Here is a 56994-nt window from a genome sequence, read left to right on the forward strand (position 1 = left end):
CAGCACCGCCACCTCTTCGGTATTGCGCGGCAAGGCCAGCAGGCCGATCTGTCCGGCAAACCGACCGCGCGGTTCTTCCAAATACCGTTCTTCTACGGGGCGCAGCACACCGTCGCCCAGTTTCGAACGGACCAGCGCGGCAAAACGGTCATCAGCGGGGTTCAAACTCATACGCATTCAATGCCCAAGCGATGCGATTGCCGCAAGCCTTATTCAAGATCAATCAGATAGCGCGGCTCAAGCACCACTACCGTGGGTCGGTCCGGAAGGTTCCGCAATGAGACGGTGATTTCCGACACCCCTTCGCGCTCGACCGGAAATGTATCCCTGATATCCGCCAGGAAGCGATCCAGCGAAAACTGCGAGAACCAGTGCATCGGAATGATGACAGAACTTTTCAGCCGTTTCAGAACCGCAATCATCTCGGGCAGAGGCATGGTGGTCCCGCCATCAACGGCAGCCATGACCACATCCAGCCGCCCAAGCGCGGCAAACTGCTCATCCGACGGGACATGATGCAAATGCCCCAGATGACCGATGCACAACCCCTCAACCTCGAACACAAAAATCGAATTGCCGCGCTCTTCGACCCCACCATAAACAGACCGGATATCGGTCGAGACATTGCGCACCAGCATCTCTCCCAGATCCAGATGATGCTCGATACCTTTCCCGAACTCTCCCCATCCCGGCAGAACATGCGGAATGGCCGGGTCCGGATGGGCCGTCCAATGCGTGCCGTGGGCATGGTTCATCGTCACCACGTCCGGGATCAGGTTTGCGCTGCCGATAAACCCGGTAAAGTCCGTCACCGCATTCAGCCCGCCGCGGGTCTGGATCATGAAGGACGCGTGCGCGATATAGCTGATCCTCACCGAGAATTCCGGTACCGGATCCTGCCAGGCCGCCCTGTGCAGATACTCGATTCCGGGCGCCGCATCGGCAATGGCGATACAGTGGCTTGGCCGACGCTCCTGCGCAGCGGCCCCGCCCGAAATCACCATCAATGCCGCAATCAAACAGCGCATTCCCGAAGTGTAGCGCAGAACGCCCACAAGTCATGCCCCTTGTTCATCTGGCCCCAAATATCCCGGGGGAGGCGCGGCTTGCCGCGACGGGGGCAGCGCCCCCTATCCCGCGTCGGTTTTTCCGCGCCGATCGGACCGCAGGCTGGCATACAGAACATGCGTCCGCCACCGTCCGTTGATCTGCAAATAAGACTGCGCCACGCCTTCATACTTGAAGGCCGAGCTTTCCAGCAGCCCGCGCGACGCCCGGTTTTCCGGCAGGCAGGCGGCTTCGATCCGGCTCAGGTCCAAACGGGTAAAGGCATGGTGAACCATCGCGCCGATGGCTTCACGCATATACCCCTGTCGGGCAAAGGCCTGACCGGTCCAGTACCCCAATGTGCCCGCCTGCGCGGGACCGCGCCGTATGTTGTCCAGCGTGATAGCCCCAACCAAGACGTCATCCTCGCGGCGAAACAGAAAAAGCGGAATTGCCGTCCCGGCCGCTACAGAACGTTGTGCCCAATAAACACGGTTGGTAAAGGATTTGCGGCTCAGGTGGTCCTTGGCCCAGATCGGCTCCCAAGGAGTCAGATAGTCTTTCGAGGCCCGCCGCAATGCGGCCCAATCGTTGAAGTCGGAATGTACAGGCGGGCGCAAGCTGAGCCGCGCAGTCTCGAGTTTCAGCTTGCGTCTGCCCAACAGCATCACGCCGCCCGCCTCTCCTGTAGTTCGGCCAATGTCGGCGCCCCCGAAACCGGCCCGTACAGCGCCAAAGCGGCAGGTGCGTTGACGGCCATCTGCTCGGCGAATACGCGCACATCTTCGGTGCTGACCGCATCAATCCGGGCCACCGTATCTTCCAGAGACGGGACCCGCCCCCAAATCTGAACCAGCCGCGCCAAGCGTTCGGCCCGGTTTGACGGGCTTTCAAGCCCCATCAACATCCCGGCTTTCATCTGCGCACGGGCACGGGCAACCTCTTCCGTGGTCATGTCCTCGGCTGCGCGCTTCATTTCGTCAATGGTGATGGTGGCAAGCTCTGCCACCTGATCTGCCGACGTACCGGCGTAGATCGTCGTCGTACCGGTATCGGCATAGGCACCGGTCTGGGCAAAGATCGTATAGCACAGACCGCGCGACTCGCGCACCTCCTGGAACAACCGCGAAGACATGCCACCACCCAAAGCGGTGGAATAGATCTGCGCCGTATAGATCGCATCGTCGCGATAGCCCGGGCTTTCCAGCGCAAGTGCGAAATGGGCCTGCTCCAGCTCTTTCTCCTGCCGTGCTTCACCGCCGGTAAAACGCGCAGGCTCGGCGATCAGCCCGGTGCGTTGTTGCAGATGACCGAACATCTCTTCTGCCATTTTCATCAGCTGATCGTGTTCCACGGCACCGGCCGCGGACAGGATCATCTGATCGGGGCCATAATGCTCGGCCACGAACCCCGACAGATCCTCGCGCGAGAACGCACTGACCCGTTCGGTCGGGCCCAGAATGGTACGGCCCAGAGGCTGGTCGTGATAGCTCTGCTCCTGCAACCAATCAAAGATTACATCGTCCGGCGTGTCATAGGCCTGGCCGATCTCCTGCAAGATCACGCCGCGCTCAACCTCAATTTCGCGCGGGTCGAAAACCGGGTTCAGGACGATGTCGCCGATCACGTCCATCGCCAGCGCCACGTCATCCTTAAGCACCCGGGCATAATAGGCCGTCACCTCACGCGAGGTATAGGCGTTGATATACCCGCCCACATCCTCGATCGCCTCGGCGATTTGCAGCGCCGAACGCCGCTCGGTTCCCTTGAACGCCATGTGCTCAAGGAAATGCGCGATGCCGTTCTGTTCGATCCGCTCATGCCGCCCACCGGCGGTCACCCAGATGCCGATGGCCGCAGATTGCAGCCCCGGCATGTGTTCACTGACGATACGAAAGCCGTTCTTCAGTTGGTCTTGTCTGACAGTCACTCGGCGATGTGCCCTTTGATATGATCCTCGATGGCACCCAGATCGTTGGCAATCCGGGTCACCCGTTCCGGACGTTCATACAGATCAGACATGCGGGATGGAAGAGGCGGATGCACGTCGCTTGCCTTCTCGACTGCGGCCGGAAACTTGGCGGGGTGCGCAGTGGCCAAGGTGATCATCGGGGTGCCGGTGGCACGGTGTTCTTCACCGACCTTGATCCCGACCGCAGTGTGCGGGCAGACCAGTTCCGCGCTGTGGGCAAGCGTATGCCTGATCGTCGCCAGCGTTTCGTCCTCGGACACCCGGCCCGAGTCGAAAGTCTCGCGCAGCGCCTCCATCGCGCCCTGACTGACGTTGAAACCGCCGGACTTGAGCTCATCCATCAACTGCGCCACGGCTCCACCGTCCTCGCCATAGGCGTAATACAGCGCGCGCTCGAAATTCGAGCTGACCTGAATGTCCATCGACGGGCTGATCGATGGGATCGTGTCGCCCTTGAAATATCCCTCGCCCGACAGACACCGGTGCAGGATATCGTTCTGGTTGGTCGCCACGACCAGACGGTCGATCGGCAGGCCCATGCGCTTGGCCAGATAGCCCGCGAAGATGTCGCCGAAATTGCCGGTGGGCACAGTGAAGCTGACCTTGCGGTGCGGCGCGCCGAGGCTGACGGCGGATGAAAAGTAGTAAACGATCTGCGCCAGCACCCGCGCGAAGTTGATCGAGTTCACACCGGCCAGTTTGACACCGTCGCGGAAGTCGAAATCATTGAACATGTCCTTCAGCGCGGCCTGACAATCGTCGAAATCGCCATCCACGGCCAGAGCATGAACATTGCTGTCCGCAGGCGTCGTCATCTGGCGACGCTGCACCTCGGACACGCGGCCATGCGGGAACAGGATGAACACGTCCACCGCGTCCAGCCCCCGGAACGCCTCGATAGCGGCCGAGCCGGTGTCACCACTGGTCGCGCCGACGATGGTCACGCGATCTCCGCGACGCTTCAAGGCCACCTGGAACAGTTGACCGATCAACTGCATGGCGAAATCCTTGAAGGCCAGTGTCGGCCCGTGGAACAGCTCCAGCAGAAAATGGTTTTCGTTCAACTGCTTCAGCGGCGCGCGGGCGTCATGGCCGAAACCTTCATAGGCGCGGCCGATGATCTGCTTGAACTCATCCTCGGCAAAGGACCCGCTGACATAAGGCCACATCACGCGGAATGCGATGTCTTCATAGGACAACCCAGCAAGCGCCGCGATCTCGTCATGGCTCATCACGGGGATCTCGGCGGGCAGATACAGACCACCGTCGCGGGCCAGACCGGTCAGCATCGCCTCTTCAAAGGTCAGTTCTGGCGCTTGGCCACGGGTCGAGATGTATTTCATTGCTCTTCTCTCTCAGAAGGGGCGCGGTTGCGCCACAGGAAATACCCGGTCATCACAGCCCAGACCAGAGCCAAGCCAAACCAGGTGATTGCATATTGCAGGTGATCGTTTGGAATTCCCGCCGTATCCACCGGCAAAGGCGTCACGTTCGGGTCGGTCTGAGACCGCGCGATCAGCAGCACCGGCTCGGCCCCCAAAGCGGCGGCCAGATTTGGCACGTCGCGGGCAAACCAGATGTTTTCATCGATATCGGGTTCAGGCGTGTAACCGTCGACCTCATCCGGCCAGTGCAGGTTGCCGGTGATCTCCATCGGGCCGGTCAGACGCGGCGTTTGCTTGGCCGTTGTCGGTATAAAACCCCGATCCACCAGGATTGTGCGGTCCTCGGTGCTGAACGACTGGATGATCCGATACCCTGCCCCCACCTGTTTGACCGAAACAAGCACATGGATTTCGCCTGGTTCCATCTCGCCCGTAACCGTCACCGGAAGATATTTGTCAGAGTCTTCTGAAACCTGCCGGGGCAAGGCGGTGGGTGCGGCTGAGATTCGGCTTTCGATCTCGGCCAGCACCTCCTGCTTCCAGGCCAGACGCTGAAGCTGCCAGATGCCCAGCGACAGCAGCACGCCCAAACCGGCAAGGCCGAAGATCAGCGGGAACAGAATGCGGCGCATGTCAGGGTCAAACCTCGTTTCAGGAACCGGCGTCTTGTTAAGGGGCGTGCGGGCCAAATTGCAACCACGCAATTGTATGGGGCGCAATCTTGCGCCCGGAATAGAGAAAAAGCCGCCCCAAGGGGCGGCTTTTGCAATTGGATCAGCTGATCGGTCTTACATCAGCGGAGCCTGTCCCCAGATGTAGACCGCGAAGAACAGGAACAGCCAGACAACGTCAACGAAGTGCCAGTACCAGGCGGCCGCCTCGAACCCGACATGTTTTTCAGGTGTGAAGTCGCCCTTGAGGGCCCGGATCAGGCAGACCGACAGGAAGATGGTGCCGATAATGACGTGGAAGCCATGGAAGCCGGTCGCCATGAAGAAGTTCGAATAGAACTGATCATCGCCAAACTTCCAGCCTTCATGGGCCAGCAGCTCATAATACTCGAACGCCTGCAACCCGGTAAAGGCGATGCCCAGAACGATACCGATGGCCAGACCGTTGATCAGCGCCTTGCGGTCATTGTCATGCACCAGCGCGTGGTGCGCCCAGGTAATTGCACAGCCAGACAGCAACAGGACCAGAGTGTTGATCAGCGGCAGGTGGAACGGGTCAACGGCGTGGATGTCCGGCTGGATGTATTCGGTGCCGGCATAGTCGTACATCGGGTACATGCGATGTTTGAAGAACGACCAGAACCAGGCAAAGAAGAACATCACCTCGGACATGACGAACAGGATGAAACCGTAACGCAGGCCGATGCGAACCACAGGAGTGTGGTCCCCCTGGCGGCTCTCGACAACGACTTCGGACCACCATGCGAACATGGTGTAGAGAACTGCGACCAGACCGGCCCAGAACATCCACGGCGTCACGCCGTGCATCCAAAGGACGGCTCCGAACAACATCACAAAGCCGCCGACAGCTCCGATCAGAGGCCAGATCGACGGGGCCAGAATGTGATAATCATGGTTTTTAGCGTGTGCCATCAGCGTCCCTCACCTACAGGCGTTAGTTCGTGTTTGTTTCTGCCTGCGCTTCAAGGGCGGCATAGCCCTCGGGCAGGTCGATTTCGTAGAATGTATACGACAGAGTGATCGTATGAACATACTTTGCTTCAAGATCTTCGACCATTTCAGGATCGACGAAGAAGGTCACCGGCATTTCTACGCGTTCACCGGGTTGCAGCACCTGCTCTTCAAAGCAGAAACAGGCAATCTTTTGAAAATACCCGCCTGCCGAATAGGGTGCCACATTGTATGAGGCCTGCCCCGCGATTGGGCGATCCGTTGGATTGTAGGCCTCATAGAAAGCCAGTCCGGTCTCGCCGATGCGCACTTCCATCTCGCGGACGACGGGCTTGAATTCCCAGGCCATGTCCTTGGCCTTGGATGCATCAAACCGTACGGTGACCGTGCGGTCCAGAATTTCTTCGGGGGCGGCTTCGGCAACACCCGTTGTTCCGCCAAATCCGGTAACGCGGCAGAACCAGTCGTAGAACGGTACCGATGCCCAGGCCAGGCTGCCCATCAGGACAACCACACCCACGGTTTGGGCGACCGTTTTCTGAGGACCAGACAGCGCCATCAGTTCTGCACCTCCTGCGTGGCCATGTTGAAATCAGTACCCGAGACCTTGACGATGGTCAGGCCAAAGATGATCACGATAAAGGCAGCCAGCGTCAGTCCAACGCCCAGATTGCGGCTGAACCGGCGCTGATGCAGTTCATGGCTTTTGCGCAGGCTCATGACCATCCTCCCAAACCATAGGGCTTCAGCAAGGCTTCGGCCAGAACAGCGCCGAAATGCAGGAAGAGATAGAGCAGCGAAAGTTTGAAAAAGCTGCGTTCGACCTTGAAGTTGTCGGCCTCCGAGTCATCCTCGGTCCGACGCGAAATTTGCCAGGCGCCGCGCAGGAACAACGCGTTCAACACCAGAGCCACGGTCAGGTAGATGGGACCACCGATGCCAGAAAACGCGGTTCCCACCGCCAGAATCGCCAGCAGGGCCGTATAGACGAGAATGTGTACACGCGTTGCACGGCGGCCGTGTGTCACGGTCAGCATGGGCACGCCCGCATCGTCATAGTCCGAGCGCATGAACAGGGCCAGAGCCCAGAAATGCGGCGGTGTCCACATGAAGGTCAGGGCAAACATCAGCCACGGCTCAACCGCCATGGACCCGGTTGCAGCCACCCAGCCGATCACCGGAGGGAAAGCGCCCGCCGCACCACCGATCACGATGTTCTGCGGCGTCGAGCGTTTCAGCCACATCGTGTAGACAACGACATAGAAAAAGATTGTGAAGCCCAGAAACGCGCCCGCGAACCAGTTGGTCGCAAGGCCCAGCATGATAACCGACAGGCCCGACAGGGTCAGGCCGATGGCCATCGCCTCACCCTCATCCACCTTGCCGGAGGGGATCGGGCGACCCTTGGTGCGTTTCATCACCTTGTCGATATCCGCATCCCACCACATGTTCAGCGCACCGGATGCGCCGCCGCCGATGGCGATGAACAGAATGGCGCAGAAACCGACAAAGGGGTGGACCGGAACCGGGGCCGCCAGCAGACCGACCAGCGCCGTGAACACGACCAGAGACATCACGCGCGGCTTCAGCAGGGCGAAGTAATCGCCAAAGCTGGCCTCGTCCGCGTGGGCGGTCGCTGTGCTGGCATTGATGCTTGCGTCGGTCATCTCGGGTCCTTTTGGGGCGAAAGCTGCGCGGTCAGCCCGCACAGCCTGCATTTCGTGTCAGGCGGGCTTCATCCCGCCCTCAGCGTGCTCAGTTCGAAGCAACCTGATAGTTTTGCGGCAGACCCGCATATTCTTCGATCGCGCCTTGCAGCCACTGGTCATACGCTTCCTGGCTGACGACTTTGACGGTGATCGGCATATAGGCATGGTCTTTGCCGCAGAGTTCCGAACACTGACCGAAGTAGATGCCTTCTTTCTCGGCCTGGAACCACAGCTCCGCCAGACGACCGGGTACGCCATCCTGCTTCACGCCAAAGGACGGGATGGTCCAGGAGTGGATCACGTCAGATGCGGTAACCTGCATCACGACAACCTTGCCAACCGGAACGACCACGGCGGTATCGGTGGCCAGCAGCCATTCGTCTTCGCTGTAGCCGGCATCCGCCAGCTTGGCACGCATGGCATCATCCAGAACAAACGGGGTCACGTCCGCGTCTGCCGGGCGCGCGCCCTCGTCCAGAGTGGCCGGATGACCCAGCAGGTAGCTGTCGAACGCGAATTCGTGATCGACATATTCATAGGTCCAGTACCACTGGTTGCCCACGACTTTGATGGTGATGTCGCCTTCGGGGATTTCCTGCTGTTTGAACAGAACCGGCAGCGAAAACGCACCGATAAAGACCAGAATCAGGATGGGGCCAAGGGTCCAGGCAATTTCAACCGGGGTGTAGTGCGAAAACCTTGCCGGCTTGGGGTTTACACGTTCGTTGTAGCGCACGATGCAGTAGACCAGCAGACCGGCTACCAGCAGGCAGATTGCGGTGATGATCACCAGAATCATGCCGTCCAGACGCTGAATTCCCGTGGCAAGGCTGGTAGCCGCGGGTTGAAAACCCATACCGCCGTCAACCGGCTTGCCAATAATCTCAAGCTCCTGAGCCATGGCTGGAAGGCTGGAGAGGGCTGTCATAAACCCTGAAAGCATCAAAGCATTCTTCATGTTCTGTCCTGATCGTTTGATCTTTGCGTCCCTGGCGAAAAGGTGTGAATCGGTCGCACCTCTCCCGTTGTCTTTGGCCGCGTTAAAAACCATATTCCGTCGGGTAGATAAAGCAAAATGCTTGCGTCAAACAGACGCTATTTTTGATCTGGATCAAACCCGAAAGGTCCCAACCCATGTCCGACGCCCCGTTTCACCCCTTTGAAAGCGCTCTTCCGCACGATGAAGCGCTTGCCATTTTGCGCTCGGCCACGGACGGTGCCGAGGACGGAGAGCTGTTTGTCGAGCGGCGGAAATCCGAGTCTCTCGTGTTCGATGACGGACGTCTGCGCACCGCGTCTTACGATGCGTCGGAAGGGTTCGGGCTGCGTGCCGTACAAGGTGAAGTGGCTGGATATGCGCATTCGACAGACGTCTCGATTCCTGCCCTGAAGCGGGCGGCGGAAACCGCAAGACTGGCTGTGGGGGATGGCGGCGGGGTCCTGGCGGATGCTCCGCGTTCCACCAATACGCGCCTCTATACGGACGAAGACCCGATTGAATCCGCCGCGTTCCCGGTCAAGATCGAGACATTGCGTGAGATCGACGCCTTCGCGCGCGATCTGGACCCGCGTGTGGTTCAGGTCAGCGCCACGATCGCGGCAGCCGTGCAAGAGGTCGAAATTCTGCGCCCCGATGGTGTGATGGTCCGTGATGTGCGCCCCATGACCCGCGTGAACGTTTCGGTCATTGTCGAACAGAACGGACGCCGCGAAAGCGGATCCGCCGGAGGTGGTGGCCGGGTTGGCCTGAGCGGGTTGATCGACCCCGCCGACTGGCAGGCCAAGGTACGCGAAGCGCTGCGCATTGCGCTGGTCAACCTGGACGCAGTTCCCGCACCGGCCGGTGTCATGGAAGTCGCGCTTGGCCCCGGCTGGCCAGGCATTCTGCTGCACGAGGCCATCGGCCACGGCCTGGAAGGCGACTTCAACCGCAAGGGCAGCTCGGCCTTTGCCGGGTTGATGGGTCAGCAGATTGCTTCCAAAGGTGTAACCGTGGTGGATGACGGCACGATTGCTGATCGTCGCGGCTCGATCACCGTGGATGATGAGGGCACGCCCAGCGCGCGCACGGTGCTGATCGAAGACGGCGTCCTGACCGGCTATATGCAGGACCGCCAGAACGCGCGGCTGATGGGGGTTGCTCCAACCGGCAACGGGCGGCGGCAGAGCTATGCACACAAACCCATGCCGCGCATGACCAACACGATCATGCTGGGCGGCGAAGCCGATCCGCAAGCTCTGGTGGCTGATATCAAGGACGGCATCTGGGCGGTTGGCTTCGGCGGCGGTCAGGTGGACATCACCAATGGCAAGTTCGTTTTCTCGTGCACCGAGGCGTATCGCGTCGAAAACGGCAAAATCGGCGCGCCGGTCAAGGGCGCCACGCTGATCGGTGACGGGCCCTCGGCTTTGAAACGCATCCGCGGGCTGGGCAACGATATGGCGCTGGACCCCGGCATGGGAACCTGTGGCAAGGACGGGCAATGGGTGCCGGTGGGTGTTGGCCAGCCGACCGTCCTGATGGACGGGCTGACTGTCGGCGGATCGGCCGCCTGAGTCGGACGCGGCGCAATCCAAGAGGCGCAGGGTTAACCCAGCGCCTCTTTTTTCGCGAAGATCGCCTTTAGTGTTCAAAGCGCTCCTTCTGACTGAAAGTTTTTTATTTTATTTATTATCAATATCTTACATTCGACAACCCTGACAAGATTGCAAAAAAACACTTCTAATTTTCAACGATTCACAAGCTGTTAACTGCCTGTCCCGTAAACCAGTTCTGCAACAAGGCGGAGCAACGGATGACCGAAGAGCAGCTTTCTTCCAATCACCCCCCACTCCCACCCACCACGGAAGAGGACCGGTTTTCGTGGCTTCGTCTGTTGCGTTCTCGCAAGGTCGGTCCGGCGACATTTCGTCGGCTGCTTCGCGAACATGGCTCAGCGCAGAACGCGCTGGCCGCGCTGCCTGAAATGGCACGCGCCGCCGGTATAACAGGGTATGAAACCTGCCCCCCCGGCGTGATCGAGGCGGAACTCAGGGCCGCAAAAGCCGCCAAAGCGCGGCTTTTGTGCCTTGGGTCCGCTGAATTCCCCGCGACCCTGGCTGAACTGAACGAAGCCCCGCCGCTGCTTTGGGCGATCGGAGACCTTTCGCTGCTGCAAAAACCAGCGATTGCGATGGTCGGTGCGCGAAACTGTTCCTCGCTCGGCGCGCGGATGGCCCGTGGCCTGGCCACCGAACTGGGCAGCAAGGGGCACGTTATAGTCTCTGGCCTGGCGCGTGGCATCGATACAGCCGCGCATATGGCCGCGCTGGAGACCGGCACGGTGGCTGTCATGGCCGGTGGCGTTGATGTGATATATCCCGCCGAAAACACGGAACTGGCCCATGATATCGCGTCCAGCGGCTTGCGGATTTCAGAACAACCGATGGGCGTGACGCCGCAGGCGCGGCACTTCCCGCGTCGTAACCGGATCATTTCGGGCCTCGCGCAGGCGGTTGTCGTCGTCGAGGCTGCTGCCAAGTCCGGCAGTCTGATCACGGCACGGGACGCATTGGATCAGGGGCGCGAGGTTCTGGCCGTTCCCGGCCATCCGTTCGATGCGCGGGCCGCCGGTTGCAATCTGTTGATTCGTGATGGCGCCACACTTGTCCGATCCGCTGAAGACGTCATTGAAGCCTTGCCGCGGCAGGACGACCTGTTTTCCCGGCCAACCGAACCGCCCTCGGAACCAATCGCGCGCCCTGCAAGAAACCTGCACGAGCAGATCATCGCGCGGCTTGGCCCCTCGCCCATCGCCGAAGATCAATTGCTGCGGGATATCGCGGCCTCGGCCGGTGAGCTTGGACCGGCGCTGATCGACCTTGAACTTGATGGGCGAATCCAGCGTCAGCCCGGAGGTCTGCTGTCGCTGGCAAGTTGATCGAACCCTCGTTCCGGCGTGCCCGGTTTCTGAAGATCTGTGGTAGCGCACTGAAATCACGGCGCTTTTCCACCGACGAAAGGAACGCATTGACAATTCCTGCTTGCCCCACACATTTTGCACCACCATAGAAGGCGCCAAATTCGTCGAGCGAGGATTCCCCTTAAATGCCCGTAGTTGTTGTAGAATCTCCGGCCAAAGCAAAAACAATCAATAAATACCTGGGCCCCGACTACACAGTTCTGGCCTCTTACGGCCATGTGCGGGACCTGCCGCCAAAGGATGGATCGGTCGATCCTGAGCATGACTTCTCGATGAAATGGGAGGTCGGCAACGACAGCCGCAAGCATGTAAAGGCCATTGCCGACGCGTTGAAAGAAGACAATGCGCTGATCCTCGCCACCGACCCCGACCGCGAGGGCGAGGCGATCAGCTGGCACCTACAGGAGGCGTTGACCAAACGCCGCTCGATCAAGAAGGATACGCCCGTCAGCCGCGTGACCTTCAACGCCATTACCAAGGACGCCGTGACCGAGGCGATGCAGAACCCGCGTCAGGTCGATATGCCTTTGGTCGAGGCCTATCTGGCCCGCCGCGCGCTGGATTATCTGGTGGGGTTCAACCTGTCTCCGGTTTTGTGGCGCAAACTGCCGGGTGCTAAATCGGCGGGTCGCGTGCAATCCGTCTGTCTGCGCCTGATCGTCGAACGCGAGATGGAAATCGAGGCATTCAAGCCGGTGGAATACTGGTCGGTTCGGGCGCTGTTCGAGACACCGCGCGGGCAGACCTATGAGGCGCGTCTGGTCACGCTGGCCGGCAAGAAGCTGGACAAGCACGATCTGGCCAATGCGACGCAGGCCGAGCTGGCGGTTCAGGCCATCACCAGCCGCGCGCTGAGCGTGACCTCGGTCGAGGCCAAACCCGCCGCCCGCAACCCCAGCGCGCCGTTCATGACCTCGACCCTGCAACAAGAAGCCAGCCGCAAGTTCGGCATGGGTGCGCGCCACGCAATGCAGGTGGCGCAGCGGCTTTATGAGGCCGGGTACATTACCTATATGCGGACCGACGGCATCGACATGGCGCCCGAGGCCGTGGCCGCGACCCGCGAGGCCATCGCTGATCGCTACGGCGCGGAATATGTACCGGACAGCCCGCGTATCTACAAAAACAAGGCCAAGAACGCGCAGGAAGCGCACGAGTGTATCCGCCCGACGGATATGTCGCGCGATGCCAAGGCGCTGAAAGTGACAGACGAGGATCAGCGCAAGCTTTATGATCTGATCTGGAAACGTACCATCGCCTGTCAGATGGCCGCCGCGCGTCTGGAGCGCACCACCGTCGAGATCGGCAGCGATGACGGTCAGGTCGGCCTTCGCGCCACGGGCCAGGTCGTAATGTTCGATGGGTTCATGCGGGTGTACGAAGAAGGCCGGGATGACGTCGCGGACGAGGATGAAAAGCGTCTGCCACAGATCACGCAGGGCGATCCGGCCCGTTTTGCCAAGACCTCTCTGAAGGATCAGTTTGCCAAGGCGACCAGCGACAGCGGCGACAAGGTCGCGAAAGAAGCGATCCTGTCCGAGAACGAATCCGTTCTGGCCCTTCAACACCACACCCAACCGCCCCCGCGCTATACCGAAGCGACACTGGTCAAAAGGATGGAAGAGCTGGGGATCGGGCGCCCATCAACTTATGCCTCGATCGTAACGACGATCCAGGACCGGGAATATGTCCGCAAGGACAAGAACCGGCTGATCCCCGAGGAAAAGGGGCGGATCGTTACGATCTTCTTGCTGAATTTCTTCCGGCAGTACGTTGGCTATGAGTTCACCGCTAATCTGGAAAAAGAACTGGATGACGTCAGCGCCGGGGAACGCGACTACAAGGACCTGCTGGGCAAGTTTTGGCGTGATTTTTCAGCCGCGATTGGCGAGACGTCCGAGCTGCGGATTTCCGAAGTGCTGGACAGGCTCGACGAAGCTCTGGCTCCGCAGCTCTACCCGCCGCGCGAGGATGGGTCCGATCCACATATCTGCCCGAAATGCGGTACCGGTCAGTTGCACCTTAAGACCTCGCGGACCGGTGGGTTTGTCGGATGCGGAAACTATCCGGAATGTACCTATACGCGCCCGATTGCCGGTGAAGGCGCGGAAGGTGACGAAAGGCTGCTGGGTGAAGATGCCGGGGATGAGATCTGGTTGAAATCCGGCCGGTTCGGTCCTTACGTTCAGCGGGGCGAACCCACGCCCGAGAACAAAAAGCCCCCGCGGGCATCCCTTCCGCGCGGGTGGAGCAAGGATGACATGGACCTGGAAAAGGCTCTGACGCTTCTGTCCCTGCCCCGTCAGATCGGCGAACACCCCGAAGGCGGCATGATCAGCGCGAATTTCGGGCGGTTCGGTCCTTACCTGATGCATCAGCTGCCGGAGGAGGCAAAGCCGGTCTATGCCAACCTCAAAGACCCCAATGACGTGTTCGAGATCGGCATGAACCGCGCCGTTGAGTTGCTGGCCGAAAAACGGGCAAACCCCGGTCGGGGACGGCGGGCCGCGGCGAAGCCTCTGAAAGAGTTGGGTGAGCATCCGGATGGCGGCGCGATGCAGGTTCTGGACGGGCGCTATGGGCCCTACGTGAAATGGGAAAAGGTCAACGCGACGATCCCCAAGGACATCAAACCCGAGGACGTGACGCAGGAGATGGCCATCGAGCTTGTCAACGAGCGCGCTGCCAAAAAAGGCACCAAGAAAAAGGCCGCGCCCAAAAAGGCCACGTCCAAAAAGAAAGCAACCACCAAGAAAGCAACAACCTAGGCTGACAGGTGGTCGGGGTTGGAAAAGCCCCCTGCAATCGCCTTTTCGACATTGCGGTGGGCTGTCAGCGAATGACCATGGCTGAGGGTCGCACCGCACTTCGAGCGTCGTCTGCCGGTCTTCCGAACCGCTTGAGCTTGGAGAGGAACCGGGCGCGGCCTGAGTTCTGGGCAGCGGCGGTCAGGACATAGACGATCAGGGCTGTATTCTTGTCCACCCCCTGACAGCCGGTATCGCTGGCCAGAACGAAGGCCTCTTTGCCCTGCTGCGCACACCGTTCATTGGCGGTTGAAATTGCAGATTCAAATGAAGACTTCTCAGAGTATCCGGCACCAACAGCTTTGATCTTGTTATCATCGAGCTGAAGTACCGCCGCCTGCTCAGGCTCATAAGCTGACATAGCCAAAAGCGCAGCACCAGCGGTTGTTTCGGCACAAATTCGCTTCATGTTATCAACCTCCTATAATGGTGCGGCGGACATGTTGAGCCGCCTGATCAATTGCAACAGCTCTTTCCATTGGTAGAAATACGACCCCGCCTCCGGTTTCATTGACTTCCCCGTGACGCGACGGCACAACCAGCCCATCACCATGTCATTGGGGGAGTTTTCCATGAAGAAAGTCTATGCCAATGCCACCGAGGCGCTCGATGGGCTGCTGTCGGATGGCATGCTGATCGCCGCTGGCGGGTTTGGCCTGTGCGGCATTCCGGAATTGTTGCTTGAGGCCATCAGGGAATCGGGCGTCAAAGACCTGACCTTTGCGTCAAACAACGCAGGCGTGGACGATTTCGGCATCGGCATCCTGTTGCAGACCAAGCAGGTCAAAAAGATGATCAGCTCGTATGTCGGTGAAAACGCCGAGTTCATGCGCCAATATCTGAGTGGTGAGCTGGAACTGGAATTCAACCCCCAAGGAACATTGGCCGAACGGATGCGCGCCGGTGGGGCGGGCATTCCCGGTTTTTACACCAAGACCGGCGTCGGCACCGTGATCGCCGAAGGGAAAGAGCACAAGGACTTCAACGGCGAGACCTACATTCTGGAAGAAGGCATTTTTGCCGATCTGGCCATCGTCAAGGCCTGGAAGGCCGACGACACCGGCAATCTGGTTTTCCGCAAGACCGCCCGCAATTTCAACGTTCCTGCCGCGACCTGCGGCAAGATCTGCGTGGCCGAAGTGGAAGAGATCGTACCGCGCGGTTCGCTGGATCCCGACTGCATCCACCTGCCCGGTATCTATGTGCATCGCATCGTTCAGGGCGAACACGAAAAGCGCATTGAACAGCGCACCACCCGCAAGAAGGAGGAAGCATAATGCCCTGGGACCGCAATCAGATGGCCGCACGCGCGGCAGAGGAACTGGAAGACGGCATGTATGTGAACCTCGGCATCGGCATCCCGACGCTGGTGGCAAACTATGTGGGTGACAAGGACATCACGCTGCAATCGGAAAACGGCATGCTGGGCATGGGCCCCTTCCCCTTTGAGGGCGAAGAAGACCCGGACCTGATCAATGCGGGCAAGCAGACGATCACCGAGTTGTCCCGCACGGCCTATTTCGACAGCGCCACGTCGTTTGCCATGATCCGCGGCGGCAAGATCGCGGCGGCGATCCTGGGCGCGATGGAGGTCGATGAGAAAGGCGATCTGGCCAACTGGATGATCCCCGGCAAGCTGGTGAAAGGCATGGGCGGCGCGATGGACCTGGTTGCAGGCGTCGGACGGGTCATCGTGGTGATGGACCACACCAACAAGCACGGCGACAGCAAAGTGCTGAAGGAATGCACCCTGCCGCTGACCGGCAAGGGCGTGGTTGATCGCATCATCACCAATCTGGGTGTGCTGGATGTGGTCGAAGGCGGTCTGAAAATCGTCGAACTGGCGGAAGGTGTCAGCGAAGACGAGCTGCGCGCCGCGACGGAAGCGACAATCGTTTCCTGATCAATTGCAAAGGCCCGCCAGATCGCGGCGGGCCTTTTTAGTTGGAAGTCTGAAAAACACAGCCGTCGGAAATCAGGTCCGGCGGCGTCGTGCACAAGGCCCGCGCGATCTGGAACGCGGCGAGGACTTTTGGCACGTAGTCTCGGGTTTCAGCATAGGGCGGCACGCCGCTGTGTTTGCGTACGGCCCCCTCACCCGCGTTGTATCCAGCCAATACAAGTATTGGATCATTCCCGAACTCTTCCATCAGCCAGTTGAGGTATTTTACACCGCCCGCAATGTTCTCAGAGGGCTGAAGGCTGTCCTTTACCCCGAATCTGGCCGCCGTGGCGGGCATCAACTGCATGAGCCCCTGCGCGCCTGCTGAACTGACCGCGTCTGCGCGCCCGGCCGATTCCACCGAGATGACCGCAAGCACCAGCGCAGGTGAAACATTGGTTCCCACAGTGGAACGAAGGATCTCGATCCCGCGTTCCTTTGCGATATCTTGCAGCGATTGCAGTCGCGGTGATCTCACGTTGGTTGCGGCCAGGGCGTTGATGGCCGCGTCAAGCCGCCCGGCCCCGCCTTCATCAATGTGCGGTGAAATCCGGTTCCAGAAAGCCTTGTACGATCCATTGGGGTCTCGTTTGACCTCCGCACCGGGCGCCGGCAGCGGAGCGACTTTGGTGCGCGCGATGATTTCCGGCACCACCAGTTCAGTGCCCGTGCTGGGCGCTGAAGGCTTGGCTGCGTGTTCTTCCGGTGTGATCTGCACGGTCACACGCGGACGTTCACCGGGTTTTGGGGCTTTGACGCGTTTGTATACGCCGCGCGGCTCTGTCTCGGTCGCATTTACGGATGCGATGCCCGATATCAGAAACGCCAGCACACCGGCGCATTGAAGTGCGTTCCGGAGATTCATTTGCCTGCCTCGTGTTTTCTTTTTAGGCGATTTGAACCCCGAATCTTCCCGCAAGGCCAGAAAAACAAAGCGAAATGGGGCAGTTTCGCCTCATTTGGCGCAATTTTGCATCGCTACAGAGCCTTCGGCTCAATCGTGGTGATTTTTTTACCCTTTATTTTCATATAGTTATCCAATTTATAACCAAAAAGTTAAGCTGCGCGAAAAAAAATCGGTGTTTGGCCCAATTCCTGCCATGCCCAACAGTCAAACATAGTCCCATACCGAGACGGACATGAGCGGACTGAGAGAGAAAGCTCTGAAAGACGCCGAGGTTTGTTAAACTCTTTTTGATCCTTTAGGAGGGACGTAACATGATCAAGTTCATCAAGAACTTCCGCAAAGACGAAGACGGCGCAGTAACAGTTGACTGGGTTGTTCTGACCGCAGCAGTCATCGGCCTGGCCGCCGTTGCATATCAGCAGATCTCGGCTGGCGCCACTGGCCTGGCAACCGGCGTAAACGAAGCGCTGAACGCCGCATCGCTGAGCACCGGCAGCAACACCGCGACAGGTGGTATCACCGGCGAAGGCAAAAGCAACTAAGTTGCTGACCTAGAGAATTCCCAAGGCCGCGCTCAACGGGCGCGGCCTTTTTTTGTGACCTGAAACTGCCCAATCTCAATTTCACTAAATCTTGCAGGCAGGCAAGCTGTGAAGGCAATCGCGACGACCACGGTGCCTTGCTGAAATGGCTGCGTTTCTTCTGCCCCGATCAACCCGACCAACGTGCAAAACTTACCAGGGTTTCAAAATTTCCTTACGAAATCAATATTTAGCCCAAATTTCGCCATCCGCACGAACCAGTTATGGGCCAACCTGTCGGTGGCACTGACGCGACGTATTTGGAGATAAGAACATGTTCAGGTTCCTTAATCAGTTTAAATCCGACGAAGCAGGAGCGGTGACAGTTGACTGGGTGGTATTGACCGCCGTGGTCATCGGATTGTCGGGCGCGACCTACCTTGTCATCAGCTCAAGCGTCAACAGCATGGGTGGCAATATCAACGGGGCCATGAACAACGCCGTCGTCAGCACCGGGTCGAACACTGCACCCTCGGGTATTATCACGGCGGGAACCGCTGGCGGCGGAAACTAAGTCGCGGCAGGTGTACGCATCAGCTGTTTTCCAAAGACGTTACGCTTAATCGTTTCGAAGCAAAGCGCTGCGCCCATGGGGTGCGGCGCTCTTTTGTTGCGCACGATCCGCTGGCAATCGTGAGGAAAGGCAACGCTCACCATGAATAATTGTGCGGAAGATGGCGCAGAATCTGACAATCAGGCATATTTGTCCCACATTTCGACACAATTTGCGGTTAGCAAATAGGCTGTTTCAATGTGGTTCCTTGGCCGCTAAGTATTCGACCAAACAAAAGAATGAGGTACACGCATGCGAGCAGTTTTCGGACTTGTCCTGATTGTCGGCATTGCACTGGCCGGGGGCGCCGTCTACATGGCGCGAAACTATATCGCGGAATACCAAAGCGAGTTGGCACGCCAAAGACTTGCTGCGGAAGAGGCCCTGGCCAATGCCAAAGTTGATGTCGTTCCAACTGTCACTGTCTTTGTGTCGAATCGCGCTCTGAAATACGGCGAGCGGTTGACAGAGGAAGATATCCGCGCTGTTGACTGGCCGGAAAACGCGATCCCCGAAGGTACATTCACCGAGCTCACAGCCCTGTTCCCCGAAAGCGGCGCAAATGAACGTTTCGTTTTGAGGGCAATGGAAAAAGACGAAGCGATCATGGAGGTCAAGATCACTCGTCCGGGCGAAAAAGCCGGGCTGACGTCACGTCTGGAAAAAGGTATGCGCGCCTTCGCAATCAGCGTTGACGTGGCCTCGGGCGTTTCCGGATTCCTGCGGCCCGGAGACACTGTCGACATCTATTGGACCGGTTCCAGTGGAACGATCGAAGGGAGCAGCGGCGGAATCACCCGACTGATCGAAACCAACGTGCAACTCATTGCCGTCGACCAGACCGCTGGTTCGGACGTCACCAACACGACCATTGCACGTACAGTTACGGTTGCGGCCACACCGGAACAGGTCGCCGCGCTGGCACAGGCCCAGAACACGGGGCGTCTTTCCCTGGCTTTGGTTGGCGTACAGGATGAATCCGTTGCGTCCACGATTGAGGTGGACCAAAACAAACTGTTGGGAATTCAGAAAACTGCCCCGGAACCCGAGGCAAAAATCGAAAAGGTATGCACAACACGCATCCGCCGTGGTGGCGAAATCGTAAATGTGCCTATCCCCTGCACAAATTGACGCCAATTCAGAACGTTACAGGTTCAGAGCCGCACCCTTGGTGCGGCTCATTTTTTTGCGATTGTTGCCAATTCCCCACATAAGGAAACTTACGGAAACCATTGATTATTGCAATAAATTCGGAATTCGCGCAGTCTCTCATCCCATAGGGCATAAGACCCAAAAAAACGAGGCGTGATCGGAGAGGCAGGTCACATGACAATACGTTCCTGGATCAGCGCAACCCTGCTGGGGTTGTCGCTTGTTATGGCCCCCATTGGCGACACCGCCTGGGCTGAAACTTTACGCGTGGTGAAAAAAGGGACGGTGGAAACACTTGATGTCCCGATGAACCGCGCAATCGTCGTAGAAAGCGAGCAACCTTTCGCAGAGCTCAGCATTGCCAACGCCGGCATTGCCGATATCTCTTCTTTGTCGGAGCGCACGATCTATGTTCTGGGCAAGGCCCCGGGCCTGACCACGCTGACGCTGTTTGACGGCGCGGGCAATCTTTTGGCCAATGTCCGCGTCCGGGTCGCACCGGATGTTACGGAATTCAAGGAACGTCTGCGTCAGATCCTGCCCAACGAACCCATAGAAGTTCGCACAGCCAATGATGGTATTGTTTTGTCCGGTACGATCTCCAGCTCGGCCAAACTGGCACGCGCGCTGGAACTGGCTGAACGGTATGCCCCCGATCGTGTCTCGAACCTGATGTCGGTCGGTGGTGTCCAGCAGGTCATGCTGAAAGTCCGCTTTGCCGAGATGAACCGCTCGGTCGCCAAAAGCCTGACGGCATCGCTTGGTTTCGGCGGAAGTGACGTTACGGGGGGCATCAATACGCTCAACAACCAGTTCGCGCTGAACAACGCTTTGGCGAACAACATTCCGACTGTTCAAGCCAATACAGGCGCAATCCTGTTTGGGTTCGGCGCGGGTTCGACGCAGGTTCGCCTGTTGCTGGAAGCACTGGAAGCCAAGGGGTTGGCCCGCAGCCTGGCCGAGCCGAATCTGTCCGCTCTGTCCGGCCAGGAGGCATCATTCCTGGCCGGTGGCGAAGTCCCCATTCCGGTACCGCAGGATGACGGCGTTGTGGCCATCGAATACAAGGCCTTCGGCGTCGAGATGGACTTTATTCCACGCGTCGTGGACGGCGATCTGATCAATCTTGAAATGGGCACGGCCGTTTCAAGTATCGATCAAAGCTCGGATTTCACCATCAACGGGGATTCGGTTCCCAGTTTCATCACTCGCCGGGCAAAAACAACGATCGAACTTCGCGATGGTGAAAGCTTTGCCATTGCAGGCCTGATCCAGGACAATTTCGCGGATCTGAGCAACCAGATTCCATGGTTGGGAGATGTGCCGGTTCTGGGCGCGTTGTTCCGCAGCGCCAACTACCAGCGCGAGCAAAGTGAACTCGTCGTTATCATCACGGCGCATCTGGTTTCACCGACTCGGGGCGAAACTCTTGCGCTTCCAACCGATCGGGTCAAACCGCCCAGCGAATTTGACTTGTTCTTGAACGGCCGGGTGGCGCGCACACAGCGTACGGGCGCCGGCGGAGCGTCAGAGGTTGCCAAACAGAACTTCGGCAGCTCCTACGGCTACGTCCTAGATTGATCAGGAGGATAGGACCAATGCATAAGTGGATTATCACACTGGGTCTTTCGGTCGCTGTCGCCGCCTGTACCCGCGAGGCCGGGTACGAGATCGACGCAGGCACTTTCGGAAACGCGACGCTCAACAACGTCCAGGTTCAAAGCGGCGAGTTGACCTATGCGCAAATTCTCAGCCGCAGGTTTGCCGCAGATGTACCCAGCCAGGTGAACTTTGCGTTCAACAGCTCGCAACTGGATGCTTCAGCTCAGCGCATTCTTTTGCAACAGGCTGACTGGATCAAACAGTTCCCCGAGGCCCGGTTCCGCGTTTACGGGCATACGGATGCCGTGGGGTCAACCAGCTACAACAAAAGCCTTGGCCTTCGCCGCGCGCAAGCAGTCGTCGCGTTTCTGGGGCAGCAGGGCATCTCGCGCTCGCGGCTTGAGGCGGTGGTATCATTCGGCAAAACGCAACCGCTGATCGCTACGCAGAACCGCGATCGCAGGAATCGCAGAACGGTTACCGAAGTTTCAGGATTCGTTGATCGCAACCCGCAACTTCTGGACGGCAAATACGCTGAGATCGTTTACCGCGAGTATGTGGAAAGCGCGACCTCTGTAAGCATAATTCAGGAAGTGACCGCGCAGGACGGCGCCGGCGGCGGTGGATAATACGTTTGAAATGGGCGGCATCGTCGCCCATTTCCCTACAATTGGTTCTTTTGCGCCCAATTCTTGCCCAACTTCAAAGCGACATTGTGAACAATAGGGTGACCTGCGGCCAAATTTGACCGTATTGGGGCGACAGCACATCCATCTGGCGGATTTCGTTCATATGACATGCTGAGCCCTCACGACGAGGATAGTGTTTATGACCAGCGCGACGCCGCAAGACGACAATACTGCAATCTTGGCCTGCACCATCAGTCGGGATGTTCAGAATTTCGACCTTCTGATCGAAGACATGGAAGCCATCTTGGGCGAACGCTGGGGAGATCTGGGGTTTGCAGAAGCGTTGGCCTTTTTCAGCCAACCCGAAGCTGAAACGCTGGAATTCGTAGCGCTGGCGATCGACGGAGAAGACGAAGACAACCTGTCTCTGCTGGGTGAAATAATCACTCAAGCCAATGAAAAGAAAGTAAAAGTTGTTCTAATCGCCGAGGATGTCACTCCGGCGTCTTTGCACCAACTGCTGCGCAAAGGTGCCGACGAGTTCGTCCCCTATCCTCTTCCCGAAGGCGAATTGCAGGAAGCCATCGAGCGTATGAAGCAGCCCGACCCGGTTGCCGTGGCACAGGCGACCGCCGTTCCCCTGGCCGGTGGCGCGTCCAAGGAAGGCGCGTTGTTTGTCGTTCAGGGCCTTGCAGGTGGAGTCGGCGCAACGACACTGGCCGTTAACCTGGCCTGGGAGCTGGCCTGTGTCTCGGACAAGGACGCGCCGACCGTGTGCCTGATCGATCTGGATCTGCAATACGGGACCGTTTCCACCTATCTGGATCTGCCGCGACGAGAGACAGTGTTTGAAATGCTGTCGGACACGGACGCGATGGACAGCGAAGTATTCTCGCAAGCCCTTCAAACATATGAAGAAAAGCTTCAGGTTTTGACGGCGCCATCCGACATGGTGCCGCTTGACTTGATCACTCCGGAAGACATTCAGCGCGTGATCGACATGGCGCGCGCGCATTTCGACTATGTCATTGTCGACATGCCAAAGACGCTGGTCCTGTGGTCGGAAACAGTTTTGCAGGCCGCCCATGTGTATTTCGCCATGATCGAGCTGGACATGCGGTCCGCCCAGAATGCCCTGCGCCTGAAACGTGCGTTGCAGGCAGAGGAACTGCCATTCAACAAGCTGCGCTTTGCGTTGAACCGTGCGCCGAAATTTACCGATCTGAACGGGAAAAGCCGCGTGAAACGCATGGGGGAAAGCCTTGGAATCTCTATCGACCTGCTGCTGCCTGATGGTGGCAAACCGGTCATGCAAAGTGGGGATCATGGTCTGCCTCTGGCAAATGCGGCCGCCAAGAACCCGTTGCGCCGGGAAATCTCAAAGCTGGCGAAGTCGCTTCACAGCCTCGGCAGCAGTGCCGAAGAAGCTGCGTAAACATCATCCCAAGGGGGGATAAGCCGTGTTTTCAAGATACAAAAAGCAACCCGCAGCGCAGCCCGTCAAATCGCCGGCACAACCGGCTGAAACAGCGGCACCTTCTGCACAAGCGACACCTGTCGCGACCGCGGTGGCACGCAAACCCGTGAAAAAGAATGCAGGTGAGGTCGCAAGTTCAGACAAAGACCGCAAACGCAAGGAGCGGCTGGGTGAGATCAAGATCGAACTGCACCGCGAACTGCTGGAAAACCTGAACCTGGCCGCGCTTGAAAACGCCGGCGAAGCAGAGTTGCGCGCTGAAATCAGTGCCATCGCCAGTGAAGTTCTGGAAACAAGAAACATTGTTCTGAACCGCGAAGACCGATCCCAGCTGAACAAGGAACTTTATGACGAGGTGACGGGTCTCGGCCCGCTCGAGGCGCTGCTTCAGGACGATACGGTCAACGATATTCTGGTGAACGGTCCACAACAGATCTTTGTGGAACGTGCCGGCAAGCTGGAACTCAGCGACATTACCTTCAAGGATGAAAAGCACCTGATGCGGATCATCGACAAGATCGTGTCCGCCGTGGGCCGCCGTGTCGATGAATCCAACCCGTATGTTGACGCCCGTCTGGCAGATGGCTCGCGTTTCAACGCCATGGTGCCCCCGATTGCGGTGGACGGATCGCTTGTTTCCATTCGTAAGTTCAAGAAAGACAAGCTGGGCATTGACGATCTGGTCAATTTCGGTGCGTTTACCGAAGAAATGGCCGCCTATTTGCAGGCCGCCGTGTCCACCCGGCTGAATATCATCGTTTCCGGGGGTACGGGCTCGGGTAAAACGACCACGCTCAACGCCCTGTCCAGTTTCATCGACGACGCCGAGCGTATTCTGACCATCGAGGATACCGCGGAACTTCAGCTGCAACAGACCCATGTGGGTCGGATGGAAAGCCGCCCACCCAACGTGGAAGGCAAAGGTGAAGTCAGCCCGCGCGACTGTCTGAAAAACGCCCTGCGTATGCGTCCTGACCGTATCATCGTCGGTGAGACGCGCGGCGCCGAAGTCATCGACATGTTGCAGGCCATGAACACCGGTCACGACGGATCTATGACCACGATTCACGCCAACTCGGCCCGGGACGGTATTTCACGTCTGGAAAACATGATCGCGATGGCCGGGATCGAAATGCCGATCAAGGCGGTCCGCAGTCAGATCGCCTCGGCTGTGAACCTGATCGTGCAGGCCAGCCGCCTACAGGACGGGTCGCGCCGGATGACCTCGATCACCGAGATCACCGGGATGGAAGGTGACGTGATTTCCATGCAGGAAATCTTTCGTTTTCAACGCGTTGGCCTGACACCCGACAACAAGATCATCGGGCATTTCACCGCCACCGGCGTCCGCAGCCACTATTCGGAACGGTTCCGTCTATGGGGCTTTGACTTGCCAGCGTCCATCTACGACCCAACCACAATGTAGGAGAACCGGGTATGCAATTGCCTATGGAGGCGATCATTTATGTCGCCATCTTTGTGGGGGTTCTTGCCTTGGTCGAGGGCATCTATCTTGTTGCCTTCGGCAAGTCCATCAGCCTGAACAGCCGGGTCAACCGACGCCTGGACATGCTGGAAAAAGGTGCCGGGCGCGAACAGGTGCTGGAACAGCTGCGCAAAGAAATGCAGCAGCATATGAAATCACAGAGCATTCCTCTGTATTCACTGCTGGCAGACAAGGCGCAAAAGGCGGCAATCGCGTTCTCTCCCCGTCAGTTGATCATGATCATGGGGCTGGTATCAGCCATGGCCTTTGTCGGATTGAGCATCGGAACCGCTACGGACACGGCACTGCGCATCGTTGTTTCCATCGCAATCGGCATTGGCGGCGTTTACGCCTGGGTCAACCACAAGGCCAAGAAACGCATGGGGATGATTGAAGAACAACTGCCCGATGCGGTTGAACTGATGGTGCGCTCGTTGCGTGTCGGCAACCCGTTCGTCTCGACGATTCAGGTGGTTGCAAACGAAGTTCAGGATCCGCTGGGAACCGAATTTGGCGTTATCGCCGATGAATGCGCCTATGGTCGCGATGTGGGCGAGGCGCTAAAGGACATGGCTGAACGTCTGGACATGCAGGATATGCGCTTTCTGGCAGTCGCCGTGGGTATTCAGCAGCAATCCGGCGGTAACCTTGCCGAAATTCTGGCCGGATTGGCAAAGGTGATCCGTGCGCGTTTTCGCCTGTTCCGTCGGGTCAAGGCGATTACGGCCGAGGCACAATGGTCGGGCAAGTTCCTGTCCGGGTTCCCTGTTGCCTGTCTGATTTTCATTCTGGTCAAGGACCCGGGCTATTACGACGAGGTGTTGGATCACCCCTGGTTTATTCCCGCGTGTTTTGTTGTCGCCATCCTGCTGACACTGAACCTGATCGTCATGAAAATCATCACCAACATCAAGGTCTGAGGGCAGCACCATGGAAATCCTGACCGGCATCAATGACCTGTTGACCCAGCACCTGGGCGAATTCGGCCCCCTGATCATTGTCGGCGTACTTGGCCTGCTTATGGTTCTGGTCGCTGTCACATTGATCATGAAGCAGCCCGAAGACCCCTTGAAGAAACTGCAAAGATCGAATGCGGCTCCTCCAAAGCAGAAAAAGGGGAAGAAAGAGCAGCTTCGAAACTCGAACCGAAACGAACAGCTTGAGAAGTTCGCAACTTTCCTTGAGCCCAAGAACGAAGAAGAATATTCGGCCGTCGAGTTGAAGCTGCGTCAGGCGGGCTACAGGTCGAAGGATTCGGTTCGGTTCTTCCACTTTGCGCAGTTTTCTCTGGGTATCCTTGGCATTATCATTGGTGTTCTGCTGGTCACGGTTTTTTCCGGCGGCCAGGAGTTTACCGGAACACAGATGATGATCCGGGTGCTTGTCCCCGGCGCGATCGGCTATTTCGCACCCAAATACTGGATTACGCGCCGGGTTGAAGAACGGAAGGAAGCGATTACCGCCGGCTTTCCCGATACGCTTGATCTGATGCTGGTCTGCGTTGAAGCCGGTCAATCGCTAGATCAGGCCATCGTTCGCGTGGCCAGTGAAATGAGCGCGTCTTATCCGGATATCGCGCAGGAATTCGAAACCGTCGCGTATGAAATGAAGGCCGGCAAGGACAAGGACACCGTCCTGCGTGACTTCGGCGTGCGCTGTGGGGTTCAGGACGTGAACTCTTTTGTCACCGTCATGATCCAATCGGCGACATTTGGTACATCAATTGCCGAGGCATTGCGGGTTTACGCCGGTGAGATGCGCGACAAACGCGTGATGCGCGCCGAAGAGGCCGCGAACAAGTTGCCGACCAAGATGACTCTTGTCACAATGATGCTGACGGTCCCACCGCTGCTGATCATTCTGGTTGGCCCGTCGGCGAATGTTATTTCGAGTTTTGGACGCTAGGTCGGATAGAGCCATATGAAAGCTGAATTCAGGTGCTTCCCTTCCGGGTTTCGCCGAATGCTCTGGGCCACCATGGTTTTTGCCATGGTGGCTTCTTGTACAGAAGGCCTGTCACCTAACGGATTGGATGCACCGGGAATTGACGCCAAAGGTCAGGCCGAGGACAGCATCGAGGTCGGAAACAGATTGATGGCAGCCGGAGAATACGAACTGGCGCTTGAAACCTTTACCCGGGCCGCGCTGGACCAGGGTATGACGCCCCAGGTCCTGACGTCTCTGGGTACTGCGAATATTGGGCTACGCCGCTTGGGACAGGCCGAAAAACTGCTGCGCAGAGCCGTCGAAGACGACACGGACTGGCCGGTGGCCTGGAACAATCTGGGTGTCCTGCTGATGGAGAAACAGGAATACCCCGAGGCCGCGCAAGTGTTTCGGCGGGCCTATGCGCTGGACAATGGCGAAAGTGACGCAATCCGGGACAATCTGCGCTTAGCACTCGCAAAAATGGAAAATTCTGTTAATAATACCCCACAAGAACAACAAGAATACACACTGGAGCAGCTTGGCGACGGGCAATTCACGCTACGCAAGATCCAGTAATTGAGGCGAGAGCAGTAAAGGACGCAAAAAATGCGCCAGCAATTCTTGATTCCGACTGTTGTTATCAGTGGTCTGATCCTGTCGGCCTGTGCAAAGGAAACCGAAGAGGAAAAGGTTGAACGAACGTTTCAGGAAGTGAACGTTATCGACGAAACAAACCTGAACGATGTGCTTCTGAGCGCCGCAGATCCAAATGAAGCGGTGACCTATTTCCACGGTGCAGCGCTCAAAAACCCGGACCGGATCGATCTTCAACGCGGACTGGCAATATCCTTGGGCCGCGCCAAACGCACGACCGAGGCCGTAACCGCGTGGAAGCGCGTCACAACGATGAAGGGCTCGAACGCCGCGGACAAGGTTGAATACGCGGACGCATTGGTCCGAAACGGCGACTGGTCGCAGGCCAAAACGGTTCTGGATTCGGTTCCCCCCACCTTTGAAACCTTCAAACGGTATCGCCTCGAGGCAGTCGTTGCGGATTCCCGGAAAGAGTGGAAACGCGCGGATCATTTCTATGAAACCGCTGTCGGGCTGACGACACGTCCGGGCAGCGTGATGAACAACTGGGGATATTCCAAGCTGAGCCGCGGCGAATATGCCGAAGCCGAGCGGTTGTTCTCGGAAGCGATCCGTCAGGACAACTCGCTGTTTACCGCCAAGAACAACCTGGTTTTGGCCCGGTCGGCACAAGGCAACTACAACCTGCCGGTCGTCCCCATGACACAGGTCGAACGGGCGCGTCTGCTCAATACAATGGGTATTTCAGCGGTCAAACAGGGCGACATAACCACCGCCAAAAACCTGTTCCGCGAAGCCATTTCAACCCACCCGCAGCATTTCGACGAGGCGGTCCGCTCGCTTCGGGCGCTTGAAGGGGCCTGACACATGCAGATACCCGCAGTGGCAGCGGCCTGGTTTCTGCCGTTTGTGCTGCCGATCTGCTTTTACGTGGCCTTCACGGATATGCGTGAGATGCGGATCAAGAACCATGCAGTCCTTGCGCTGACGCTGGTTTACATCGTGATAGGTCTGATCGCCATCCCGCCCTGGTCCACAGGCGGCATCAGCGGCAATCTGGGGCCGTTCACCGTGTCCATGCCGGTCTATTTCTGGCAACTGCTGCATATCGTCGTGGTTTTGGTAATCGGTATCTTGCTGAATGCTGCGGGCACCATGGGCGCTGGCGATGCCAAGTTTCTGGCCGCCGCGTCGGCGTTTGTCTGGCTGGGCGATCTGAGAATTGTGCTGATGATCCTGACCGCCTGCGTTCTGGCTGCCGTGCTCACTCATCGTTTGGCCAAAATCACAAAGCTGCGCACCATTGCACCGCATTGGGAAAGCTGGGATCGGGGCAAACAGTTTCCGATGGGGTTCGCCTTGGGCGGATCATTGGCGATGTACCTGATTCTGGGCACTGTTCTCGGATCGTAAACTATCATCAGCGCGCCTTGCCGCTGCCTTTGTCCCGCCACAAAGCTGGTTCATTTTCTTCAAGACGCCCGTTTTCGGGTTCTTGGCGTGACATTTTGATGGACGAGCACCGCGCATGAATATGCAGACTTCCTCAGTTATGGCCCCCCCTGCCCCCAAGGGTCTGGGCGAAATGAAGCTTCCGCTTGTAATGATGCGGGATATTCTGCTTAAGACGATTTTTCGCAAAAACGCGAGCACAGTGTCAGAAGTGGCCGAAGCCATCTGTCTTCCGGGTTCGGTTACTCAGGAACTGATCGACATCGCGCGCGATCAGAAACTGCTTGAAGCGACCGGAACACTGAACGCCAATAGCGGCAATGAGATGGGGTATCAGCTGACCGATGCGGGCAAGGCCCGTTCGCTGGATGCGCTGAGCCAATCCGAGTATTTTGGTGCGATGCCGGTGCCGCTGGATGTCTATCGCGAGCAGGTCAAGCGCCAGTCGATCCGCAACATTCAGGTCACGCGAGAACAACTCGTGGGTGCAATGGGCCATCTGGTCCTGCCCGACAGCCTGCTGGATCATCTGGGCCCGGCGGTCAGCGCGGGCCGGTCGATTCTGATGTATGGTCCACCGGGCAACGGTAAATCCTCGATCTCGAACGGCATACGGGATGCGCTGGGTGACAACGTCTATGTGCCCTACGCCATCGAATATGCGGGTCAGGTGATCACGGTCTATGACCCGATCGTGCACACGGCGATCGAACAAGAGCCGGACGACCCCAACAGCCTGCGTCGTCGCAGGCGGTTCGATTCCCGATATGTCCAATGTGAACGCCCCACCGTCGTAACCGGTGGTGAGCTTTCGCTCAGCATGTTGGATCTGGTCTACAACCCAACCGCACGAACCTATCAGGCCCCGTTGCAACTGAAATCCACCGGTGGCATTTTCATCGTGGATGACCTTGGCCGGCAAGCCGAGCCGCCGCAGGCGCTGGTCAACCGTTGGATCGTCCCGCTGGAGGAAAACAAGGATATCCTCGGCCTGCAATCGGGTGAAAAATTCGAAGTGCCCTTCGACACGCTGGTCATCTTCTCGACCAACTTCCACCCGAATGAGATCTTCGACCAGGCCGCCCTGCGCCGGATCTTCTTCAAGATCAAGATTGACGGCCCGAACCAGGAGAACTTCCTGAAAATCTTTGCCATGGTGGCCCGCAAACGTGGAATGCCGCTGGACGAGGCGGCATTGGTGCACCTGTTGAAGGTCAAATACCCGACCATCAACAATATCTATGCCAACTACCAACCGATCTTCCTGATCGATCAGATGATCTCGATCTGCGAGTTCGAGGGCATTCCTTATCAGATGAACCCGGACCTGATTGACCGCGCCTGGGCCAACATGTTCGTAAAAGACGAGAAAATCGTCAAATAACGCCGTGCCAATCCCTCCTTCGGGCGGGTAATCTGTGACCATGACGCAGATTCCCGCTCGGATTGATACGTGGTTTTCCACCAAAGGCTGGTCCATCCACCCACATCAGCAAGAGATGTTCGATCGGGCGAAGGACCCGGCAACCCTGCTGATCGCCCCGACCGGTGGCGGCAAGACCATGGCCGGTTTTCTGCCTTCCCTGTCCGAGCTGGCCGGTGGAGGCCACAACGGTTTGCATACACTCTATGTCTCGCCGCTCAAGGCGCTGGCGGCGGATATCAAACGTAACCTGCGCACCCCGGTGGACGAGATCGGCCTGCCCATTCGGATCGAGGATCGCACCGGTGACACCTCGGCCACGCAGAGAAAACGCCAAAGGGCCGATCCACCCCATATCCTGCTGACCACACCGGAAAGCCTGGCACTGCTGACCTCGTACGAGGATGCCCCGCGCATGTTCGATGGGGTGCAGCGGATCATCGTCGACGAAATCCACGCACTGGCGGAAAGCAAGCGCGGTGATCAACTGATGCTGGCCCTGGCGCGTCTTCAGCGTCTCAACCCGGATCTGCGTCGCGTCGGCCTGTCGGCCACGGTCGAAGACCCCACGGCGATTGCCCGCTTTCTGGCGCGCCACCCAGACCCCTGCCGGATCGTGCAGGCCGACCCCGGCCCGGACCCGGACATCCAGATGCTGGAAACAACCGAAATGCCGCCATGGTCCAGCGGAGGCGCGGCCTATTCCATTCCGGCTGTGCTGGACCAGATCCGGCGGCACAAGACCACGCTGATCTTTCACAACACCCGCGCGCAGGCCGAGATCTATTTTCACAATCTGTGGCTGGCGAATGACGACGGCCTGCCCATCGGCATCCATCATGGCAGTCTTGACCGACAGCAGCGCGAGCGGGTCGAAGCCGCGATGGTGCGTGGCGAATTGCGCGCCATCGTCTGCACCGGCAGCCTCGATCTGGGCATTGATTGGGGCGATGTCGATCTGGTGATTCAGATCGGTGCGCCCAAGAACGTCAAACGGCTGGTGCAAAGGATTGGTCGGGCCAACCACCGCTATAACGCGCCTTCCAAGGCGCTGCTGGTTCCTGCCAACCGGTTTGAAGTTGTCGAATGCATCGCTGCGCTCGAGGCGGCCAAGGCCCATGACCTGGACGGGGAACCCCGAGGCCCCGGCCCCCGCGATGTGTTGTGCCAGCACATTCTGATTGCGGCTTGTGCCGGGCCCTTTGACGCCGATGATCTGTATGCCGAGATGACATCCGCCGGACCTTATGCACAGTTGACGCGACCCGAGTTTGACGCCTGTCTGGATTTCTGTGCCACCGGGGGCTACGCCTTGCGCGCCTATGATCGCTGGCAAAGGTTGCAGCAGCGTGCCGACGGGCAATGGCAATTGCGCGATCCTCGCGCTGCGTCACGCATTCGCATGAACTTGGGCACGATTCAGGATACCGACACCCTGAAGGTACGCCTGAAGCGCAGCCGTGGAGGTAAACCGTTGGGCGAAGTCGAAGAAGCCTTTGCTGCTTCGCTGACCCCCGGCGATACCTTCCTGATCGGCGGGCAGATCGTGCGCTATGAGGGCCTGCGCGAAATGGTGGTCGAGGTCAGCCGTCGCGCTGATCGCAAACCAAAGATCGCGACCTTCTCGGGCACGAAATTTGCGACCTCCACGCAACTCAGTGACCGCATTCTGCGCATGTTCACCCAAACTGACTGGCCGCACCTGCCTTCTCATACGGCGGATTGGCTGGACTTGCAGCGCCAAGTGTCCCGCCTGCCTCAACGCGATCGTCTGCTGATCGAAAGCTTTCCAAGTGACGGGCGAGAGCATCTGTGCGTTTACGGATTCGCTGGTCGCAATGCGCAACAGACACTGGGCCTGCTGCTGACCAAACGGATGGAGGAAACCGGTTTGGCCCCGCTGGGGTTTGTCGCCACAGACTATGCCACGCTGATTTGGGGTTTGGATGCGGTCACTGACCCGCGCCCTTTGTTTCAACCCGAAACGCTGCGTGACGGGCTGGACACATGGCTGGCGGGCAACGCGGTTATGAAGCGTACCTTTCGCGCGTCGGCAACAATTGCCGGTCTGATCGAACGCAACACGGGCGGACAGCGTAAAACCGGACGGCAAGCCACGTTTTCGTCGGATATTCTCTATGACACTATGCTGAAATATGATCCCGATCATCTGTTGATGCAGATCACCCGCGAAGAGGCCATGCGCGGGTTGGTTGACTTCGGTCGTATCCAGGAGATGCTGGCGCGCATCGGCGACCGCATGGACCTGCTGCGTCTGGATCGCGTTTCCCCACTGGCCGCGCCGCTTTTTCTTGAGGTCGGAAAGGTGCCCGTCAAAGGGGCAGCCGAAGAAAGGCTGCTTGCCGAAGAAAGCGCGCGCCTGATGGAAGCCGCCGGGTTGGACCAGCTTTGATCCCCTTGCGCAAGACGTGGAATCAGGCCAAGAACGTATCATGAACGTGTGCAGATTTTCCTTTGCAGGCCAGCAACTCGATGCGCTGCCGTCTGGCGCATTATGGTGGCCGGCGCGGCGACTGCTCTGTGTCTCGGATCTGCATCTGGGGAAATCCGAGCGCATGGCCCGTCGGGGCGGGGCTACGCTGCCCCCCTATGACAGTCGCGAAACGCTAGACCGTCTGGCACGCGATCTGGAATACACCAGCGCCGAAACCGTCATCTGCCTTGGCGACAGCTTTGACGATCTCGAAGCGGCCCGGGCCTTGCCCGACGCAGAAGGGTTGAGGATTGCAACTTTGCAGGCCGGGCGTCAGTGGATCTGGATCGAAGGAAATCACGATCCCGGCCCGATCGAGATGGGGGGCTCTCATTTGGTCGAATGGCAGTGCGGCCCGCTTATCTTTCGTCATATCGCCCAGGATCGGCGACAAGGCGAGGTTTCAGGCCATTTTCATCCGAAAGCACAGATTCGGACAAAAGGCCGGCACATTTCCCGGCCCGCCTTTCTGCTGGACAGAAATCGGCTGATCCTGCCTGCCTACGGAGCTTATACCGGGGGTTTGCGCAGTTCGGATCGGGCACTTTCCGATCTTTTGGGCGCGGACGCCATGGCCATTCTGACCGGCCCGCATCCGCGGATGATCCCAATGCCACGTTGAATTCAGATCAACCCGTCTTCTTCCAACTTCGGTTTGTACTTGCGGCTCACTGGAACCAGATCGCCGTTCGCCAGGCGCAAAAAGGTTTTGCCCGCCGTTTTTTCAACCCTAACGATGGACGCGTCCACCACCCAATGTGAACGGTGCGAACAGTGCCCGGGAATCGGCTCCATCTCGGCAATTGCGTCCGTAAAGCGTGAGCGGATCGTGAACGTGCCTTCCGAGGTCACAACATCCACATTGTGATCCCTGACCGTCAGACGATGGATTTGGCCGTCGAAATCAGGCGGCAGACGCCTGATCAGACGCGGCTTCTCGATTTCAGGCGTTGAGTCCATCAATGGATTCAGATCATTGCGCTGCACAAGAACCAGACCCGTTGCAAACAAGACCCCATACACCGCTACGGTCTGGGCGCCTGGTGCCATGTGACCTCCACACGTGAACAGGACCCATGCCAACATCCAAAGGGACGGCGTGAACAGAACCAAGATCAGTGCCGCAAATGCCAGATCACGGGCAGGAACATTCAAAAGAACAGGGTTTTTCTGCATCAGCTTGCGCGCCAGCCCGGTGACCGTCAGGGCAAGAACCATCACCCCGGTCCAGAAAAGAAGACGCAATCCAAAGGTCAGATCAGCAACCAGAAACGGTGGAAACGCGTAGGCAAGCAATGGAAGAAAGACAACGCCCGCCGTCACTCGCTGTGGGGTACAAGCATTCCGGACAACTTTGATCTTGGATGTCATACCGCTTTTGTGCACGATTTATCAGAATTCAACCTTAGCACGACAAGCACTTAGGCACCTTACCTGTAACCAACTGGGAATACGGGGATATCACGATTTTCAAAGCTGTCAAACCCATTCAGGGCAAAATGACCACAGCGTGCAATGATTGTCCCACGAGGTCATGCACAACCGAGCAGTGTGCCGGGCCGACATGATCGACCCGACCAGATTACCTTACGCCGTCAAACCTTCTGGTTCGGGCAGAGCGTTGGCGCGGCAGCACGCAGTCAAAGTGTTGGCCAACAGGCAGGCAATGGTCATCGGACCTACACCGCCCGGAACCGGAGTGATGGAGCCAGCACGCTGGGACGCGCTGGCATAGTCCACGTCACCGACAAGCTTGTTCTTTCCGTCGCGTTCGATGCGGTTGATGCCTACGTCGATCACGGTCGCGCCTTCCTTGATCCAGTCACCCGGTACCATTTCAGGACGACCCACCGCGGCCACGACGATATCGGCCCGGCGCACGACATCCGGCAGATCCTTGGTGCGCGAATGCGCGATGGTCACGGTGCAGCTATCGCCCAGCAGCAGCTGCGCCATCGGTTTACCCACAATGTTCGAGCGACCGATCACAACCGCGTCCATGCCGGAAAGCGAACCGTGGTGGTCACGCAGCATCATCAGGCAACCCAGCGGGGTGCAGGGCACCATCGATTTCTGACCGGTGCCCAGCAGGCCCACGTTCGAGATATGGAACCCGTCGACGTCTTTGGCCGGATCGATGGAATTGATCACCAGGTCTTCATTCAGGTGCTTGGGCAGCGGCAACTGTACCAGAATGCCATGCACGGCCGGGTCGTTGTTCAGCTTGTCGATCAGCGCCAGAAGATCTTCTTCCGAGGTATCGGCATCCAGTTTGTGCTCGTACGAATTCATGCCGACTTCAACAGTCATTTTGCCCTTCGAGCGGACATAGACCTGGCTGGCTGGGTCTTCGCCCACAAGAACCACGGCCAGGCCGGGAGTGATGCCGTTTTCCTCTTTCAGCTTTGCAACCTGATCGGCCACTTGCGCGCGCACTTTTGCGGCAAAGGCCTTACCGTCGATAACCTGAGCTACCATGTTTCGATCCCTTCTTTCAAAAAACGGATCGGGCGCACAAAGCGCCCGGTCAGTCAGTCGGTGCCAATCACGCGCTCTTCGCGTGCAATCGACCAGTCAATCAATATGCGCCATAGCTTCTCGGCCAGATCAGGGTCCATCCCCAGCGCATCCGAGCTTGCACGCACGCGTTGCACCACCTCTTCCACGCGTTCCGGGATACGGGCCGGAAGGCCCTCGCCCGGCTTCAGCTGCGACGCGCGGTCAATGTAACTCGCGCGTGTCACCAACATTTCGATCAGTTGGCGATCCAGCTTGTCGATCTCGGCCCGCAGGTCCTGCATCGTGTTACAGTTCTGGGGCGGTGTCAGAGTGGGCATCGTCATCTCCTCATGGCCCGGGAATGAATCCCCCGGACCACGAGATGTCTTATTCAGCAGCTTAGAACAAGCCCTCGATCTCACCTGCGTCATTGAGGCAGATGGTTTCAGCAGCCGGTTTGCGAGGCAGACCGGGCATGGTCATGATCTCGCCGCAGACGACCACGATGAAACCGGCGCCTGCGGACAGGCGAACTTCACGCACCGGAACCGAATGGCCGGTGGGCGCACCGCGCAGCGATGGGTCGGTCGAGAAGGAATACTGCGTCTTGGCCATGCAGACCGGAAGGTTGCCGTATCCGGCTTCTTCCCATTCACGCAGCTGGTTGCGGATCTTGTTGTCGGCCAGAACTTCGTCAGCGCGGTAGATACGCTTGGCGATGGTTTCGATTTTCTCGAACAGAGGCATTTCGTCGGGGTAGATCGGTGCGAAGTTCGCGGTGCCACCTTCGACGATTTCGACGACTTTCTCGGCCAACGGGGCAGACCCTTCGGAACCCAGCTCCCAGTGACGCGACAGAACCGCCTCGACGCCGTGCTCGCTGCAATAGTCTTTCACCGCCTGAACTTCGGCATCGGTATCGGTGACGAAGTGGTTGATGGCGACGACAACGGGTACACCGAAGGACTTCACGTTCTCGATGTGACGGCCCAGGTTGGCACAGCCTGATTTGACGGCTTCAACGTTTTCGGCACCCAGATCGGCCTTGGCAACGCCGCCGTTCATCTTCATCGCGCGCACGGTGGCGACAAGAACAACTGCCGACGGAGCGATGCCCGCCTTGCGGCATTTGATGTTCATGAACTTCTCGGCCCCCAGATCCGCACCGAAACCGGCTTCGGTCACGACATAGTCGGCGACTTTCAGAGCGGTCTTAGTCGCGATGACCGAGTTACAGCCATGCGCGATGTTCGCGAACGGGCCGCCATGGACGAAGGCCGGGTTGTTTTCCAGCGTCTGCACCAGGTTCGGCTGCATTGCGTCCTTCAGCAGAACAGTCATTGCGCCTTCGGCCTTGATGTCACGGCAATAGACCGGGGTCTTGTCGCGGCGGTAAGCGACGATGATGTCACCCAGACGCTTTTCCAGGTCTTTCAGGTCGTTCGCCAGACAGAGGATCGCCATGACCTCGGACGCCACGGTGATGTCAAAACCTGCCTCACGCGGAAAGCCGTTCGACACACCACCCAGGCTAGCGGTGATCTGACGCAGGGCTCGGTCGTTCATGTCGACCACACGACGCCACGCAACGCGGCGGGTGTCGATCTCCTGCTCGTTGCCCCAATAGATGTGGTTGTCGATCATCGCCGACAGCAGCGAGTGCGCCGAGGTGATGGCGTGGAAGTCACCGGTGAAGTGCAGGTTCATCTCTTCCATCGGAACAACCTGCGCGTAACCGCCACCCGCGGCGCCGCCCTTCATGCCGAAGTTCGGGCCAAGCGAGGCTTCGCGGATACAGATCATCGCGTTCTTGCCGATGCGGTTCAGGCCGTCACCCAGACCCACTGTGGTCGTGGTCTTGCCCTCACCTGCCGGGGTCGGGTTGATTGCAGTCACCAGGATCAGCTTGCCGTCTTCGCGGTCCTGCACCGAGTTGATGAAGTTCTGGCTGACCTTCGCCTTGTCATGGCCATAAGGCAGCAGATCCGCAGAGTCGATGCCGATCTTGGCACCGATTTCCTGAATCGGCTTTTTGTTCGCTTCGCGGGCGATTTCGATATCGGATTTGTAGCTCATTGGCCGGGGTCCTTGATTGAATACCGTGCAAAACCGACGCGGGGCGTCGGCGCTGTGCATTCCATACCCTTGTGTACAATCCCGATAGCCATGGATTCCGACATTCTGGCGTCGCGAAGCGTCGTAAGTTCGTTTCAGGGGTTTCTAATCGGAAACAAGCCTGTTTTCACAAACCCACGCAGGTTGATCCGGAACAAACAGTTTCAGCCGATCCCCCAGTTGAATGCGCCCCGGGCGTTCGACCCATCCGGTGATGCCCCGACGCCCGACCGCCGCAGGTTTGAAAGCCGCGCCATGCCCCGGTTGATCCGCTTCGATCTCGCGCCACGGCAGAACACAAGGGGCGTTTTCCATGTCCACCGTTATCGTCGCCCCGCTCGTTGCCTGAAGACGTGAAGACGGGGGGATATGCGAAAAATCCGGGATCCCGCGCAGCACAATGGAAACCCCAAGATAGGACGGATCAAGCTGATCCAACCCCATGTCCTGCGCAATTTGCTGCAACTCCTCTTCGGACAAAACTGAAAGCTGACGCACGTTTCGAATTTCAGTGCCTTTCGGGTAGAGGTTCGAGACCCTGACACAGGACGCCCGATTAAGGCCTTCGTGGCGCTCACCCTTCGCGCCGTCAAAACCCAAATCCAGCGTGTCAACAGCCTGGGCCCGCAAAGAGGTTCCCGCAGGGACATGGCCAAGCCAGACTGCTTCGGCGGCAAATTCGGTTTCACGCAAAAATGGCATAGCCTTCCCTTTTCGATCTTTTTCTTGCGCGCATATTGCCCGGCAAAACACCGATGAAAAGAAAAAAGACCCGGACTATGCGCCGGGTCTTTTTTTGACTATGCGGAGGGTTCAGGCTCCATTCCGCCATCGGGCGGAGATTTCTTGGCCTTTGTCTTGGGAATGGCCGTGACACTGGGCGCGCTGCCTTCATCCGGCTTGTCGCCTTCGTCATCCTCGCTGGGTGATTCACCATTCATAACGCGCTTGATCTCATCCCCAGTCAGGGTTTCGTATTCAAGCAGACCCTGCGCCAGGCGTTCCCATTCTTCGTGCCGTTCGGTCAGAATCTGGTGCGCGCGCTCATAACCCTGCTGAATCAATCGCTTCACCTCTTCTTCGATCAGCTCTTTCGTATGGGCGGAAACCGAGAACCCTGCGGTGTTGCCCTGATAGCCTTCATGAGCCTCGGCATAATCGATGTTGCCGACCTTGTCCGACATTCCCCAGCGCATCACCATGGCACGCGCCAACTGGCTGGCCTGCATGATGTCCCCGGCCGGGCCGTTCGAAACGTGGTCTTCACCGTATTTGATAACCTCGGCGGCCTTGCCGGCCATGGTCATGGCCAGCTTTTGCTCACACTCATCACGGTGGTAGTTCAGGCGATCCATTTCAGGCAGCGAAACAACCATACCCAGCGCACCACCGCGCGGAATGATCGTGGCTTTGTAGACAGGATCGCACAGCGGCAGGGTCAGACCGACAACGGCATGCCCCGCCTCGTGATAGGCGGTCTTTTCCTTCTGGTCCTGTGTCAGCACCATCGAGCGGCGCTCGGCGCCCATCATCACCTTGTCCTTGGCGTTCTCGAAATCTTCCATGGTGACAAAGCGGCGACCCACGCGGGCGGCCATCAACGCGGCCTCGTTCACGAGGTTTGCCAGATCAGCCCCCGAAAAGCCCGGCGTACCGCGCGCAATGATGCGCAGATCGACATCGGGCCCCAAAGGTGTCTTGCGCGCGTGTACGCCCAAAATCTTCTCGCGGCCTTTGATGTCGGGGTTGCCGACGGTCACCTGGCGGTCGAACCGGCCGGGGCGCAGCAGCGCCGGGTCCAGCACGTCCTTGCGGTTGGTCGCGGCCAGGATGATGACGCCTTCGTTGGCCTCAAAGCCGTCCATCTCGACCAGAAGCTGGTTGAGGGTCTGTTCGCGTTCGTCGTTACCACCGCCGTAACCGGCGCCACGATGGCGGCCCACGGCGTCGATCTCGTCGATGAAAACGATACAGGGCGCATTCTTCTTGGCCTGTTCAAACATGTCCCGGACACGGGATGCACCGACGCCGACGAACATCTCGACAAAGTCGGACCCCGAAATGGTGAAGAACGGCACACCCGCCTCACCCGCGATGGCTCGGGCCAGCAATGTTTTACCGGTACCCGGAGGGCCGACCAGCAGCGCGCCTTTCGGGATCTTGCCGCCAAGGCGGCTGAACTTCTGCGGATTGCGCAGAAACTCGACGATCTCTTCCAGCTCTTCCTTGGCTTCGTCGATGCCTGCGACGTCGTCAAATGTGACGCGGCCATGCTTTTCGGTCAGCATCTTGGCCTTCGACTTGCCAAAGCCCATCGCACCGCCTTTGCCGCCGCCTTGCATCCGGTTCATGAAATAAACCCAGACACCGATCAGCAGCAGGAAGGGCAAGAGCGTGATCAGGAAAGACTGGAAGCCCGACTGCTGTTGCTTGACCGCCTGAACCGGGATGTTCTCATCGATCAAAAGCTTGGTGACCTCGGCGTCGCCGGGTTTGATCGTGACGTAAGTCGCACCGCTTTCGGTGGTATAGCGGATCTGTTCGCCGTCCAGTGTCACGTTCTTGACTTCACCGCTTTGCACGGCGCCGACAAAGTCGGAGTAAGTTCTTTCATTGCTCTGAAGCGTTCCGCCTGGTCCACTGAACAGATTGAACAGTGCAAGGATCAGCAGAAACAGAACGACCCAAAACGCGATATTGCGAGCGTTGCCCAAGGAAATTCTCCCAAAAGTTCCGGCAGGTGAGGAACTGCCAAGTTACCTCTTAAAATAGAGAGGATTGTGGTATGTTCAATGCGATAAAAAAGATGCGTGGAACTCGGGCCATTCCGGCGTCATGTCCGCGCGCCATCCGTTCGCGAATCCCGCAAGCGGAGCGGCCAGCACCGCGCCCCCCTTCCAGACCGCGGGCGTCGCGCTCAAGGCCAGCCTGGGGCGGCCTGTTTCGCGCCATTCGGGCACCTGTCGCAGCCCCTCTTCACCCAAAGCGCGGATCTTGGCACCGGAAATCTCGGGCCCGGCCAAGACCCATTTGCCATCCCAAGCTTCGTCAGGTGCCGAAACCCGAGCCTCCACGGCCTTGAATTCCCTGCAAATCCAAACACTCATCCCTTCTGGCACCAACAGGCAGCCGCTGAGCGAACCCGCCCGCCCGTCGGTTATGGCCTTCATGGCCTGCTCGACCGCCGCCTGACGCGGGGGATATCCCTGCCCTGCGATCCAGGCAATGCATCCTACCAATACGCGGCGTCGGATTTCCTTGGGTAATGCGGTAAAACCGGCCCTGTCCACCCTTACGTCGCCTTGTTCGACCTGGGCGACCTTCCCTGCGGATTCCTGCGCAAAAACACCCAGGGCTGCATGGGCCTGCGCCAGATTGTCGGCCACTCGCGACAGTGAAAGCGCGTCAATTCCCAGAGGTTTGAGGCCGGACAAGGCCTCTCGTGCCTTGATCCGGTCGAAACGAGGGTCCTGATTCGACGGATCTTCGACCCATGTTGCGCCGATACCGGACAGGTAGGTTCGCAGGTCCTTTCGGGTGATCCCCAGCATAGGTCGCAGCAATGTCACACCTTCCCGTTGCCGACTTGCCGACATACCGGACAGTCCCGTGACACCTGATGAACGACCCAGTCGCATCAACAACGTTTCCGCCTGATCATCCGCTGTATGCCCCAACGCGATGGCCTCGATTCCGCGCTGTTGCGCCCAACCGGCAAGCAGGCTGTAACGCGCCTTGCGGGCCTCATCCTGAACATTGCCGGCTCCGTCCCAACCCGCCCAATGAAAAATGTCATGCGGCAACCCCAATGCAGCGGCCTGGCGGGACACTGTCACGGCCTCCTGCGCTGCGCCGGGGCGCAAGCCGTGATCGACTGTGGCCACAAAAAGGGTGATCTCTTCGTTTTGGGCGACTTGATGCAAGAGATGCATCAACGCAACGGAATCCCCACCGCCCGAGACCGCCACGCCCAGTTTACGCGGAAGCCTTTCGGGAAGCCGGGCGCGAAGTTCTGCAAGCAGGTTTTCGCCGTGTCGTTTCAAGAACACCCCAGCGCAGACATCTCTTGCGTCGCAGCCGCAAACGCCGGTGCGGATGGAAAGCGCACGCCAACTTCATTGAGCGTGATGCAGGCCTGATCGGTCTGCCCCAGACGCCCCAGCGCCGCGCCCAACTCGAACAGGGCCTCGGGGGCAAATGCTCCTTCGGAATCTCCGGTAAAGCTTGCCAAGAATGCCCGTGCCGCTTCGCGGGTGTCGCCAAGACCTTCAAGCGCATGACCCCGTTTCAGATTCGCTTCGGGCGCCAGAGGGCTGCCGGGATAGTTCGCGTCAAACTGCGCAAACAAATCAGCCGCAGTCTGGTAATCGCCATCGGCCAGTGCTTGCGATGCCGCGTCGAAATCCGCCCGCTCGCCCACGGCCAGTTCACCCTGATCGGTTTGGGATGGTGTCGCAGGCGTGATGACGGCCGTACCTACATCTGCGTCCTCTCCGCCCAGTGTGCTGGTCGGTTCGCCTGAAATCTCACAATTTGCCTCCAGCTCGCACAGGCGGAACTCCAGATCTCCGATGCGATTGGTCCCGTCCGAGACAATGTTCTGCACACGCTGGTTCAGCTGCTCGGTCTGACGGGTCAGGCGTTGCAGTTCCGCTTCAATGGCGTCAACCCGTTCGAGAATCGAACTGCCGGACAGGTTTGGCGCGGGCGATCCTGTGGTGGAAAACTCGCGCTTCAGACGCTGAATTTCCACATGCAGCACCGTCAGCTCCTGACGAATGTCGGCCAGGGTCTGTTGATCCTGTGCCTGTGCAACACCGGCCGTCGCCATGACTGCCGCCAATACCCATCCTGCCATACGCATCGTCTTACCCCAGCGTTGATCCGGTCAGCACCGTCACTGCGCGGCGGTTTTTGGAATAGCACTCCTCGGTGCTGCAAATCTCAATCGGGCGCTCCTTGCCGTAGCTGACGGTTTTGAGACGGTTGCCTGCAACACCGCGCGAAATCAGATACTCCCGAGCGGCATTTGCGCGACGCGCACCCAGCGCAAGGTTGTATTCGCGGGTGCCCTGCTCGTCCGCGTGACCTTCGATCGTGGCAACGAAATCCGGATTGGCCAGAAGCCAGTCTGCTTGCCCTTGCAACACGGTCTGCGCCTGTGGTGTCAGGGTCGACTGGTCCACTGCGAACAGAACACGATCCCCGACGGTCTGCTGGAAATACGCAGGCGAACGCGGGTCACTGGGCGAGCCCGGTACGATCGCGCCAGTGCCACCGGCACCGCCCAATGCGGATGGGTCATTGTTCGTACAGGCGGCGATCACACTCAGCGCGCCCAACGCCAGGACTTTGCTCAATACATTCATTTCAAGTGCCTCGTGTTTTGATTATTGCCGCCTGTCTATCACAGCGACGATTCGTTGTGAACTTTGCTGCGATCAATTCTGTAGTGGGCCCCATGACGGATCACTGCCGCCATCCGGGGTGCGCACAGGGCGCAGGTTGCGACCCGAGATGTCCACCGAGTACAACGAGGCCCGGCCACTGGCACCCTGCGTTTCACGGGTGAACATGATGACGCGGCCATTGGGCGACCAGGTTGGGCCTTCATCCAGAAACGAGGCGGTCAACAAGCGTTCCTCTGATCCGTCCGTGCGCATCACCCCAATGTGGAAGCGGCCCTGATTTTGCTTGGTAAAGGCAATCAGATCGCCGCGCGGCGACCATACCGGCGTGCCGTAACGACCTGCGCCAAAGCTGATCCGCGTTGCCTCGCCGCCATTCGCGGGCATAACGTAAAGCTGCGGCGTACCAGAACGGTCGCTTTCAAACACGATCCGGCTGCCATCCGGCGAATAGCTGGGTGCGGTTTCAATCGCCGGAGTGTTGGTCAGACGGGTGCTTTTCCCCGAGGCCAGATCCATTTTCCACAGATCCGTGTTTCCGCCTTGAATCAGAGAATACACGATCGACCGGCCATCTGGCGAAAAGCGGGGCGAAAAACTCATGGTTCCGTCCTGCGTCTTCAGCTCCTGCCGTTTTACGCGGCCCACGTCCAGAACATAGATGCGCGGGCTGCCGCTTTCATAGCTGGTGTAAAGCAAACGATCGCCGGTAGGCGAAAAACGCGGCGCCAGAACGATTGCGGCACTGTCAGTCATGTACTGCACATTCGCCCCGTCATAATCCATGATCGCCAGTCGCTTCAGGCGCTGGTTTTTCGGCCCGCTTTCCGAAACGAAGGCCACACGGCTGTCGAAATACCCGCCCTCACCTGTGATCCGGCTATAAACTTGGTCCGCCACCTTATGCGCCATACGCCGCCAACCTTCGGTGGTACCCGCCAGTTGCAACCCATTGCCCAGTTCCTGACCCGAAAACACATCCCAGACCCGGAACCGAACCGTAAGGTTCTTGCCCGAAACATTGACCGCCCCCGTGATCAGCGCATCCGCATTGATCGCTTTCCAATCGGCAAACTGAACCGGAGCCTCAAAGCTGCTGACCCGACTGATGAAGGCATCCGAAGAGATCTCGCGGAACAACCCCGTTCCCGTCAGATCAGCTGCCACCACGCGCGAGATGTCCTGTGCATATTGCGACGCTGACGGGCCATCGGGGACAAAGTTCGGTACCGCAAAGGGCAAGGGTTCGATAATGCCTTGGTCCAACTCCAGTCGCAGGGGACCGTTCTGTGCAAGAACCGGCGCAGACATCAGCGTCAGGCCGACAAAGAGGCTGGTCAGAAGTTTCATCATTTGATCCGCATCCTCTCGGGATTGAATGTAATCTCAACATCCTGCCAATGAGCGTATTTGTCAGCAGGCAAGTCATATCCTCTGGCCCCGCAGCGCAAAATCGCGCGCCGGGCGGCCTGATAGGCCTGATTGGCCGCGCCAGCAGACCCACCAGAACTGTCCAGCATCCGAATGCTGCCATCCACAACCGTACCATCACGGTTCAGCGAAAAAGCTACAACGACCACGGTGCTTAGCGCATCCGTAGACAAAGAGCCCACGTTCCAGCATTTGGACACGGCCAATCGCATCGCGTCCTTCTCGCCGCTGGTCAGCGGTGGGCCGGAAGGCTCGGTTCCGCCGCCCAAGGCTTCGGCCAGAGCGTCATTGATCGCGGCCTCGTCGGCTTGCGCGTCAGGTTCAGGCGCCGCTTCCGGCGTCTGCGCCACAACAGGTTCGGGCGGTGGGCTTGGGCGGTTCGGACGCACCCGCGGTCGCGGTGACGTAAGCGGAGACTGCTCTTTGGTTTCCTCTGCCTCGGTCACGATTTCGGGGGCCGCTTCTTCCGGCGCAGTCTGATCCTGTTGTTCCTGCTGAACCTCGGCGCCTTCGTCCAGAGACACCGGCGGCGTTTCGAAATCATCCGGTTTTGCCTCGGGCGGTGGTGGCGCTATGGCCTCGGGGGCGACACGATCCGACGGGCGCGGCTGCGCCTCGGGCCCTGGTGGCACAGGCTGTGCAACAGGTTCGACCTCGGGCTCTATCAATGTTGGCGGTTCATCCGGCACGTCCGGTTCCGGCGGCGCTTCGACGATAACAGGAGCGGGCTCAGGTTCGGGTTCGGCGGGCACGACGGGTTCAGGGCGCGGCTGTTCCTCGACCACAGGTTCTGGCGGCTTGGTCTCAGCCTGTGGTTCGGGCGGCTGTTGCAATGCCGTCGGCACCTCCGGGATCGCAGGCGCATCCCGCTGCGCCGTCATGGCCGCGAATTGTTCAGCGGTGATCACGGTCACATCCTGTACGGCCATCGGCAACGGCTCGGACCGGAAGGTGCCGCCGAACAGCGCCGCTCCGATCAGGCTGACATGCGCAATCGCCGAAATCTTGGTGCCGGTATCCACCGTGCGGCCTCACTCTCCACCTTCATCCAGCGTCGGCCCGCCCGTATCGGTCACAAGCCCAACGTTGGAAAACCCGCCTGCGTTCAGCGCACCCATGACCTGCATGACCTGCGCGTAAGGAATCGCGCCATCGGCGCGCAGGAAAACCCGGTCACTGCTCCGCTCTGCGGCGATGGCCCGCAGTTTGCCGATCAGCTCTTCGCGCAACACGTCAGTTGTTTGAATTTGCACCTGTCCATCTGCCGTCAGGGTCACGGTCAACGGTTCTTCATTGTCACCGGGCAAAGCACTGGCAGCGGTCTTGGGCAGATCCACCGGAACACCGACGGTCAGCAGTGGCGCGGCCACCATGAAGATAATCAGCAAAACCAGCATGACATCCACAAACGGGGTCACGTTGATCTCGGCCATGGGTTGCGCGCGACCGCGACGTCGACCGCGTCTGCGCCCGTTTCCACCCGAGGATTGCTGAACCGCCGCGCCCATTTTCAGCTGTCCAACTGGCGCGACAGGATGGTGGCGAATTCATCGGCAAAGGCTTCGTACCCGCCCACGATGCGGTCACAGTCTGCACTGAGCTTGTTGTAAAAAATTACTGCCGGGATCGCCGCCAGAAGGCCCAGCCCCGTCGCCATGAGGGCCTCGGCAATACCCGGGGCCACGACCGCCAGGTTGGTATTCTGCTGCTCTGCGATTTCGATAAAGGCATTCATGATGCCCCAGACGGTCCCAAACAGGCCGATGAACGGCGCAGTCGATCCAACCGTGGCCAGAATGGGCAGACCTTTCTGCAAGGTCTCTGCCTCTTTCGCAATGGCCACATCCATGGACCGGTCTATCCGCGCGGTCGCTCCGGCAATCAATCCCCCGTCATTTCGGTGCGACCTGCGCCATTCGATCATTCCGGCAGCAAAAATCTTTTCAGAACTGCCATCCGGCTGGGTTCCGATCTGCTCAAACAACTCGTCCAAAGGGTTGCCGGACCAAAAGCTCTCGTCAAATGCCTGCGCCTCGCGACGGGCCGCGCGGTAATTGATCAGCTTCTGGATGATGATGCCCCAGGACCAGATGGATGCGCCGATCAGCATCAACATCACCAATTTGACGATAAAGGTCGCGCGGGCATACAGCCCCCACATGGAGAAATCGATCTCCTGCGCCAGCGCCAGCGTTTCAGCTTCCATGAACCTGCTCTTTGTTTTGCCTGACGGCCGTTTGTTTGGCCTTGTTTTGCCAAACGCTAACGCAGTTGGGGCTGAAATGCCAACAGAACCACCCCTGAGACGCAAATTGTTACATCAATGCGCGAATCTCTGCCGGAAGCCGGATCGGCCTGCCGTCCTTGTTGATGCAAACGGCTGTGACCGAGGCGCGAAAAATCTCGGTCTCGCCACGCCGGACCAGCTGCGCCATGGTCAGCCGCACACCCGAGATTTCCGTGACTTCGGTTTCAACGATCAACTCGTCATCAAACCTGGCGGGCGCAAGGTAATCGGCCTCGACCCGCCGCACGACCCACACAATGCCCTCTTCCCGCATCGCGTTCTGGTCATTGCCCAGATTGCGTACCCAATCCGAACGCGCACGTTCGATATACCGCAGATAGTTCGCGTGATAGACGACGCCGCCCATGTCGGTGTCTTCATAGTATACGCGAACCGGATAGGTATGTTTCATTGCAGTGGCTCCAGCCGGGCAAACAACCTGAGCGCATGAGACGCATCCTGCGCAGAACCCGGCAAAACCGGATCATAGGCCGCCCGAATCAACGCAGCAATATCGGGGCGCAGGATCGTCGTTTCACCTGCCACAGCCAGCGGAGATTGCGTCCGAAACGCAGCATCGGACCAAAGCAGGATGGTCTGCACCACCTGGCTCAGCGCCAGCGTTTCCGCCGGTATCTTGGACAACTGAGTGTCCATGCGCAGAAAAACAAAAGCCGCTCGGATCGCGCCATCTTCTTCGAACCGGAAAACGCGGTACTGGTTTGCATCCGCTTCAACCAAGCGCCCGACCAACGGTGCCAGTTCGGGAATCAGACGATCAAGATCCGGCACGTCCAGCAGCTCTTGCCAATCCCGAAAGAAGAAGATCATGCAGTTGGCACCAAGCTCGGGGTCGGTTTCGGCCATTTTGTGACCGGCCAAGGTGACAACCGCCTCGAAGGCACCCTTCACAGTGGACAGCGTTTGATCTTCAACACCAAACACAATCGGCACGATCGGCCGCCCCCAACGCGCAAACAGAAACTCACCGCTTTCGCGCGTGAACAGCGCCTCAATCTCTTCCGGTGTCACGCCCCGCCCTTCATCTTTTCGAAAATTCTCTCGCCGAAGGCATAAATTTTCCAAGCGCAAGCTTCAACCAAACAGATCGCTCTGCCGCTTGGGCGCAGCCATTCCCAAATGCGTCCAGGCCTTCTGCGCCAACATCCGCCCACGCGGTGTTCGCTGGATCAACCCCTGTTGCAACAGATAGGGCTCGATCACTTCTTCCAGCGAGTCCCGGCTTTCCGATAGCGCCGCCGACAAGGTCTCAATTCCAACCGGCCCGCCGGCATAGTTTTCGGCGATCAGTTTCAGATAACGCCGGTCGGCGCCATCCAGCCCCAGTTTGTCTACACCCAGGCGCGTCAGTGCGCCATCCGCAAGACCGCGCGTGATCCGCCCATCCCCTTCGACAATGGCGAAATCCACCACCCGGCGCAGCAGACGTCCGGCGATGCGCGGTGTCCCGCGTGACCTGCGCGCAATCTCGCGTGCGCCCTCATCATCCGCCGGAGCGCCGAGTTTCCGCGCGTTTCGGGTTACGATCTCATGCAGCTCGTCCACGGTGTAGAACTGCAACCGGGTCGGAATACCAAACCGGTCGCGCAAAGGTGTGGTCAGCAAACCCATGCGCGTCGTGGCCCCGACAAGCGTGAAGGGTTGCAACTCGATCCGTACGGTTCGCGCAGCGGGCCCCTCGCCGATCACCAGATCAAGCTCGAAATCTTCCATCGCGGGGTAAAGCACCTCTTCCACCGCCGGGTTCAGGCGGTGGATTTCGTCGATGAACAGGACATCACGTGCTTCGAGATTGGTCAGGATCGCAGCCAGATCACCCGCTTTCGCCAGAACCGGCCCCGACGTCATACGAAAATTCACCCCCAGTTCACGCGCCATGATCTGCGCCAGCGTCGTCTTGCCCAACCCCGGAGGGCCATGGAACAACGTGTGATCCATCGCCTCGCCCCGCTGGCGGGCAGATTGGATGAAGATGCGCAGATTGGCGCGTGCCTCGGCCTGACCGATGAACTCATCCAAGCCCTGCGGGCGCAATGCGCGGTCATTGTCCTCGGGCAATGGGTCCGGGCGCACAGTGGGATCAGCGTCTACCATTCATTCAGCCTTTCGGAGCCAGCAATTGCAGGGCAGCACGGATCAAACCCGCTTCGTCTGCATCCGGGTTGTTGGCGGCCGCCTCGGCAACCGCGGCTGCTGCATCCGACGGCCCATAACCCAGATTGGACAAGGCTGACAGCGCACCAGCTGATGCCGCAGCGGCCCCGGAGGCCGGTTTTTGCGTTCGCTTCGGAGCAGACGCTGCCTCGACAGGCTCGACAACTTCGATCGAAGGGCCATCCATCGCATCGGTCACCGTGCCGCCCATGGCCATGACGCCCGGCGCCTTGTCCTTGAGATCCAGAACAATCCGCTGCGCCGTTTTCGGCCCGACGCCTTTCGCCGCCTTGACCGCCGCCCAATCTCCCAGTGCGATTGCGCGGCTGACACCGTCCGGCCCCAGCGCGCTGAGGATCGCCAGAGAGACTTTCGCTCCGACCCCCTGAACCGAGCACAAAAGGCGGTGCCATTCCTTCTCGACCAGCGAGAGAAAGCCATAAAGCTGCATCAGGTCCTCGCGCACGACCATGTCCGTATAGATCGAAACCGCCTCGCCCACACCCGGCAGTGCGGCCATGGTCCGATCAGAGCAATAGACGATGTAGCCAACGCCACGCACATCGATCAGCACGTGATCCGCCGCGCGGTAGTCCAAGCGACCTGTCAGTTTGCCAATCATGCCCGCACCTCTTTCACACGCACCTGTTGCGTCTTGCCGTAATAGGCATGGCAGATCGCAATCGCCAGAGCATCTGCCGCATCCGGCCCTTTGGGCTGACATCCGGGCAATTGCAGTTTGACCATGTGCAGCACCTGCTCTTTCTCGGCATGACCCACACCAACCACGGTCTTTTTGACGCGGTTGGGTGCGTATTCCCCCACCGGCAATCCGGCCTGTGCCAGCGTCAGCAGCGCAACACCCCGCGCCTGGCCCAGTTTGAGCGTACCGGCGCCATCCTTGTTCACAAAGGTCTGTTCGATGGCCGCCTGGTCCGGTCGGTGATCGGCGATGACTTCGACAATCTGGTTGTGAAGAGACAACAGCCGCTCACCCAGATCATCCCCATCCGACTTGCACAAACCGTTGGCCACATGGCTCAGGCGGCTGCCATTTGATTCGATGACGCCCCACCCCAGGGTCCTAAGCCCCGGATCAATGCCCAGAATTCGCATGTTTTGCCTCGGCCTGCTCGGGTTCTGTGATCTTTTTCCAACGCCTAGCACGAAGCGTGAACATTTTCCAAGCGAATTGACCCAAGGCCTGAAAACGACACACCTGTCCCATGGGCGACTCAACGCGCCATTTGCGACTTCAAAAAGTCTGAATTCGACACTTTTGTGAACGCGTTTTCACCAATTTTTTAAGGGGATTTCAGCCTTTTCGAGCATTGCAGGAAACGCATAGGACACATGCAAAAACTGAACTTGTGCAGGTGATTTGGCGGCACTAGATGCCGGGCAGATCGCAAGACTGCAAAGTGAACACCAACCAGAAGGAAACAGGATATGGCTGCACTGGACACCACCCGCTTCGCCTCCACTGGCTCGTTCGGCCTCGTTGGCCGTATCGGCGCATTTTTCGTATCGGCCGTGAACGCCGCCGTCGAATGGAATGACGCCCGCGTTACCCGCAACGCGCTGACCGGTCTGAGCGATCGTGAACTGGAAGATATCGGCCTGTGCCGTGGCGACATCGACGCCATCGCTCAAGGTCGCCGGTAATACCGACCACCACTCGCATTCGCCCCTACTTCCTCCCTTGAGAGGCAAACAGAAACACCGCGCGCCCCAGGCACGCGGTGTTTTTTTCCGAAAACCGAGATTCAGTACATAATCTTGTTGAGTTGGGCGGCAATCGCCTGCGACACCGGGTCGATCTGCATCACCCAGGCACCTGCTTTTTCGACCGATGTGCCTTCGTTCAAACTGTCGATCCGGTATTGGTATCCGGTCGGGCCAAGGCTGGACAAAAGAAACGCTTTGAACGCTATGACACCCAACAGCGTAAGCAACAGCACCCTGGCCGGCACTGCCGAGCTTACCCGCTGCGGTTTCATGACGACCAGACCATCCCTGCGCATCGTCGCGCGATAGCCACGGCTCATCTTTTGATGTTTTTTGTTCAGGCGATTAACGCGCTGAGTGAACTCCAGTTGTTTACCCGTCATGGCAGCCTCCAAAAACCGCCCCCCTCGACTTCAGTCAGAAAACGGTAAAAAGAGATTACGACAAAAACGTGGCAAAATTCCACAAAACTCCTGCAAATGGCCTAGTTTGCGCCCTGTTTCATTAAGATTAGGGTCGTCCACTCACCAATCTCATCCCTATGAGCAAGATTGAACTCATTTTGAGAATAAACGGACACCACATCATCGGCCTGTTCGTTGAGGATCCCCGACAGGATTGCATACCCTCCGGGACGCAGATTCGCCGCGATTTCCGGCGAGAGGGCGACCAGAGGACCTTTGAGAATATTGGCAAAGATCAGGTCGTAGGGCGCGTGAGCCCTGAGATCGGGGTGATCGAAACCCGCGGCTTCCACGCACTGCACGGCACCGGACATCCCGTTCGCCTTGAGGTTGGCTTCGGCCACGTCAACGGCCACTTCATCAATGTCGCTGGCAATGATGTCACCGTCCCAGACCCGGGCTGCGGCCATGGCCAGAACGGCGGTGCCGCAGCCGATATCCGCCACTTTCGTCGCGGTGAAGCCTTCGTCCAGCAATCTGTCAAAGGCCTTGAGGCAACCCAACGTCGTACCATGGTGGCCGGTGCCAAAGGCCATTGCGGCCTCGATCAGCAAAGGGATGCGGCCTTCGGGCAGCTTGTCGGCATCATGGCTTCCATAGACAAAGAAACGCCCCGCCTCGACGGGCGCAAGCTCGCGTCGCACATGCGCAACCCAGTCGGTTTCCGGCAGCTCTGAAACAACAAACGGTTTGGCGTCGAATGCCGCGGCCAAAACCGCCAGTGCGGTTTCGTCCGGGGCTTCGGTGAAATATCCGCCGACCTCCCACAGGCCGGATCCGTCTTCGACCTCGAACACACCAACGCCGGTTGGTTCCGGCTCCAGACGTTCCATCGCCTCGCCCAGACCTTCGGCGGCCTTCTTACCTGTCAGCGTCGTCAGTGCGGTGAATGTGGGCATTGGGGCCTCCTGTCTCGATTGACACCGCGCCTAGGACGCCGCGCCGTCAAGGTCAAGCGCCGAGGCCTATTCCGCAGGGGCGGGGGCGTATTTGGTCAGGATGGTTTCGTTGCCCGGCTCGGGGTGACGCGGGATCAACAGGGACAGCAGCAGCGAAACGATCGCCATCGCCGTGGCCAGGCCAAACACGGCGCCCGGCGACACGACCCAAAGCAGGCCAAGCAAAGCGGGCAAAAACACCGCCGCAATATGATTGATCGTGAAGGCCACCGCAGCGGTCGGCGCGATATCGGCAGGGTCGGCGATTTTCTGGAAATAGGTTTTCAACGCCAAAGCCAGCGCAAACAGCACGTGGTCGATCACATAAAGGGTCGCCGCAAGCAGAACACCCCAGCCGAACCAATAGATGCCGCCATAGGCTGCGAACACGATGGCCAGACCGGTGTATTCGAATATCAGCGTGCGCCGCTCACCGAACTTTGCAACCGCCTTTCCCAGCAATGGGGCGGCCATCATGTTGATCATCAGGTTGATCAGGTAAAGGCTGGTGAGCTCATGCACTTCAAAGCCGAATTTCTCGACCATCATGAACCCGGCAAAGACGACAAATATCTGCCGTCGCGCGCCTGCCATGAACTGCAACGCATAATACAGCCAATACCGGCGGCGCAGGATCAGCTTCTTGGTCTGCGGCGTGGGCGCATCGAATTGCGGATAGGCGAACAGACAGAACAGGGCCAGCGCAGCCGTAACACCACCCGACGCCATGAATACAAAGTTGTAGGACAGATCAAAGCGATCCCAGGTCAGTACGATCAGCCCATACACCACCATGGTCGCCGCCGATCCCATCGCAACCAGCCATCCCAGCACCTGCGGAGCACGATCCTTGGGCAGCCACTGCAATTGAAGCGACTGGTTCACGGTCTCGTAGTAATGGAACCCGATCGAGCTGAACAAGGTCACGAAAAGCAACCCGCCCAGGCTGGGGAACCAGGCGGTCACCGCCGTTGCGACACCAAGCATCATCAGAGAGATCATCGCCAGCACCTGCTCGCGAATGAAAATGATGACGGCAATCACGCCAACCGCCAGAAACCCCGGAATCTCGCGCACGGTATGCAGCAGACCGATATCCGCGCCATCAAAATTCGCCACCTCAATAACGAAGTTGTTCAGCAGCGCGCTCCATGCGTTGAACGCAATGGGCATGGTCAGCGCCATCATGAACAACAGCGTGATGGGGCGGCGCCAGAACGGCAGGCTCTTAGCCTCGGCAAGGGGCATGGGTTTCAGCATGAGCCCCCTCTACGCCCATTTCACCGCTTTGGCGAGAGGGAAGCGGTCTGCGCACAATCACCCTGCACAGATGCAGAGGTCAATAAAAATTCTGTGGGTCAATATCGACGGTCAGACGGATATCACCCTTCAGACGCAATGGGGCGATCCAGCGGGCAATGGCATCCTGAATCGGCGCCCCTTTCGGGGCTTTCACCAACAAGCGTACTCTGTGGCGGCCACGTATACGTGCGATGGGTGCCGGCGCCGGGCCAAAGACCTGAGCGCCGATCTGCGTCAAAGGTGTATCGTTGCGCGCCATTGCATTGCCGATATCGAAAACCGGCCCGACCTCGGGGCCCGACAACACGATCCCGGCCATGCGACCATAGGGCGGCACGCCTGCCGCCTGCCGACCCGCTGCCTCGGCTTTCCAGAACCCTTCCTCGTCACCCGACAGGATGGCCCGGATCACCGGGTGTTCCGGTTGAAATGTCTGCAACAACGCCTGCCCCGGCTTGTCCGCCCGTCCCGCGCGCCCGGCCACTTGCCGCATCAATTGAAACGTACGCTCAGCCGCGCGCAGGTCCGCGCCATGCAGGGAAAGGTCAGCGTCGATCACACCGACCAATGTGAGTTTGGGAAAGTTGTGGCCCTTGGCCACCAGCTGCGTACCGATGATAATGTCGGCATCCCCGGCGGCGATCTCTTCAATCTTGGCCTTCAAGGCCCGCGCCGAACCGAACAGATCAGAGCTCAGCATCGCGATGTTTGCCTCTGGGAAGGTCGCCTCGGCTTCTTCCGCCAGCCGTTCTATCCCCGGCCCGACCGGGGCCAGCTTGCCTTCCACACCACAGGAGGGGCAGGCTTCGGGCATCGGCTTGGTTTCACCGCATTGGTGGCACATCAATCGCTTGAGAAACCGATGCTCGACCATGCGTGCATCGCACTGATCACAGGCGATCTGCTCACCGCAGGCCCGGCACAACGTGACCGGCGCATAGCCACGGCGGTTGATGAACAATAGCGATTGTTCGCCTTTTTCGATCCGCTGCTGCACCGCTTGCCGCAAAGACGGAGAAACCCACGTTCCGGGAGTCATCTGTTCGGCCCGCATGTCGATGGGCTTCATCTCGGGCAATACCGCCGCTCCAAAGCGCGAGGTCAGGTCGAGCCGTTCATATTTGCCGGCCTCGGCATTGGCCCAGCTTTCCAGCGAAGGCGTCGCGCTGGCCAGAATCACCCGGGCGCCACAGATCGCCGAGCGCAGAACTGCCATGTCGCGTGCGCTGTAATGCACGCCGTCTTCCTGTTTGTAGGACGTGTCGTGTTCTTCATCGACCACCACCAGCCCCAGATCGCGGAATGGCAGAAACAGCGCCGACCGGGCGCCCACAACCAGTTGCGCATTCCCCTGTCCGACCATCCGCCAGACCCGGCGCCGTTCCGTCATGGTCGCGCCGGAATGCCATTCCGCCGGGCGCGCACCGAACCGCGCCTCGACCCGGGTCAGAAATTCTGCGGTCAGGGCAATCTCGGGAAGCAGAACCAAGGCCTGCCGCCCCATGCGCAACGCCTCGGCCACGGCCTCTAAATAGACCTCGGTCTTGCCGGAACCGGTAACGCCTTTCAGCAGCGTGGTGCCGTAATCGCCTGTCCGCTGCCCGGCCTGAAGCCGTTTGACCGCCGCTGCCTGATCAGCGGTCAGGTCTTTCCCGGGCAGGTCCGGATCAAGATGCGGATAAGGCAGGTCGCGCGGGCTGTCCTCTTCGCGCACGGCGCCTTGTTTGACCAACCCCTTGACAACAGATGACGTTACACCTGCCTGTTCGGCGAGTTCCTTCAAGGTAAAGGCCAGCCCGCCATAATCCCGCAATACCTCCAGAACCCGGTTCCGGGCATCGGTCATTCGGTCAGGTTCAGTATCCCCCAGCCGGTAGACCTTGCGCATAGACGGCGGATCACCCAGGCCCGGTGCCCGCGTCGCCAGACGCAGCATCGCAGGCATTGGCGTCAGAGTGTAATCGGCAACCTTCTCCAGAAACACCCGCATTTCTTCACGCATCGGAGCAACTTCGAGAACCCGGATCACCGACCGCGCCTTGCTCAGATCAAAACCACCCTGCCCTGGCCCCCAGACCACCCCCAGCACCTTGCGCGGGCCCAAAGGAACCTCGACAAACGCGCCCAGAACGCACCCGCCTTCGGGCGCTTTGTAATCCAGCGTCCGGTCAAGCGGCTGCGTTGTCAGCACCGCAACCAGCTCTCCTTGGTCGAAAAATCCGTTAGCGCTCACGGCATGTCCTTCGCAGGGGGTTCCAGCAGGGGTCTCTTTGAGGTAAAGCCATCCGCGACCAAGGCCAACCCATCAAAGGACTGCCCTCATGAAATTCTTCGTAGACACAGCCGAAATCGACGCCATCGCCGAACTGAACGATCTGGGCATGGTGGACGGCGTAACCACCAACCCTTCGCTGATCCTGAAATCGGGTCGCGACATTCTGGAAGTAACCAAAGAAATTTGTGAGCTGGTCGACGGCCCGGTATCGGCAGAGGTTGTCGCTACCGAAGCTGACGACATGATCGCCGAAGGCCGCAAGCTGGCCAAGATCGCGCCGAATATCGCCGTGAAGGTTCCGCTGACATGGGCGGGCCTGAAAACCTGCAAAACGCTCAGCGACGAAGGCCAGATGGTCAACGTGACCCTCTGTTTCTCGACCAATCAGGCGATTCTGGCTGCAAAGGCGGGCGCGACATTCATCTCGCCATTCATCGGACGGCTTGACGATATCAACCTCGACGGCATGGACCTGATCGCAGACATCCGTCAGGTCTATGACAACTACGGGTTCGAGACCGAAATTCTTGCCGCATCGATCCGTACCGTCAACCATGTGACCGACAGCGCCCGCATCGGGGCCGACGTGATCACTGCGCCGCCTGCCGTCATCAAGAAGCTGGCCGACCATCCGTTGACGGACAAAGGTCTGGAAACCTTCCTCGCGGACTGGGCCAAAACCGGCCAGAAGATCCTCTGATCCCAGACCCGACCGCGCGGTGCCGAAAGGCGCCGCGCCCGGCCCAACGGCCAAATGCCTGATCTGTGATCAGGCATGGCGGGCGGGAGCCCCTGCGCCACAGCATGCAAGGAAACCCACCCTTGCGTGCATTTTTTCCGAGGCAAATCCGGACCGGCATGTTATAAGCCGCGACAACAAAAAAGACCGGACGGAACATGAGCAGCAATCCCAAACTCGAGGATAACCTCCGCGCGGCAATTCTGGCCGAGCCGGATGTCGTGCTGGACGACAAAGACCTGATGCAGGCTCTTGTCGCAGCCAACGAGCAAGCACGCGGCGACAACGTGATTGACCTGCGCGGCATTGCGATGCAACGGCTCGAGGCCCGGCTGGATCGTCTGGAAGACACCCACCGTTCCGTCATCGCCGCGGCCTATGAAAACCTTGCGGGCACCAATCAGGTCCACCGCGCCATTCTGCGATTGCTGGAACCTGTCGAGTTCGAAGATTTCCTGCGCACGCTGGGCGCCGATGTGGCGGACATCCTGCGCGTCGACAGCGTTACGCTGGTTCTGGAAACCACCGTGGTTCAGAACGATCCTGCGATTGACACGCTGGGTGGTGTCCTGACGATCGCGGAACCCGGCTTCATCGACCGGTATCTGACCATTGATCGCGGTGGCCCCGCACGGGACGTGATCTTGCGGGAAATCCATCAGCCAAGCCGCCGCATTTTCGGGTCACAGGCCGATCAGCTTCGTTCCGAGGCCTGCCTGAAGCTTGACCTCGGGGCCGGTCGTCTTCCGGGCATGATCGTCATGGCAGCCCGCGACCCGCGGCATTTCACTCCGCAGCTGGGCACCGATCTTCTGGCCTTTTTTGCCGGCGTATTCGAACGCTCGATGCGCCACTGGCTGTCGTGAGCCTGATCTCACCCGCCTGCC

Annotated in this window: 59 protein-coding genes (2 of these 59 cut by a window edge); 24 read left to right on the forward strand and 35 right to left on the reverse strand. The window is 58.9% G+C overall.

The window, feature by feature from the left end; translation table 11 throughout:
• From AC2FFD_RS08140 to coxB, 11 genes are all read right to left on the reverse strand, one after another.
• A protein-coding gene (locus AC2FFD_RS08140) for an FAD-binding oxidoreductase (RefSeq protein ID WP_496872799.1) crosses the window boundary here: on the reverse strand, window positions 1-171 show its start. Its footprint begins 1245 nt before the window's first position; 171 of the gene's 1416 nt are visible here — the first part of the coding sequence; it begins with the start codon at window positions 169-171; its stop codon lies off the left edge, out of view.
• A 38-nt stretch (window positions 172-209) separates the two neighbouring features.
• A complete protein-coding gene (locus AC2FFD_RS08145) occupies window positions 210-1028 on the reverse strand; it encodes an MBL fold metallo-hydrolase (protein WP_425079867.1) in 819 nt (272 codons plus the stop codon).
• Window positions 1029-1130: 102 nt separating this feature from the next.
• Window positions 1131-1715 carry a GNAT family N-acetyltransferase gene (locus AC2FFD_RS08150; protein ID WP_117869702.1) on the reverse strand — a complete coding sequence of 195 codons (585 nt, stop codon included), beginning with the start codon at window positions 1713-1715 and terminating at the stop codon, window positions 1131-1133.
• The gene (locus AC2FFD_RS08155) at window positions 1715-2977 is read right to left on the reverse strand and encodes a M16 family metallopeptidase (protein WP_425079778.1); all 1263 of its coding nucleotides are present in this window, start codon (window positions 2975-2977) and stop codon (window positions 1715-1717) included. The genes AC2FFD_RS08150 and AC2FFD_RS08155 overlap by 1 nt, the downstream gene beginning before the upstream one ends.
• Complete coding sequence (gene thrC, locus AC2FFD_RS08160) at window positions 2974-4362, reverse strand: threonine synthase (RefSeq protein WP_171616270.1); 1389 nt, start codon at window positions 4360-4362, stop codon at window positions 2974-2976. Before thrC ends, AC2FFD_RS08155 begins: the two co-directional genes overlap by 4 nt.
• Entirely contained in the window at window positions 4359-5036 is a 678-nt protein-coding gene (locus AC2FFD_RS08165) for an SURF1 family protein (protein WP_496872800.1), read from the reverse strand. Before AC2FFD_RS08165 ends, thrC begins: the two co-directional genes overlap by 4 nt.
• A 156-nt stretch (window positions 5037-5192) precedes the next feature.
• Entirely contained in the window at window positions 5193-6008 is an 816-nt protein-coding gene (locus tag AC2FFD_RS08170; protein WP_170345005.1) for a cytochrome c oxidase subunit 3, read from the reverse strand.
• A gap of 22 nt (window positions 6009-6030) precedes the next feature.
• The gene (locus tag AC2FFD_RS08175; RefSeq protein ID WP_170345004.1) at window positions 6031-6606 is read right to left on the reverse strand and encodes a cytochrome c oxidase assembly protein; all 576 of its coding nucleotides are present in this window, start codon (window positions 6604-6606) and stop codon (window positions 6031-6033) included.
• The gene (locus tag AC2FFD_RS08180) at window positions 6606-6767 is read right to left on the reverse strand and encodes a cytochrome c oxidase system small membrane protein (RefSeq protein WP_162896804.1); all 162 of its coding nucleotides are present in this window, start codon (window positions 6765-6767) and stop codon (window positions 6606-6608) included. The genes AC2FFD_RS08175 and AC2FFD_RS08180 overlap by 1 nt, the downstream gene beginning before the upstream one ends.
• Window positions 6764-7714 carry a heme o synthase gene (gene cyoE / locus AC2FFD_RS08185; RefSeq protein ID WP_257600230.1) on the reverse strand — a complete coding sequence of 317 codons (951 nt, stop codon included), beginning with the start codon at window positions 7712-7714 and terminating at the stop codon, window positions 6764-6766. The genes AC2FFD_RS08180 and cyoE overlap by 4 nt, the downstream gene beginning before the upstream one ends.
• Window positions 7715-7802: 88 nt before the next feature.
• Window positions 7803-8714, reverse strand: coding sequence for a cytochrome c oxidase subunit II (coxB, locus tag AC2FFD_RS08190; protein ID WP_170345002.1), 912 nt, complete (start codon window positions 8712-8714; stop codon window positions 7803-7805).
• Window positions 8715-8890: 176 nt separating this feature from the next.
• Between coxB and tldD the strand changes: the two genes are divergently transcribed.
• From tldD to topA, 3 genes are all read left to right on the forward strand, one after another.
• Window positions 8891-10312, forward strand: coding sequence for a metalloprotease TldD (tldD, locus tag AC2FFD_RS08195; RefSeq protein WP_496872801.1), 1422 nt, complete (start codon window positions 8891-8893; stop codon window positions 10310-10312).
• Between the two features lie 239 nt (window positions 10313-10551).
• Window positions 10552-11676 carry a DNA-processing protein DprA gene (gene dprA, locus AC2FFD_RS08200; protein ID WP_257600228.1) on the forward strand — a complete coding sequence of 375 codons (1125 nt, stop codon included), beginning with the start codon at window positions 10552-10554 and terminating at the stop codon, window positions 11674-11676.
• Between the two features lie 167 nt (window positions 11677-11843).
• Window positions 11844-14486, forward strand: coding sequence for a type I DNA topoisomerase (topA, locus tag AC2FFD_RS08205; RefSeq protein ID WP_496872802.1), 2643 nt, complete (start codon window positions 11844-11846; stop codon window positions 14484-14486).
• Window positions 14487-14550: 64 nt separating this feature from the next.
• Here topA and AC2FFD_RS08210 read toward each other — a convergent pair whose 3' ends face one another.
• Window positions 14551-14934 (reverse strand): hypothetical protein, encoded by a 384-nt coding sequence (locus AC2FFD_RS08210; protein ID WP_496872803.1) that lies wholly within the window; start codon window positions 14932-14934, stop codon window positions 14551-14553.
• 163 nt (window positions 14935-15097) lie between these two features.
• On the opposite strand from AC2FFD_RS08210, the gene AC2FFD_RS08215 reads away from it, so the two are divergent.
• Window positions 15098-15802 carry a CoA transferase subunit A gene (locus tag AC2FFD_RS08215; protein WP_171117520.1) on the forward strand — a complete coding sequence of 235 codons (705 nt, stop codon included), beginning with the start codon at window positions 15098-15100 and terminating at the stop codon, window positions 15800-15802.
• Complete coding sequence (locus tag AC2FFD_RS08220; RefSeq protein WP_152457252.1) at window positions 15802-16428, forward strand: CoA transferase subunit B; 627 nt, start codon at window positions 15802-15804, stop codon at window positions 16426-16428. Before AC2FFD_RS08215 ends, AC2FFD_RS08220 begins: the two co-directional genes overlap by 1 nt.
• Before the next feature lie 37 nt (window positions 16429-16465).
• On the opposite strand, the gene AC2FFD_RS08225 is transcribed toward AC2FFD_RS08220, so the two are convergent.
• Complete coding sequence (locus AC2FFD_RS08225; RefSeq protein ID WP_496872804.1) at window positions 16466-17332, reverse strand: lytic transglycosylase domain-containing protein; 867 nt, start codon at window positions 17330-17332, stop codon at window positions 16466-16468.
• Window positions 17333-17685: 353 nt separating this feature from the next.
• Here AC2FFD_RS08225 and AC2FFD_RS08230 point away from each other — a divergent pair, with 353 nt between their 5' ends.
• From AC2FFD_RS08230 to pdeM, 15 genes are all read left to right on the forward strand, one after another.
• Window positions 17686-17916, forward strand: coding sequence for a Flp family type IVb pilin (locus tag AC2FFD_RS08230; RefSeq protein WP_117869713.1), 231 nt, complete (start codon window positions 17686-17688; stop codon window positions 17914-17916).
• Window positions 17917-18229: 313 nt separating this feature from the next.
• On the forward strand, window positions 18230-18469 hold the full coding sequence (locus tag AC2FFD_RS08235) for a hypothetical protein (RefSeq protein ID WP_496872805.1): 240 nt from the start codon (window positions 18230-18232) through the stop codon (window positions 18467-18469).
• Window positions 18470-18760: 291 nt separating this feature from the next.
• Complete coding sequence (cpaB, locus tag AC2FFD_RS08240; protein ID WP_170344994.1) at window positions 18761-19639, forward strand: Flp pilus assembly protein CpaB; 879 nt, start codon at window positions 18761-18763, stop codon at window positions 19637-19639.
• 195 nt (window positions 19640-19834) lie between these two features.
• Complete coding sequence (locus AC2FFD_RS08245) at window positions 19835-21241, forward strand: type II and III secretion system protein family protein (protein WP_170344993.1); 1407 nt, start codon at window positions 19835-19837, stop codon at window positions 21239-21241.
• Between the two features lie 17 nt (window positions 21242-21258).
• Window positions 21259-21891, forward strand: a complete 633-nt coding sequence (locus AC2FFD_RS08250) for an OmpA family protein (RefSeq protein ID WP_480685369.1) — start codon at window positions 21259-21261, stop codon at window positions 21889-21891.
• Between the two features lie 199 nt (window positions 21892-22090).
• Window positions 22091-23326 carry a CpaE/TadZ family protein gene (locus tag AC2FFD_RS08255; RefSeq protein ID WP_170344991.1) on the forward strand — a complete coding sequence of 412 codons (1236 nt, stop codon included), beginning with the start codon at window positions 22091-22093 and terminating at the stop codon, window positions 23324-23326.
• Between the two features lie 25 nt (window positions 23327-23351).
• On the forward strand, window positions 23352-24794 hold the full coding sequence (locus AC2FFD_RS08260) for a TadA family conjugal transfer-associated ATPase (protein ID WP_170344990.1): 1443 nt from the start codon (window positions 23352-23354) through the stop codon (window positions 24792-24794).
• Window positions 24795-24805: 11 nt separating this feature from the next.
• The gene (locus tag AC2FFD_RS08265) at window positions 24806-25774 is read left to right on the forward strand and encodes a type II secretion system F family protein (protein WP_152457244.1); all 969 of its coding nucleotides are present in this window, start codon (window positions 24806-24808) and stop codon (window positions 25772-25774) included.
• Window positions 25775-25784: 10 nt separating this feature from the next.
• On the forward strand, window positions 25785-26759 hold the full coding sequence (locus AC2FFD_RS08270) for a type II secretion system F family protein (RefSeq protein WP_257600221.1): 975 nt from the start codon (window positions 25785-25787) through the stop codon (window positions 26757-26759).
• A gap of 57 nt (window positions 26760-26816) precedes the next feature.
• Window positions 26817-27359: a tetratricopeptide repeat protein gene (locus AC2FFD_RS08275; protein ID WP_496872806.1), complete on the forward strand. Its 543-nt coding sequence runs from the start codon at window positions 26817-26819 to the stop codon at window positions 27357-27359.
• A 30-nt stretch (window positions 27360-27389) separates the two neighbouring features.
• A complete protein-coding gene (locus AC2FFD_RS08280; protein WP_257600220.1) occupies window positions 27390-28241 on the forward strand; it encodes a tetratricopeptide repeat protein in 852 nt (283 codons plus the stop codon).
• A 3-nt stretch (window positions 28242-28244) separates the two neighbouring features.
• A complete protein-coding gene (locus AC2FFD_RS08285) occupies window positions 28245-28790 on the forward strand; it encodes a prepilin peptidase (RefSeq protein WP_170344987.1) in 546 nt (181 codons plus the stop codon).
• Window positions 28791-28905: 115 nt separating this feature from the next.
• Window positions 28906-30213 (forward strand): DUF8689 domain-containing protein, encoded by a 1308-nt coding sequence (locus AC2FFD_RS08290; protein WP_170344986.1) that lies wholly within the window; start codon window positions 28906-28908, stop codon window positions 30211-30213.
• 40 nt (window positions 30214-30253) lie between these two features.
• Complete coding sequence (locus AC2FFD_RS08295; protein WP_496872807.1) at window positions 30254-32665, forward strand: ligase-associated DNA damage response DEXH box helicase; 2412 nt, start codon at window positions 30254-30256, stop codon at window positions 32663-32665.
• Between the two features lie 40 nt (window positions 32666-32705).
• Complete coding sequence (gene pdeM, locus AC2FFD_RS08300) at window positions 32706-33368, forward strand: ligase-associated DNA damage response endonuclease PdeM (protein WP_496872808.1); 663 nt, start codon at window positions 32706-32708, stop codon at window positions 33366-33368.
• Between the two features lie 2 nt (window positions 33369-33370).
• Here the strand turns inward: pdeM and AC2FFD_RS08305 are convergent, their stop codons facing one another.
• The 18 genes from AC2FFD_RS08305 to ruvC form a co-directional block, all read right to left on the reverse strand.
• Window positions 33371-34117 carry a LytTR family DNA-binding domain-containing protein gene (locus AC2FFD_RS08305; protein WP_496872809.1) on the reverse strand — a complete coding sequence of 249 codons (747 nt, stop codon included), beginning with the start codon at window positions 34115-34117 and terminating at the stop codon, window positions 33371-33373.
• 216 nt (window positions 34118-34333) lie between these two features.
• Window positions 34334-35224: a bifunctional methylenetetrahydrofolate dehydrogenase/methenyltetrahydrofolate cyclohydrolase FolD gene (folD, locus tag AC2FFD_RS08310; protein ID WP_496872810.1), complete on the reverse strand. Its 891-nt coding sequence runs from the start codon at window positions 35222-35224 to the stop codon at window positions 34334-34336.
• 53 nt (window positions 35225-35277) lie between these two features.
• Window positions 35278-35583 carry a chorismate mutase gene (locus AC2FFD_RS08315; protein ID WP_170344981.1) on the reverse strand — a complete coding sequence of 102 codons (306 nt, stop codon included), beginning with the start codon at window positions 35581-35583 and terminating at the stop codon, window positions 35278-35280.
• Window positions 35584-35644: 61 nt separating this feature from the next.
• Window positions 35645-37321, reverse strand: coding sequence for a formate--tetrahydrofolate ligase (locus AC2FFD_RS08320; protein WP_170344980.1), 1677 nt, complete (start codon window positions 37319-37321; stop codon window positions 35645-35647).
• A gap of 144 nt (window positions 37322-37465) precedes the next feature.
• Window positions 37466-38062, reverse strand: a complete 597-nt coding sequence (locus tag AC2FFD_RS08325) for an MOSC domain-containing protein (RefSeq protein ID WP_496872811.1) — start codon at window positions 38060-38062, stop codon at window positions 37466-37468.
• 98 nt (window positions 38063-38160) lie between these two features.
• Complete coding sequence (gene ftsH, locus AC2FFD_RS08330; RefSeq protein WP_257600215.1) at window positions 38161-40074, reverse strand: ATP-dependent zinc metalloprotease FtsH; 1914 nt, start codon at window positions 40072-40074, stop codon at window positions 38161-38163.
• 75 nt (window positions 40075-40149) lie between these two features.
• Entirely contained in the window at window positions 40150-41409 is a 1260-nt protein-coding gene (gene tilS / locus AC2FFD_RS08335; protein WP_496872812.1) for a tRNA lysidine(34) synthetase TilS, read from the reverse strand.
• Window positions 41400-42224, reverse strand: coding sequence for a tol-pal system protein YbgF (gene ybgF / locus AC2FFD_RS08340; RefSeq protein WP_170344976.1), 825 nt, complete (start codon window positions 42222-42224; stop codon window positions 41400-41402). Before ybgF ends, tilS begins: the two co-directional genes overlap by 10 nt.
• A gap of 4 nt (window positions 42225-42228) precedes the next feature.
• Window positions 42229-42729: a peptidoglycan-associated lipoprotein Pal gene (gene pal / locus AC2FFD_RS08345; RefSeq protein ID WP_170344975.1), complete on the reverse strand. Its 501-nt coding sequence runs from the start codon at window positions 42727-42729 to the stop codon at window positions 42229-42231.
• A 72-nt stretch (window positions 42730-42801) separates the two neighbouring features.
• Entirely contained in the window at window positions 42802-44121 is a 1320-nt protein-coding gene (gene tolB, locus AC2FFD_RS08350; protein WP_170344974.1) for a Tol-Pal system beta propeller repeat protein TolB, read from the reverse strand.
• On the reverse strand, window positions 44118-45221 hold the full coding sequence (gene tolA / locus AC2FFD_RS08355) for a cell envelope integrity protein TolA (protein WP_170344973.1): 1104 nt from the start codon (window positions 45219-45221) through the stop codon (window positions 44118-44120). The genes tolB and tolA overlap by 4 nt, the downstream gene beginning before the upstream one ends.
• Before the next feature lie 9 nt (window positions 45222-45230).
• Complete coding sequence (gene tolR / locus AC2FFD_RS08360) at window positions 45231-45707, reverse strand: protein TolR (protein ID WP_496872813.1); 477 nt, start codon at window positions 45705-45707, stop codon at window positions 45231-45233.
• 2 nt (window positions 45708-45709) lie between these two features.
• Window positions 45710-46405 carry a protein TolQ gene (tolQ, locus tag AC2FFD_RS08365; RefSeq protein WP_170344972.1) on the reverse strand — a complete coding sequence of 232 codons (696 nt, stop codon included), beginning with the start codon at window positions 46403-46405 and terminating at the stop codon, window positions 45710-45712.
• Between the two features lie 109 nt (window positions 46406-46514).
• The gene (gene ybgC / locus AC2FFD_RS08370; protein WP_170344971.1) at window positions 46515-46898 is read right to left on the reverse strand and encodes a tol-pal system-associated acyl-CoA thioesterase; all 384 of its coding nucleotides are present in this window, start codon (window positions 46896-46898) and stop codon (window positions 46515-46517) included.
• Window positions 46895-47518, reverse strand: a complete 624-nt coding sequence (locus tag AC2FFD_RS08375; RefSeq protein WP_496872814.1) for a hypothetical protein — start codon at window positions 47516-47518, stop codon at window positions 46895-46897. The genes ybgC and AC2FFD_RS08375 overlap by 4 nt, the downstream gene beginning before the upstream one ends.
• 63 nt (window positions 47519-47581) lie before the next feature.
• On the reverse strand, window positions 47582-48601 hold the full coding sequence (ruvB, locus tag AC2FFD_RS08380) for a Holliday junction branch migration DNA helicase RuvB (RefSeq protein WP_171117487.1): 1020 nt from the start codon (window positions 48599-48601) through the stop codon (window positions 47582-47584).
• Between the two features lie 4 nt (window positions 48602-48605).
• The gene (gene ruvA / locus AC2FFD_RS08385; protein ID WP_496872815.1) at window positions 48606-49283 is read right to left on the reverse strand and encodes a Holliday junction branch migration protein RuvA; all 678 of its coding nucleotides are present in this window, start codon (window positions 49281-49283) and stop codon (window positions 48606-48608) included.
• Window positions 49280-49777 carry a crossover junction endodeoxyribonuclease RuvC gene (gene ruvC / locus AC2FFD_RS08390; protein ID WP_170344967.1) on the reverse strand — a complete coding sequence of 166 codons (498 nt, stop codon included), beginning with the start codon at window positions 49775-49777 and terminating at the stop codon, window positions 49280-49282. The genes ruvA and ruvC overlap by 4 nt, the downstream gene beginning before the upstream one ends.
• A gap of 333 nt (window positions 49778-50110) precedes the next feature.
• Here ruvC and AC2FFD_RS08395 point away from each other — a divergent pair, with 333 nt between their 5' ends.
• The gene (locus tag AC2FFD_RS08395; RefSeq protein ID WP_170344966.1) at window positions 50111-50326 is read left to right on the forward strand and encodes a DUF1127 domain-containing protein; all 216 of its coding nucleotides are present in this window, start codon (window positions 50111-50113) and stop codon (window positions 50324-50326) included.
• A gap of 101 nt (window positions 50327-50427) precedes the next feature.
• Here AC2FFD_RS08395 and AC2FFD_RS08400 read toward each other — a convergent pair whose 3' ends face one another.
• The 4 genes from AC2FFD_RS08400 to AC2FFD_RS08415 form a co-directional block, all read right to left on the reverse strand.
• A complete protein-coding gene (locus tag AC2FFD_RS08400; protein ID WP_257600209.1) occupies window positions 50428-50772 on the reverse strand; it encodes a hypothetical protein in 345 nt (114 codons plus the stop codon).
• A 101-nt stretch (window positions 50773-50873) separates the two neighbouring features.
• Complete coding sequence (locus tag AC2FFD_RS08405; RefSeq protein WP_425079796.1) at window positions 50874-51752, reverse strand: 50S ribosomal protein L11 methyltransferase; 879 nt, start codon at window positions 51750-51752, stop codon at window positions 50874-50876.
• Between the two features lie 66 nt (window positions 51753-51818).
• Window positions 51819-53051, reverse strand: a complete 1233-nt coding sequence (locus AC2FFD_RS08410) for an MFS transporter (RefSeq protein WP_480685354.1) — start codon at window positions 53049-53051, stop codon at window positions 51819-51821.
• A 79-nt stretch (window positions 53052-53130) separates the two neighbouring features.
• Window positions 53131-55326: a primosomal protein N' gene (locus tag AC2FFD_RS08415; RefSeq protein ID WP_496872816.1), complete on the reverse strand. Its 2196-nt coding sequence runs from the start codon at window positions 55324-55326 to the stop codon at window positions 53131-53133.
• 88 nt (window positions 55327-55414) lie between these two features.
• Between AC2FFD_RS08415 and fsa the strand changes: the two genes are divergently transcribed.
• The 3 genes from fsa to AC2FFD_RS08430 all read left to right on the forward strand — a co-directional run.
• On the forward strand, window positions 55415-56068 hold the full coding sequence (gene fsa / locus AC2FFD_RS08420) for a fructose-6-phosphate aldolase (protein ID WP_117869747.1): 654 nt from the start codon (window positions 55415-55417) through the stop codon (window positions 56066-56068).
• A gap of 197 nt (window positions 56069-56265) precedes the next feature.
• Window positions 56266-56973 (forward strand): DUF484 family protein, encoded by a 708-nt coding sequence (locus AC2FFD_RS08425; RefSeq protein ID WP_170344961.1) that lies wholly within the window; start codon window positions 56266-56268, stop codon window positions 56971-56973.
• Window positions 56970-56994, forward strand: the start of a protein-coding gene (locus tag AC2FFD_RS08430) for a tyrosine recombinase XerC (protein WP_257600206.1). It continues 896 nt past the right edge of the window; only the first 25 of its 921 coding nucleotides appear in the window; it begins with the start codon at window positions 56970-56972; its stop codon lies off the right edge, out of view. Before AC2FFD_RS08425 ends, AC2FFD_RS08430 begins: the two co-directional genes overlap by 4 nt.

The organism is Ruegeria sp. YTSC002 (assembly GCF_059609845.1).

Coding starts and splice junctions, on each gene's coding strand:
- AC2FFD_RS08145 (WP_425079867.1), bottom strand. CDS start 1,028: ATGCGCTGTTTGATTGCGGCATTGATGGTGATTTCGGGCGGGGCCGCT.
- AC2FFD_RS08150 (WP_117869702.1), bottom strand. CDS start 1,715: ATGCTGTTGGGCAGACGCAAGCTGAAACTCGAGACTGCGCGGCTCAGC.
- thrC (WP_171616270.1), bottom strand. CDS start 4,362: ATGAAATACATCTCGACCCGTGGCCAAGCGCCAGAACTGACCTTTGAA.
- AC2FFD_RS08165 (WP_496872800.1), bottom strand. CDS start 5,036: ATGCGCCGCATTCTGTTCCCGCTGATCTTCGGCCTTGCCGGTTTGGGC.
- AC2FFD_RS08170 (WP_170345005.1), bottom strand. CDS start 6,008: ATGGCACACGCTAAAAACCATGATTATCACATTCTGGCCCCGTCGATC.
- AC2FFD_RS08175 (WP_170345004.1), bottom strand. CDS start 6,606: ATGGCGCTGTCTGGTCCTCAGAAAACGGTCGCCCAAACCGTGGGTGTG.
- AC2FFD_RS08180 (WP_162896804.1), bottom strand. CDS start 6,767: ATGAGCCTGCGCAAAAGCCATGAACTGCATCAGCGCCGGTTCAGCCGC.
- cyoE (WP_257600230.1), bottom strand. CDS start 7,714: ATGACCGACGCAAGCATCAATGCCAGCACAGCGACCGCCCACGCGGAC.
- coxB (WP_170345002.1), bottom strand. CDS start 8,714: ATGAAGAATGCTTTGATGCTTTCAGGGTTTATGACAGCCCTCTCCAGC.
- tldD (WP_496872801.1), top strand. CDS start 8,891: ATGTCCGACGCCCCGTTTCACCCCTTTGAAAGCGCTCTTCCGCACGAT.
- dprA (WP_257600228.1), top strand. CDS start 10,552: ATGACCGAAGAGCAGCTTTCTTCCAATCACCCCCCACTCCCACCCACC.
- topA (WP_496872802.1), top strand. CDS start 11,844: ATGCCCGTAGTTGTTGTAGAATCTCCGGCCAAAGCAAAAACAATCAAT.
- AC2FFD_RS08210 (WP_496872803.1), bottom strand. CDS start 14,934: ATGAAGCGAATTTGTGCCGAAACAACCGCTGGTGCTGCGCTTTTGGCT.
- AC2FFD_RS08215 (WP_171117520.1), top strand. CDS start 15,098: ATGAAGAAAGTCTATGCCAATGCCACCGAGGCGCTCGATGGGCTGCTG.
- AC2FFD_RS08220 (WP_152457252.1), top strand. CDS start 15,802: ATGCCCTGGGACCGCAATCAGATGGCCGCACGCGCGGCAGAGGAACTG.
- AC2FFD_RS08225 (WP_496872804.1), bottom strand. CDS start 17,332: ATGAATCTCCGGAACGCACTTCAATGCGCCGGTGTGCTGGCGTTTCTG.
- AC2FFD_RS08230 (WP_117869713.1), top strand. CDS start 17,686: ATGATCAAGTTCATCAAGAACTTCCGCAAAGACGAAGACGGCGCAGTA.
- AC2FFD_RS08235 (WP_496872805.1), top strand. CDS start 18,230: ATGTTCAGGTTCCTTAATCAGTTTAAATCCGACGAAGCAGGAGCGGTG.
- cpaB (WP_170344994.1), top strand. CDS start 18,761: ATGCGAGCAGTTTTCGGACTTGTCCTGATTGTCGGCATTGCACTGGCC.
- AC2FFD_RS08245 (WP_170344993.1), top strand. CDS start 19,835: ATGACAATACGTTCCTGGATCAGCGCAACCCTGCTGGGGTTGTCGCTT.
- AC2FFD_RS08250 (WP_480685369.1), top strand. CDS start 21,259: ATGCATAAGTGGATTATCACACTGGGTCTTTCGGTCGCTGTCGCCGCC.
- AC2FFD_RS08255 (WP_170344991.1), top strand. CDS start 22,091: ATGACCAGCGCGACGCCGCAAGACGACAATACTGCAATCTTGGCCTGC.
- AC2FFD_RS08265 (WP_152457244.1), top strand. CDS start 24,806: ATGCAATTGCCTATGGAGGCGATCATTTATGTCGCCATCTTTGTGGGG.
- AC2FFD_RS08270 (WP_257600221.1), top strand. CDS start 25,785: ATGGAAATCCTGACCGGCATCAATGACCTGTTGACCCAGCACCTGGGC.
- AC2FFD_RS08275 (WP_496872806.1), top strand. CDS start 26,817: ATGCTCTGGGCCACCATGGTTTTTGCCATGGTGGCTTCTTGTACAGAA.
- AC2FFD_RS08280 (WP_257600220.1), top strand. CDS start 27,390: ATGCGCCAGCAATTCTTGATTCCGACTGTTGTTATCAGTGGTCTGATC.
- AC2FFD_RS08285 (WP_170344987.1), top strand. CDS start 28,245: ATGCAGATACCCGCAGTGGCAGCGGCCTGGTTTCTGCCGTTTGTGCTG.
- AC2FFD_RS08290 (WP_170344986.1), top strand. CDS start 28,906: ATGAATATGCAGACTTCCTCAGTTATGGCCCCCCCTGCCCCCAAGGGT.
- AC2FFD_RS08295 (WP_496872807.1), top strand. CDS start 30,254: ATGACGCAGATTCCCGCTCGGATTGATACGTGGTTTTCCACCAAAGGC.
- pdeM (WP_496872808.1), top strand. CDS start 32,706: ATGAACGTGTGCAGATTTTCCTTTGCAGGCCAGCAACTCGATGCGCTG.
- AC2FFD_RS08305 (WP_496872809.1), bottom strand. CDS start 34,117: ATGACATCCAAGATCAAAGTTGTCCGGAATGCTTGTACCCCACAGCGA.
- folD (WP_496872810.1), bottom strand. CDS start 35,224: ATGGTAGCTCAGGTTATCGACGGTAAGGCCTTTGCCGCAAAAGTGCGC.
- AC2FFD_RS08315 (WP_170344981.1), bottom strand. CDS start 35,583: ATGCCCACTCTGACACCGCCCCAGAACTGTAACACGATGCAGGACCTG.
- AC2FFD_RS08320 (WP_170344980.1), bottom strand. CDS start 37,321: ATGAGCTACAAATCCGATATCGAAATCGCCCGCGAAGCGAACAAAAAG.
- AC2FFD_RS08325 (WP_496872811.1), bottom strand. CDS start 38,062: ATGCCATTTTTGCGTGAAACCGAATTTGCCGCCGAAGCAGTCTGGCTT.
- ybgF (WP_170344976.1), bottom strand. CDS start 42,224: ATGCGTATGGCAGGATGGGTATTGGCGGCAGTCATGGCGACGGCCGGT.
- pal (WP_170344975.1), bottom strand. CDS start 42,729: ATGAATGTATTGAGCAAAGTCCTGGCGTTGGGCGCGCTGAGTGTGATC.
- tolB (WP_170344974.1), bottom strand. CDS start 44,121: ATGATGAAACTTCTGACCAGCCTCTTTGTCGGCCTGACGCTGATGTCT.
- tolR (WP_496872813.1), bottom strand. CDS start 45,707: ATGGGCGCGGCGGTTCAGCAATCCTCGGGTGGAAACGGGCGCAGACGC.
- tolQ (WP_170344972.1), bottom strand. CDS start 46,405: ATGGAAGCTGAAACGCTGGCGCTGGCGCAGGAGATCGATTTCTCCATG.
- ybgC (WP_170344971.1), bottom strand. CDS start 46,898: ATGAAACATACCTATCCGGTTCGCGTATACTATGAAGACACCGACATG.
- ruvB (WP_171117487.1), bottom strand. CDS start 48,601: ATGGTAGACGCTGATCCCACTGTGCGCCCGGACCCATTGCCCGAGGAC.
- ruvA (WP_496872815.1), bottom strand. CDS start 49,283: ATGATTGGCAAACTGACAGGTCGCTTGGACTACCGCGCGGCGGATCAC.
- ruvC (WP_170344967.1), bottom strand. CDS start 49,777: ATGCGAATTCTGGGCATTGATCCGGGGCTTAGGACCCTGGGGTGGGGC.
- AC2FFD_RS08395 (WP_170344966.1), top strand. CDS start 50,111: ATGGCTGCACTGGACACCACCCGCTTCGCCTCCACTGGCTCGTTCGGC.
- AC2FFD_RS08400 (WP_257600209.1), bottom strand. CDS start 50,772: ATGACGGGTAAACAACTGGAGTTCACTCAGCGCGTTAATCGCCTGAAC.
- AC2FFD_RS08405 (WP_425079796.1), bottom strand. CDS start 51,752: ATGCCCACATTCACCGCACTGACGACGCTGACAGGTAAGAAGGCCGCC.
- AC2FFD_RS08410 (WP_480685354.1), bottom strand. CDS start 53,051: ATGCTGAAACCCATGCCCCTTGCCGAGGCTAAGAGCCTGCCGTTCTGG.
- fsa (WP_117869747.1), top strand. CDS start 55,415: ATGAAATTCTTCGTAGACACAGCCGAAATCGACGCCATCGCCGAACTG.
- AC2FFD_RS08425 (WP_170344961.1), top strand. CDS start 56,266: ATGAGCAGCAATCCCAAACTCGAGGATAACCTCCGCGCGGCAATTCTG.